This is a genomic window from Novosphingobium sp. HII-3, assembly GCF_002916655.1.
GTDB classification, from domain to species: Bacteria; Pseudomonadota; Alphaproteobacteria; order Sphingomonadales; family Sphingomonadaceae; genus Novosphingobium; species Novosphingobium panipatense.
The window spans coordinates 1-46,200 of sequence record NZ_PPSM01000019.1 but is presented as its reverse complement, the minus strand read 5'-3'; the positions used below and the strand labels follow the sequence as shown (position 1 = coordinate 46,200).

General features: G+C 64.9%; 52 protein-coding genes. 29 read left to right on the top strand and 23 right to left on the bottom strand.

Annotated elements, in window-relative coordinates:
- Nucleotide 1: 1 nt before the first annotated feature.
- The gene (locus C2R25_RS08715) at nt 2–820 is read right to left on the bottom strand and encodes a helix-turn-helix domain-containing protein (RefSeq protein WP_233203852.1); all 819 of its coding nucleotides are present in this window, start codon (nt 818–820) and stop codon (nt 2–4) included.
- A gap of 191 nt (nt 821–1,011) precedes the next feature.
- Between C2R25_RS08715 and C2R25_RS08710 the strand changes: the two genes are divergently transcribed.
- Together C2R25_RS08710 and C2R25_RS08705 are read left to right on the top strand one after the other, a co-directional pair.
- Nucleotides 1,012–1,584, top strand: coding sequence for a recombinase family protein (locus C2R25_RS08710; RefSeq protein ID WP_007407197.1), 573 nt, complete (start codon nt 1,012–1,014; stop codon nt 1,582–1,584).
- Between the two features lie 289 nt (nt 1,585–1,873).
- Nucleotides 1,874–3,076: an aspartyl protease family protein gene (locus C2R25_RS08705; RefSeq protein ID WP_013039112.1), complete on the top strand. Its 1,203-nt coding sequence runs from the start codon at nt 1,874–1,876 to the stop codon at nt 3,074–3,076.
- On the opposite strand, the gene C2R25_RS08700 is transcribed toward C2R25_RS08705, so the two are convergent.
- The gene (locus tag C2R25_RS08700; RefSeq protein ID WP_007406847.1) at nt 3,070–3,489 is read right to left on the bottom strand and encodes a helix-turn-helix domain-containing protein; all 420 of its coding nucleotides are present in this window, start codon (nt 3,487–3,489) and stop codon (nt 3,070–3,072) included. The genes C2R25_RS08705 and C2R25_RS08700 overlap by 7 nt on opposite strands.
- A 75-nt stretch (nt 3,490–3,564) precedes the next feature.
- On the opposite strand from C2R25_RS08700, the gene C2R25_RS08695 reads away from it, so the two are divergent.
- The 13 genes from C2R25_RS08695 to C2R25_RS08635 all read left to right on the top strand — a co-directional run bounded on the left by C2R25_RS08695 (nt 3,565) and on the right by C2R25_RS08635 (nt 18,209).
- A complete protein-coding gene (locus C2R25_RS08695; RefSeq protein ID WP_004212870.1) occupies nt 3,565–4,191 on the top strand; it encodes a cation transporter in 627 nt (208 codons plus the stop codon).
- The gene (locus tag C2R25_RS08690) at nt 4,191–6,158 is read left to right on the top strand and encodes a cytochrome c/FTR1 family iron permease (RefSeq protein WP_004212871.1); all 1,968 of its coding nucleotides are present in this window, start codon (nt 4,191–4,193) and stop codon (nt 6,156–6,158) included. The genes C2R25_RS08695 and C2R25_RS08690 overlap by 1 nt, the downstream gene beginning before the upstream one ends.
- Before the next feature lie 73 nt (nt 6,159–6,231).
- The gene (locus tag C2R25_RS08685) at nt 6,232–6,528 is read left to right on the top strand and encodes a hypothetical protein (RefSeq protein ID WP_007406840.1); all 297 of its coding nucleotides are present in this window, start codon (nt 6,232–6,234) and stop codon (nt 6,526–6,528) included.
- Nucleotides 6,529–6,588: 60 nt separating this feature from the next.
- A complete protein-coding gene (locus C2R25_RS08680; protein ID WP_004212875.1) occupies nt 6,589–7,866 on the top strand; it encodes a TolC family protein in 1,278 nt (425 codons plus the stop codon).
- Nucleotides 7,866–9,044: an efflux RND transporter periplasmic adaptor subunit gene (locus C2R25_RS08675; protein WP_004212877.1), complete on the top strand. Its 1,179-nt coding sequence runs from the start codon at nt 7,866–7,868 to the stop codon at nt 9,042–9,044. The genes C2R25_RS08680 and C2R25_RS08675 overlap by 1 nt, the downstream gene beginning before the upstream one ends.
- A 3-nt stretch (nt 9,045–9,047) precedes the next feature.
- On the top strand, nt 9,048–12,293 hold the full coding sequence (locus C2R25_RS08670) for an efflux RND transporter permease subunit (protein ID WP_004212878.1): 3,246 nt from the start codon (nt 9,048–9,050) through the stop codon (nt 12,291–12,293).
- A 53-nt stretch (nt 12,294–12,346) separates the two neighbouring features.
- Nucleotides 12,347–12,835, top strand: a complete 489-nt coding sequence (locus tag C2R25_RS08665; protein WP_004212879.1) for an SRPBCC domain-containing protein — start codon at nt 12,347–12,349, stop codon at nt 12,833–12,835.
- Entirely contained in the window at nt 12,832–13,209 is a 378-nt protein-coding gene (locus tag C2R25_RS08660; protein WP_004212880.1) for a hypothetical protein, read from the top strand. The genes C2R25_RS08665 and C2R25_RS08660 overlap by 4 nt, the downstream gene beginning before the upstream one ends.
- Before the next feature lie 47 nt (nt 13,210–13,256).
- On the top strand, nt 13,257–13,670 hold the full coding sequence (locus C2R25_RS08655; RefSeq protein ID WP_004212881.1) for a hypothetical protein: 414 nt from the start codon (nt 13,257–13,259) through the stop codon (nt 13,668–13,670).
- A 3-nt stretch (nt 13,671–13,673) separates the two neighbouring features.
- On the top strand, nt 13,674–14,360 hold the full coding sequence (locus C2R25_RS08650; RefSeq protein WP_004212882.1) for a ZIP family metal transporter: 687 nt from the start codon (nt 13,674–13,676) through the stop codon (nt 14,358–14,360).
- Entirely contained in the window at nt 14,357–14,965 is a 609-nt protein-coding gene (locus tag C2R25_RS08645) for a cation transporter (protein ID WP_004212885.1), read from the top strand. Before C2R25_RS08650 ends, C2R25_RS08645 begins: the two co-directional genes overlap by 4 nt.
- Nucleotides 14,962–17,463: a heavy metal translocating P-type ATPase gene (locus C2R25_RS08640; RefSeq protein ID WP_010337029.1), complete on the top strand. Its 2,502-nt coding sequence runs from the start codon at nt 14,962–14,964 to the stop codon at nt 17,461–17,463. The genes C2R25_RS08645 and C2R25_RS08640 overlap by 4 nt, the downstream gene beginning before the upstream one ends.
- Nucleotides 17,460–18,209: an HAD-IIB family hydrolase gene (locus C2R25_RS08635; protein WP_004212890.1), complete on the top strand. Its 750-nt coding sequence runs from the start codon at nt 17,460–17,462 to the stop codon at nt 18,207–18,209. Before C2R25_RS08640 ends, C2R25_RS08635 begins: the two co-directional genes overlap by 4 nt.
- Before the next feature lie 235 nt (nt 18,210–18,444).
- Here the strand turns inward: C2R25_RS08635 and C2R25_RS08630 are convergent, their stop codons facing one another.
- Both C2R25_RS08630 and C2R25_RS08625 read right to left on the bottom strand, forming a co-directional pair.
- Complete coding sequence (locus tag C2R25_RS08630) at nt 18,445–19,164, bottom strand: DUF6118 family protein (RefSeq protein ID WP_029547630.1); 720 nt, start codon at nt 19,162–19,164, stop codon at nt 18,445–18,447.
- 9 nt (nt 19,165–19,173) lie between these two features.
- Nucleotides 19,174–20,088, bottom strand: coding sequence for a hypothetical protein (locus C2R25_RS08625; RefSeq protein WP_010337031.1), 915 nt, complete (start codon nt 20,086–20,088; stop codon nt 19,174–19,176).
- Nucleotides 20,089–20,347: 259 nt separating this feature from the next.
- On the opposite strand from C2R25_RS08625, the gene C2R25_RS20175 reads away from it, so the two are divergent.
- The gene (locus tag C2R25_RS20175) at nt 20,348–20,563 is read left to right on the top strand and encodes a hypothetical protein (protein WP_125458961.1); all 216 of its coding nucleotides are present in this window, start codon (nt 20,348–20,350) and stop codon (nt 20,561–20,563) included.
- A gap of 81 nt (nt 20,564–20,644) precedes the next feature.
- Here C2R25_RS20175 and C2R25_RS08620 read toward each other — a convergent pair whose 3' ends face one another.
- On the bottom strand, nt 20,645–21,091 hold the full coding sequence (locus tag C2R25_RS08620) for a globin domain-containing protein (RefSeq protein WP_042490932.1): 447 nt from the start codon (nt 21,089–21,091) through the stop codon (nt 20,645–20,647).
- A gap of 146 nt (nt 21,092–21,237) precedes the next feature.
- Nucleotides 21,238–21,840, bottom strand: a complete 603-nt coding sequence (locus C2R25_RS08615) for a sensor histidine kinase (protein ID WP_052811617.1) — start codon at nt 21,838–21,840, stop codon at nt 21,238–21,240.
- A gap of 141 nt (nt 21,841–21,981) precedes the next feature.
- Between C2R25_RS08615 and C2R25_RS08610 the strand changes: the two genes are divergently transcribed.
- Nucleotides 21,982–22,350, top strand: a complete 369-nt coding sequence (locus C2R25_RS08610; protein ID WP_042490934.1) for a response regulator — start codon at nt 21,982–21,984, stop codon at nt 22,348–22,350.
- A gap of 10 nt (nt 22,351–22,360) precedes the next feature.
- On the opposite strand, the gene C2R25_RS20925 is transcribed toward C2R25_RS08610, so the two are convergent.
- The 5 genes from C2R25_RS20925 to C2R25_RS08580 form a co-directional block, all read right to left on the bottom strand.
- The gene (locus C2R25_RS20925) at nt 22,361–22,525 is read right to left on the bottom strand and encodes a hypothetical protein (protein WP_233203850.1); all 165 of its coding nucleotides are present in this window, start codon (nt 22,523–22,525) and stop codon (nt 22,361–22,363) included.
- Nucleotides 22,526–22,557: 32 nt separating this feature from the next.
- On the bottom strand, nt 22,558–23,481 hold the full coding sequence (locus C2R25_RS08600) for a GGDEF domain-containing protein (RefSeq protein WP_042490938.1): 924 nt from the start codon (nt 23,479–23,481) through the stop codon (nt 22,558–22,560).
- A gap of 306 nt (nt 23,482–23,787) precedes the next feature.
- Nucleotides 23,788–24,420, bottom strand: a complete 633-nt coding sequence (locus C2R25_RS08595; RefSeq protein ID WP_042490940.1) for an RNA polymerase sigma factor — start codon at nt 24,418–24,420, stop codon at nt 23,788–23,790.
- Nucleotides 24,421–24,938: 518 nt separating this feature from the next.
- Nucleotides 24,939–25,223, bottom strand: coding sequence for a WGR domain-containing protein (locus C2R25_RS08590; RefSeq protein ID WP_042490943.1), 285 nt, complete (start codon nt 25,221–25,223; stop codon nt 24,939–24,941).
- A 685-nt stretch (nt 25,224–25,908) separates the two neighbouring features.
- Nucleotides 25,909–26,379, bottom strand: a complete 471-nt coding sequence (locus C2R25_RS08580) for a hypothetical protein (protein WP_158250630.1) — start codon at nt 26,377–26,379, stop codon at nt 25,909–25,911.
- Between C2R25_RS08580 and C2R25_RS08575 the strand changes: the two genes are divergently transcribed.
- Complete coding sequence (locus C2R25_RS08575) at nt 26,366–27,379, top strand: hypothetical protein (protein WP_158250629.1); 1,014 nt, start codon at nt 26,366–26,368, stop codon at nt 27,377–27,379. The two genes, C2R25_RS08580 and C2R25_RS08575, sit on opposite strands and share 14 nt — an antisense overlap.
- Before the next feature lie 67 nt (nt 27,380–27,446).
- Here C2R25_RS08575 and C2R25_RS08570 read toward each other — a convergent pair whose 3' ends face one another.
- From C2R25_RS08570 to traA, 4 genes are read right to left on the bottom strand one after another with little or no spacing between them, the layout of a single operon-like run.
- Nucleotides 27,447–28,745: a serpin family protein gene (locus C2R25_RS08570; RefSeq protein WP_228168121.1), complete on the bottom strand. Its 1,299-nt coding sequence runs from the start codon at nt 28,743–28,745 to the stop codon at nt 27,447–27,449.
- An 8-nt stretch (nt 28,746–28,753) separates the two neighbouring features.
- Nucleotides 28,754–29,023, bottom strand: a complete 270-nt coding sequence (locus C2R25_RS08565; RefSeq protein ID WP_010339208.1) for a DUF1971 domain-containing protein — start codon at nt 29,021–29,023, stop codon at nt 28,754–28,756.
- Entirely contained in the window at nt 29,023–29,760 is a 738-nt protein-coding gene (locus C2R25_RS08560; RefSeq protein WP_010339209.1) for a DUF6118 family protein, read from the bottom strand. The genes C2R25_RS08565 and C2R25_RS08560 overlap by 1 nt, the downstream gene beginning before the upstream one ends.
- A gap of 9 nt (nt 29,761–29,769) precedes the next feature.
- A complete protein-coding gene (gene traA / locus C2R25_RS08555) occupies nt 29,770–32,703 on the bottom strand; it encodes a Ti-type conjugative transfer relaxase TraA (RefSeq protein WP_103728820.1) in 2,934 nt (977 codons plus the stop codon).
- A gap of 173 nt (nt 32,704–32,876) precedes the next feature.
- On the opposite strand from traA, the gene C2R25_RS08550 reads away from it, so the two are divergent.
- The 6 genes from C2R25_RS08550 (at nt 32,877) to C2R25_RS08525 (ending at nt 37,754) form a co-directional block, all read left to right on the top strand.
- The gene (locus C2R25_RS08550) at nt 32,877–33,185 is read left to right on the top strand and encodes a conjugal transfer protein TraD (RefSeq protein WP_010339211.1); all 309 of its coding nucleotides are present in this window, start codon (nt 32,877–32,879) and stop codon (nt 33,183–33,185) included.
- Nucleotides 33,186–33,222: 37 nt separating this feature from the next.
- Nucleotides 33,223–33,432 (top strand): conjugal transfer protein TraD, encoded by a 210-nt coding sequence (locus C2R25_RS08545; RefSeq protein ID WP_010339212.1) that lies wholly within the window; start codon nt 33,223–33,225, stop codon nt 33,430–33,432.
- Nucleotides 33,425–33,979 carry an AAA family ATPase gene (locus C2R25_RS08540; protein ID WP_010339213.1) on the top strand — a complete coding sequence of 185 codons (555 nt, stop codon included), beginning with the start codon at nt 33,425–33,427 and terminating at the stop codon, nt 33,977–33,979. Before C2R25_RS08545 ends, C2R25_RS08540 begins: the two co-directional genes overlap by 8 nt.
- Nucleotides 33,972–34,235: a hypothetical protein gene (locus tag C2R25_RS08535; protein ID WP_010339214.1), complete on the top strand. Its 264-nt coding sequence runs from the start codon at nt 33,972–33,974 to the stop codon at nt 34,233–34,235. The genes C2R25_RS08540 and C2R25_RS08535 overlap by 8 nt, the downstream gene beginning before the upstream one ends.
- A gap of 2 nt (nt 34,236–34,237) precedes the next feature.
- The gene (locus C2R25_RS08530; RefSeq protein ID WP_010339215.1) at nt 34,238–35,896 is read left to right on the top strand and encodes a type IV secretory system conjugative DNA transfer family protein; all 1,659 of its coding nucleotides are present in this window, start codon (nt 34,238–34,240) and stop codon (nt 35,894–35,896) included.
- A 946-nt stretch (nt 35,897–36,842) separates the two neighbouring features.
- Nucleotides 36,843–37,754, top strand: a complete 912-nt coding sequence (locus C2R25_RS08525; RefSeq protein ID WP_029547944.1) for a replication initiation protein — start codon at nt 36,843–36,845, stop codon at nt 37,752–37,754.
- Between the two features lie 70 nt (nt 37,755–37,824).
- On the opposite strand, the gene C2R25_RS08520 is transcribed toward C2R25_RS08525, so the two are convergent.
- The 3 genes from C2R25_RS08520 to C2R25_RS08510 all read right to left on the bottom strand — a co-directional run bounded on the left by C2R25_RS08520 (nt 37,825) and on the right by C2R25_RS08510 (nt 39,553).
- Nucleotides 37,825–38,106 (bottom strand): hypothetical protein, encoded by a 282-nt coding sequence (locus C2R25_RS08520; RefSeq protein WP_010339217.1) that lies wholly within the window; start codon nt 38,104–38,106, stop codon nt 37,825–37,827.
- A gap of 17 nt (nt 38,107–38,123) precedes the next feature.
- Nucleotides 38,124–38,765 carry an AAA family ATPase gene (locus C2R25_RS08515; RefSeq protein WP_010339218.1) on the bottom strand — a complete coding sequence of 214 codons (642 nt, stop codon included), beginning with the start codon at nt 38,763–38,765 and terminating at the stop codon, nt 38,124–38,126.
- A gap of 155 nt (nt 38,766–38,920) precedes the next feature.
- Nucleotides 38,921–39,553 carry a transcription elongation protein SprT gene (locus tag C2R25_RS08510; RefSeq protein ID WP_010339219.1) on the bottom strand — a complete coding sequence of 211 codons (633 nt, stop codon included), beginning with the start codon at nt 39,551–39,553 and terminating at the stop codon, nt 38,921–38,923.
- Nucleotides 39,554–39,971: 418 nt separating this feature from the next.
- Between C2R25_RS08510 and C2R25_RS08500 the strand changes: the two genes are divergently transcribed.
- The 5 genes from C2R25_RS08500 to C2R25_RS08480 are packed head-to-tail and all read left to right on the top strand — an operon-like array spanning nt 39,972 to nt 42,287.
- Complete coding sequence (locus tag C2R25_RS08500; protein ID WP_010339220.1) at nt 39,972–40,253, top strand: type II toxin-antitoxin system RelB/DinJ family antitoxin; 282 nt, start codon at nt 39,972–39,974, stop codon at nt 40,251–40,253.
- On the top strand, nt 40,222–40,542 hold the full coding sequence (locus C2R25_RS08495) for a type II toxin-antitoxin system YafQ family toxin (RefSeq protein ID WP_029547945.1): 321 nt from the start codon (nt 40,222–40,224) through the stop codon (nt 40,540–40,542). Before C2R25_RS08500 ends, C2R25_RS08495 begins: the two co-directional genes overlap by 32 nt.
- Before the next feature lie 2 nt (nt 40,543–40,544).
- Nucleotides 40,545–41,165 carry a histidine phosphatase family protein gene (locus C2R25_RS08490; RefSeq protein ID WP_010339222.1) on the top strand — a complete coding sequence of 207 codons (621 nt, stop codon included), beginning with the start codon at nt 40,545–40,547 and terminating at the stop codon, nt 41,163–41,165.
- Between the two features lie 8 nt (nt 41,166–41,173).
- On the top strand, nt 41,174–41,842 hold the full coding sequence (locus C2R25_RS08485; RefSeq protein WP_126053495.1) for a hypothetical protein: 669 nt from the start codon (nt 41,174–41,176) through the stop codon (nt 41,840–41,842).
- Between the two features lies 1 nt (nt 41,843).
- A complete protein-coding gene (locus C2R25_RS08480) occupies nt 41,844–42,287 on the top strand; it encodes a hypothetical protein (protein WP_042490982.1) in 444 nt (147 codons plus the stop codon).
- Between the two features lie 419 nt (nt 42,288–42,706).
- On the opposite strand, the gene C2R25_RS08475 is transcribed toward C2R25_RS08480, so the two are convergent.
- The 5 genes from C2R25_RS08475 to C2R25_RS08455 form a co-directional block, all read right to left on the bottom strand.
- On the bottom strand, nt 42,707–43,327 hold the full coding sequence (locus C2R25_RS08475) for a hypothetical protein (protein WP_126053496.1): 621 nt from the start codon (nt 43,325–43,327) through the stop codon (nt 42,707–42,709).
- On the bottom strand, nt 43,324–43,875 hold the full coding sequence (locus tag C2R25_RS08470) for a recombinase family protein (protein ID WP_037525727.1): 552 nt from the start codon (nt 43,873–43,875) through the stop codon (nt 43,324–43,326). The genes C2R25_RS08475 and C2R25_RS08470 overlap by 4 nt, the downstream gene beginning before the upstream one ends.
- An 89-nt stretch (nt 43,876–43,964) precedes the next feature.
- On the bottom strand, nt 43,965–44,384 hold the full coding sequence (gene tnpA / locus C2R25_RS08465; RefSeq protein ID WP_010339227.1) for an IS200/IS605 family transposase: 420 nt from the start codon (nt 44,382–44,384) through the stop codon (nt 43,965–43,967).
- Between the two features lie 168 nt (nt 44,385–44,552).
- Entirely contained in the window at nt 44,553–45,413 is an 861-nt protein-coding gene (locus C2R25_RS08460; protein ID WP_103728819.1) for an AAA family ATPase, read from the bottom strand.
- Entirely contained in the window at nt 45,340–46,053 is a 714-nt protein-coding gene (locus tag C2R25_RS08455; RefSeq protein WP_233203849.1) for a Mu transposase C-terminal domain-containing protein, read from the bottom strand. Before C2R25_RS08455 ends, C2R25_RS08460 begins: the two co-directional genes overlap by 74 nt.
- Between the last annotated feature and the right edge of the window lie 147 nt (nt 46,054–46,200).

Sequence of the window (46,200 nt, the reverse complement as noted above, 5' to 3'; positions counted from 1 at the left end):
GCTATGGCAGGGAGCGATCCCGTTGACGGTGGAAGCCATCTGGCTCAGAATGCATGCCTCGCCGCTCAATGCCGGCGCATAGAGATCTGTTGACCAAATCTCGCTTTCCTTCGTGACCCAGGACGTTGTCGACGTAAAGCTGTTCGGGAATGCCGCTGACGATCCATTCGGGATTGGGCTTGCGCCAGATCGCCTGCCGCAAGGCGAGCGCCGTGTTGAGGGCACTGGGGGCATCGAGGCTGAGGAAGTAACCGGCGATGGCTCGGCTGTGATCGTCAACGATGACGGTCAGCCAAGGACGCACCGGGGTTCCGGCATCATCGAGCACGAGAATGTCGAGAACGGTATGATCGGCCTGCCACATCTCGTTCGAGGTCGCGGCTTCGCGCCGATGCACTAGCTCGTGCTGGTCGCGGTAGACGGCCGGATCGGAGGCTGCGGCGATCTGGCTTGCCGGTATCGCCCTGACGACACGCGCGACGGCCGCATAGCTGGGGGTTCGGTGTCCATGCGCGATGGCGAGTTCCTGCACCTTTCGGTGAATGGCGGCGACCGGGGGTCGCGGGCGCTTGGTGGCGAGAGTGCGGGTCAGTTCGACCAGATGTTCCGGCAGGTGCAGCCTGCCCCGATCGTTGCGCGGCAGACGCGCGAGACCGGCAAGTCCTTCGGCACGGTAGCGCCCGAGCCAGCGCTGCAACGTCCGCTCGCTCAGCGTGCCGGTGCGGGCGAGGTCCGCGAGCGGGATGCCATCGGCGAGGTGCGGTTCAAGGACGCGGTAGCGCTCGATCGCCAGCGGCGGGACAAGCGCCGGATGCGTCACCGCCGACGGTCCGTGTCGCAGGTAAGGAAAACGGAGATTTGCCTGCCCATCGCCATGCGAGTCCGCTCGCGTTGCCAAACCGGCCTGTTCGACGTAAATCTACCCGGTAAAGAAAACTAGGGCAACATAGACCTGCCGATGACGACTTTCTTCCCAAACCGCGCCCGATCGGGGCGCCACCGGCCCTACGCATGAAAATCGGTTACGCCCGCGTATCGACCGCCGAGCAGAACCTGGACCTCCAGCGTGATGCGCTGAAGGCTGCCGGCTGCGAGAAGGTCATCACCGACAAGGCCTCCGGGGCGACTGCCGCTCGCCCTGGATTGGAAAAGGTGAAGGAGCTGCTTCGCGCCGGCGACACACTGGTGGTCTGGCGCCTCGACAGGCTCGGCCGCTCGCTCCGTGATCTGATCGGATGGATGACCTACCTCGACGAGGAAAAGGTCGGGCTGCTGAGCCTGCACGAGGCGATCGACACGACCACCACGTCGGGCAAGCTTACCTTCCACCTGTTCGGGGCATTGGCGGAGTTCGAGCGCAACCTGATCCGCGAGCGGACCCAGGCCGGTCTCACCGCAGCCCGCGCTCGCGGCAAGAAGGGTGGCCGGCCGGCCGCACTCGGCAAGGACAAGCGCGACCTGGCCGTCAGGCTCTACCACGAGAACACGATGCCGATCGCCAAGATTTGCTCGATGCTCGGCATCTCCAAGCCAACACTCTACGCCTATGTGCGATCGGCCGAGACCAAGCCGGTAGCCGCGTAGCGACGCTCGCCGACAAATAGCGCGATCAGAATGCCGCCACTTAGCGCGAGCGTTTACACCGTTCGCGGTCCCGATCGGCCCAGCGTCCCCCGGAACCGTTCGTTATCGGGAAGGCATCTAAGCGGTCTGCACCATCCTTCATCTAAAGTTCTCCAAGCGCTTCTGAGGATTTTCGGGCGCACCAAAAGCACTTGCTCCTCCAGTGGCTGGAGCATGTAACCGCAATTTGCTCTCCTGCGGACGGGGGGCTGGAGGTGGCTTTTTGACGGCCCGTGTTGAAGCAATCGGTATGTCTCGACGCTCATTAGTGGCGCGGCTGGTGGCCTGTGGAACCGGCTTGGTGCTCGGTTCTCCAACGCTCGCGCGACAGACTTCCCGGTCTGCGGGCTCGTGGAACTTCGGTGCGGCTCACCTCGAATGGGAGCCGCTGGAAGTCGGCACGGGTGATACCCTCCTTGTTTCGGCACAAGTGCGCGGAGTGCCGGTGCGGGCGGTGCTCGACAGTGGCAGCGGCGCGTCGATCATGAGCACGGCGCTCGCGGCGAAGCTCGGCTTGAACGATGGTGAGCGGCGCATGATTAGCGGGCTGAGCGCCAAGGCCCCGGTGCTGCTGGTCCGCGACATCGACGTACAGCTCGCCCGCGAAACCCGTCGCTTACCCTTTGCCGTCGTTGGTGATCTGAGTTCAGTGTCGGCGGCCTTCGGACGACCGATCGATATCCTCCTCGGTGCCGATATGTTCACGGGTAGCTGCATCGCGCTCGATTTCGCGAAAAGGCGTATGGCGGTCGTCAAGTCAGGCACGTTTCTCGCCGGTCCCGACTGGCGCGCTGTCGCGCTCGGGCGCGGTGCCAAGCAGGAGCTGTTCATTCGAGCTTCCGTCTCGGGTTTGCCTCCCGTGCCCTTGATGATCGATCTTGGCAGCTCGGCCGCGCTGATGCTCTCGTCGGCCTATGCCCGCGATCAAGGGCTGTTGAACGGGAAGCTCGTCTCGACCGCGGCGATCGGCGGCGTCGATGGTGTGCGTATCAACGATGCTTTCACGATCCAGAACATCAACATCGAAGGGCTTGGCGTCTCGAACGTCCCCACACTCGGGATGAGAGCTTGGCTCTCCACCAGCACGGTTGGCAATGTCGGCCTACCGCTGATCGCTCAATTCGACGTGGTGTTCGACGTGACCGCCGGATTCGTGTGGCTCCGGCCACTCGGTCCTCGTCGTCGCCTGCCGATGCTGAAGGACCGTAGCGGCCTTGGCCTCGCAGCCTCACCAACGGCGCTCACCGTTGTTCATGTGGCGGCGAACAGTCCCGCGGAAAAGGCTGGCTGGGCGGTCGGCGACCGGATCGTGGCGGTGAACGGCCATTCGATCGATGCGAACTATACGCGTGGGGAGCTCTGGCAAGTGCGCTCCCGGCCTGCTGGCACCCTCGTAAAGCTGACGATGGCCTCGGGTGATGTGCGCGAGCTCAGGCTGGCCGATTATTATTGATCGGCTTGAGGGTGGCCTTTGCCGATCGCCTTCATGATCCGACAATCGGCCATGCGCGCCTTGGTGCAGCTCTGGCTGAGCATTGCCAACTCATCCCGCAACACCGCGAGTTGCGCCAGTCTCTCCTCCACATCCTTGAGGTGCTGAGCAGCGATAGCTGAGGCGGCACCACAATCCTGGTCCGGGTTCTGCGCCAGCCCCATCAACGAACGGATCTCGTCGACGGAGAAGCCAAGCCGGCGACCGTTGCGGATGAAGTGCAAACGCTCAATGTCACTGGCATCGTAGGTTCTGCGACCCGACGCCGTGCGAGGGGCGGATCGGAGCAACCCGATCGACTCATAAAAGCGGATCGTCGTCACCTTCGTCGAGGTCTCGCTGGCGAGCTGCCCAATCATCACCGGCTTCATCATGCCATCCTTGCTTATGCGAACGTGTCGCACATTTCGCTTGCTTCTACAGCGACTGGAGGTGGTAAGGAAGGCCGCATGAATGCTTCTACCGAAAGCTGCGGGTGCCACGGGGAGCCCGCGCGCGCGCAAACCGATCCGGCCTATCGCCGTGCGCTGCTGACCGTCGTGGTGCTCAACCTCGGCTTCGGAGTCGCCGAGCTGTTCGGCGGGTTCATCGCCGATAGCCAAGCGCTGAAAGCGGATTCCCTCGATTTTCTCGGGGACGGGTCGATCAGCCTTATCGGTCTTCTCGCGCTTGCCTGGTCCGCACGGGCGAGGGCAAAGGTCGCGCTGACGCAGGGGTTGTTTCTCGGTGCGCTTGGCGTGGGCGTAATCGGTTTCGCGATTTGGCGCGCCCTGAACGCAACCGCGCCCGATGCCGAACTGATGGGCACAATCGGCGTTGTCGCGCTCGCGATCAATGTCGTGTCCGCCTTGGTGCTTGCGCGTTTCCGGGAAGGGGACGCCAATGTTCGCGCGATCTGGCTGTTCAGCCGCAACGACGCGCTCGCCAACGTGGCGGTGATCGCCGCGGCCGGTCTGGTGGCGTGGACAGGAAGCGCCTGGCCGGACCTCGCCGTCGCCGGCCTCATCGCCCTCCTGTTCCTCCACTCCGCTTATGAAATCGTCACTGGCGCTCGGCGCGAATTGGGAGAGCGGTAGTGCGTCTGCTCGCGTTGATCCGGGCAATGCTCTCGTTGCGGCTGCTCTCCGCGCTCGCGGCGCTGCTGATCCCTGCTGCGGCAATCGCCGAACCCGGCGACGTGCAAACCGCATGGCGGCTGCTCGACTATATGGCCGTCGATTATGGCGGCGCGGTCGCCAACGGTCGGATCAAGAGCACGTCGGAATATGCCGAGATGACGGAGTTCGCCGCGTCGGTCTCGACACGGCTTCAGGGCCTGCCGGCGAAGCCGGAGCGTCAAGCCCTCATCCAGCGGGCTGCCAACCTCCAGGCGGTGATCGCGGAAAAGGGACCGACTGAACAGGTGGCAACATTGGCGCACGGGCTCGCGGCCGATCTGTTGCGCGCCTACCCGGTGCCGCTCGCGCCCGATAAGGCTCCGAACCTCGTCTCCAGCGATGCCCTGTTCCGACAATCCTGCGCGTCCTGCCACGGGATGACGGGCAACGGCCGTGGCCCTGACGCCGCCAAGCTCGCTACGCCCCCGATTGCTTTCACCGATGCCGAGCGCGCGCGCCAGCGCAGCGTGTTCGCGCTCTATCAGGTGGTGACGCAAGGCATCGACGGGACCGCGATGCAGAGCTTCGCCGATCTGCCCAACGATCAGCGCTGGGCGTTAGCATTCCGAGCCGGGAGCTTCGCCTTCACGGATGCGCAGGCGCGCGAAGGCGAGCGGCTTTGGAAATCCGACCCGACCCTTCGCCGGCGCATTCCGGACCTGAAAACCCTGGTCGCGCTCACCCCGGCCGCGCTCGGCGCGGCGATCGGCGACGCCAAGGCTGACCCAGTGCTCGCGTTCCTGCGTCGTCATCCCGAACAGGTGATACAACAGGCTCCCGGCTCGCTCGCGGTCGCCCGCGCCAAACTCGCCGAAAGCGTGGCGGCTGCGCGGCGCGGCGATGCGCGCATGGCGAAAGAGCTGGCGCTGTCGGCCTATCTCGATGGGTTCGAGCCGATCGAGCCAACACTCACCGCGCGCGACGCGACGCTGATGGGTCGAATCGAGGGCGCGATGGGGGAGTTCCGCGCCTCGATCGACCGGGGCGCGTCGCCCGATGATCTCGCGGAGAAGGTCGCAGTACTGGGCGGCCTTTTCGACGATGCGGAAGCGGCGCTCGCGCCTGATGCCGCCACCGAAGCGTCCACGTTCCTGGGCGCGTTCACGATCCTGCTGCGTGAAGGGCTCGAAGCCCTGCTCATCGTTGTCGCCATGATCGCGTTCCTGCGTAAAGCCGAGCGCGGCGAGGCGCTGCGGTACGTGCATGGCGGCTGGGTCAGCGCGATCATCGCGGGCGGGATCACCTGGGCGGTCGCCACCTATGCGATCGGGATCAGCGGTGCGAGCCGGGAGCTGACGGAAGGGTTTGGCTCGCTGTTCGCCGCGGTCGTGCTGCTCTCGGTCGGGATTTGGATGCACGGCAAGGCGCAGGCCGATCAGTGGCAGCGCTATATTCGCGAGAAGATGTCGCGGGCGCTCTCGGGCGGGTCGGGCTGGTTCCTGTTCGGGCTGGCGTTCGTCGTAGTTTATCGCGAGGTCTTCGAGACGATCCTGTTCTATGCCGCGCTTTCGGCGCAAGGTGACAACGGGATGCTTCTCGCGGGGGCCGGGTCGGCGATTGGACTGCTCAGCCTGATCGCTTGGGCCATGCTTCGCTACAGTCGCAAGCTGCCGATCGCGCAGTTCTTCCGCTATAGCTCCTGGCTCATGGCGGTCCTGACCGTCGTGCTGGCGGGTAAAGGCGTCGCCGCGCTCCAGGAAGCCGGCCTTATCAACATCGCACCGCTCGCGGACGTGCCACGGCTGTCGATGCTCGGCGTGTTTCCCACTTGGCAATCGGTGCTGGCGCAACTCCTGATGGCGGTCGCCATTGCGGTCGGGTTCGCCTGGAACGGGCGCGACCGATCCCGCTCGGGTTCCGGCTCAGTGACCCTTGGTTCGAATTAGTGCAATGACATGAAAACCCTTCCGTGATAGAGGCAAGCTAGTGCGAGCCTTTTTGCCTTTCCTGACATGCCTGATGCTGGTCCTGACCAGCTTCTCCGGCATGGCCCATGCCGCCGATCTGGCGGGGGGAAGCATCGCGGGCGTTGAGTTCACGGTCCATACCGCCGGTGACATCGATCAGGTGCCATCGGACTCGGACAAGAATGTCCCGCATCATCACAATTATTGTCACGGACACGACGTCGGCGCGCCTGCGCGCACGACGATGGAATATACCCCCGTCCTCACAGTGCCCAAGCCGACAATCTCCGCCTCTGCGTCGCTCGACGGCCGCACCGGCATGGTCCATTTGAGGCCCCCCCAAGCCTGACGTCCGATTTGGGCGTGCGTTGGCGCGCCCCTGTCGATCATCGTCAGGAGTCCTATTTTCATGAATCGTATCCTCGCGGCCATGCTGGCCGCAGCGTCTTGCGCCACGATGGCGCAGGCGCAGGTCGGACCGTCCGCGCCTGTTGCGCAGGATGCGCCGGTCTACACGCTTGACCAAGCGGTCAGTGCAGCGGGCGGTTCGGCCCCTGCTGCGGAAGCGGCGACAGCTGGAATCGACGCGGCCCGTGCAGGTCGCACAGTCGCCGGCTTGCGGCCCAATCCGGTGGTTCAAGGCCAAGTCGAGAATGTCATCGGCTCCGGGCCGTATCGGGGGGTCCGCAGCGCGGAAACCACGGTCGGCTTTGCGATCCCGATCGAGCTAGGCGGCAAGCGCGGCGCCCGCGTCGCGGTCGCCAATGCGCAATTGTCCCGGGCCGAGATCCAGGCCGCGATCATCGCGGCGGATGTCCGGCTTCAGGTAACGCAGCTCTATGTCGAAGCGGTCGCGGCCGATCGCCGGGTAATGACAGCCCGCGATCAGGCCCGGATCGCCAGCGATGCGCTGCGGGCCGCGAGCGTTCGCGTGCAGGCAGGGCGGGCATCGCCACTCGAGCAACAGCGCGCGGATGTCGCGCGTATCAATGCCGACGCCAATGTGGAGCGGCAGCTTCGCTTGGCCGAGGCGGCCCGCGCCAATCTGGCGCGTCGGATCGGACGGCCGATCGACGGCCTGCTCGATGACACGCTGCTCGATCGCCTTCCCGGTGTGAACGTCTATGGGCCGTTGGCACCGGTCAACACGACCGGCACACTCGCGCTGGCGGCAGCCAACGCGGATTTCTCCATTGCCGAAGCCGGCGTGCGGCTCGCGCGCGCCAATCGCGTGCCTGACCTGAACGTCGGGCCGTCGATCCGCCGCCTGGAAGCGACCAACGACATGGCGGCGGTGTTCAGCGTGTCGATCCCGATCCCGGTGTTCAACAATGGTCGCGCCGCGATTGCGCAGGCGACCGCGCAGCGGACCCAGGCGGATGCGCAGCGCCGCGTGACCGCGCTCGACATCGAACAGGCGATCACGGACGCGCAGGCGCAGGCGGCCAATGCCGCAACGACGGCTCGTGCGGCGTCGGGGCCGGCGCTGGCGGCTGCACAGGAGGCCGCCCGCATCGCGCGGATCGGCTATCGCGAGGGCAAGTTCGGCCAGCTCGAATTGCTCGATGCTGAACGCACGCTCGCCGAAACGCGGGTCGCCGCGATCGACGCGCTTGCCAATTACCAGAATGCCCGCGCGCAAGTGGAGCGACTGACCGCTCGTGCGCCCAATGGGGGGAATCAGTGATGAAGAGCTTTTATCTCGCGGGCGCGGCGTCGCTCGCCCTGCTCTTGGCTGCCTGCGGCGGCAAGGATGGCGGAAACGAGGCAACTGCCGAAGGCGCAGCTGCCAATGAGACGGCAGCGGGCACGGAAAAGGGCGGTGCTGAAGGCGGTCATGCCGGTGAAGGCGTCGTCACATTGGGTGCCGACCAGATCGCCACAGCGGGCGTCCAGGTCGGACGGCCGATCATCGGCGGGGCCGGGACGATCGAGCTGCCCGCGATCATCGAGGGCGACCCACAGGGAACGCAGGTCGTCTCGGCCGCAATTGCGGGACGCGTGGTCGCGCTCACCCGTAACCTCGGCCAATCGGTCGGACGCGGCCAGACCATTGCGGTCATCGAAAGCCGCGAGGCGGCGCAGATCAAGGGCGAGGTCGAGGCGGCGCGGGCGCGGCTTCAGCTCGCTAATTCGAACCTCGCGCGCGAACAGCGGCTGTTCGCGCAGAGAGTCTCCCCTGAACAGGATCTGATCGCCGCCCGCACAGCGGCGACGGAGGCGCGGATCGCCCTGACGCAGGCGCAGAGCATGGTTTCGGCGGCGGGTGTCGGCGGCGGCGGGCTCAACCGGCTCGGCATTGCCGCGCCGATCTCGGGCCAGATCATTGCGCGCCCCGTGACGCTGGGACAAACGGTCGCGGCGGATGCCGAACTCTATCGCATCGCCAACCTGAGCCAGGTGTCGATCGCGCTTAATCTCAAGCCCGAGGATGCGGGCCGGGTGCGTCCCGGCAATACGGTGCTGGTGAAGGCGGCAGGCCGTCAGGCGACCGCCCGCGTGACCTTCGTGTCGCCGGCGCTTGATCCGCAGACGCGGCTCGTGCCTGCGCTCGCCACCCTCGACAATCGCGGTGGCGAATGGCGGGTCGGCGAGCCTGTGACGGCAGCCGTGCAGCTCACGGGCAGCGGCGGGAGCGGGGCGGTCCGCGTGCCGACGACGGCGGTCCAGAGTTTCGAGGGCAAGTCGGTCGTGTTCGTGCGCACGCCCACCGGCTTCAAGGCGACCCCGGTCCAGCTCGGCGATGCGTCGGGCGACACGGTGATCGTCCGGTCGGGCCTGACCGGCAACGAACAGATCGCCACCACCGGAAGTTTCACGCTCAAGGCCGAGATCGGCAAGGGCGAAGCGAGCCACGAGGATTAAGCCATGATCGCCCGTATCGTAACCTGGGCGGTCGAGAAGCGCTGGCTAGTCCTGCTCCTCACCGTCATCGTCGCCGCCATCGGCGCCTTTTCCCTCTACCGGCTACCGATCGACGCGGTGCCGGACATCACCAACAATCAGGTCCAGATCAACGTCCGCGCGCCTGCCCTCTCGCCCGAGCTGGTCGAGAAGCAGGTGTCGTTTCCAATCGAAACCGCGCTCGCCGGCACCCCCGGCCTGGAATATACGCGCTCGTTGAGCCGCAACGGCTTCGCGCAGATCACGGCGGTCTTTTCGGACGCGACGGACATCTATTTCGCCCGCCAGCAGGTGGGCGAGCGTCTGCGGGGCGTGCAAGAGAATCTGCCCGACGGCGTGAACCCTGAAATGGGTCCGATCGCGACAGGCCTGGGCGAGGTGTACATGTACACCGTTCGTCTCGATCATCGCGAGGACGACAAGCACAAGCCCGGTGAACCGGGCCAACAGCCCGATGGCAGCTACATCACGCCAGAGGGCGAGCGACTGACGACCGAAGAGGACAAGGCGACCTACCTGCGCACCGCGCAGGACTGGATCGTGACGCCGCTTCTGAAGACCACACCGGGCCTCGCCGGTGTCGACTCGATTGGCGGTTACGCCAAGCAGTTCCTCGTCGTGCCCGACGTGCAGAAGCTGGCCTCGCTCGGCATCACGCTGACGGACCTGGGAAATGCGCTGGAGCGCAATAACACCAGCGTCGGCGGTGGCTTCGTCAATCGCAATGGCGAAGGTCTGGCTGTTCGCTCGGATGCGCTCGTTCGCAATGCCAGCGAGTTGGCCAGGACCGTGATCGCGACACGTAACGGCGTGCCGATCACGGTCGAACAAGTTGCGACTGTGAAGACGGGTCAGGCGATCCGCATGGGTTCGGCATCGGAGAACGGTACCGAAGTCGTCGTCGGCACGGCGATCATGCGGATCGGCGAGAACAGCCGCATCGTGTCGACCGCGGTCGCTGAGAAACTGAAGACGATCAACGCTTCGCTGCCTCCTGACGTCGTAATTCAGCCGGTGCTGAACCGCACCGAGCTGGTCAATTCGACGATCAAGACGGTCGCGAAAAACCTGTCCGAAGGCGCGGTGCTGGTCATCGTCGTGCTCTTCCTGCTGCTCGGCAACTTCCGTGCGGCCCTGATCGCGGCGTTGGTCATCCCGATCACCATGATGCTGACAGGCTTTGGTATGCTGCGCGCTGGGGTCTCGGCCAATCTGATGAGCCTTGGGGCTTTGGACTTCGGTCTGATCGTCGACGGCGCCGTCATCATTGTCGAAAACGCGCTGCGCCGGCTTGCCGAGCAACAGCATCATGAAGGCCGATTGCTCAGCGTCAAGGAACGGCTCGCGACCGTGGCAGCCGCCGCTCGCGAGATGATCCGCCCCTCGGTTTACGGGCAGGCAATCATCATCCTCGTCTACGTACCGCTGCTCACGCTGACCGGCGTGGAGGGTAAAACGTTCGGACCGATGGCGCTGACCGTCATCATCGCGCTCGCCTTCGCCTTCATCCTCTCTCTCACCTTCGTGCCGGCGATGATTGCGATCTGGCTGTCGAAGAAGGTCGAGGAGAAGGACGGCCGCATCATCACGTGGCTGAAGAAGCGCTACGAACCCGGTCTCGACCGGGCCATGAAGCGCCCGACGCTGACGATCGGTGCGGGTGTGGGAAGCCTTGTGGTGGCGGCGCTTGCTTTCACTACGCTCGGCTCGGTGTTCCTGCCGCAGCTCGACGAAGGCGATTTGCTGATCCAGTCGCTCCGCATTCCGGCAACGTCGGTCCAGCAGAGCCAGGCGATGCAGGTGCCGATCGAGCGGATGATGTCGAAGCAGCCGGAGGTGCAATTCGTCTATTCCAAGACGGGCACCGCCGAGCTGGCGGCCGACCCGATGCCGCCGAACGCGACCGACATGTTCGTCATCCTGAAGCCGCGCAAGGATTGGCCGGATCCTGAGCTTCCCAAGGAGGAGCTGGTCAGCCGGATCGAGGGTAATCTCGCGAAGATTCCGGGAAATGCCTACGAGATCACCCAGCCCATCCAGATGCGCTTCAACGAGCTGATCGCCGGCGTGCGCGGCGACATCGCGGTGAAGGTGTTCGGGGACGACTTCAACCAGATGAACCGGACGGCCGAGCAAATCGCGGCGGTGCTGCGCAGAACGCAAGGCGCAGCGGACGTGAAGGTGGAGCAGACGACCGGTCTTCCCATGCTCGACATTCGCGTCAACCGCGACGCGATGGCGCGGTTGGGCGTTACGGCTCAGGATGTGCAGGACACCGTGACTGCGACGATCGGCGGGCGAACATCGGGCCAGATCTTCGAGGGCGACCGTCGCTTCCCCGTGGTGATCCGCCTGTCGGAGGCGCAGCGTGCCGACATCGGCCTGCTCCAACAGGTGCAGGTGCCGGTGGCAGGCGGCGGCTATGTACCGCTGTCCAGCGTCGCCGAGATCAAGGTGGTCGATGGTCCGAACCAGATCAGCCGCGAGAACGGCAAGCGGCGCGTGGTGGTGCAAGCCAACGTGCGTGGCCGCGACGTCGGATCCGTCGTGGCGGATGCGCAGGCGGCGATCGGCAGCCAACTCCGGCTGCCTGCCGGCACCTATCTCGAATGGGGCGGCCAGTTCGAGAACCTCCAATCGGCAAGCGAACGGCTGAAGCTGGTCATTCCGGCTTGCTTCATCTTGATCCTGCTGCTCCTCTACGGGGCGTTGGGATCGGTCCGCGACGCCGCGATCGTGTTCACCGGCGTGCCTTTCGCGCTGGTGGGCGGCGTCCTGTTGCTGTTCCTGCGGGGCATGGACTTCTCGATCTCGGCGGCAGTGGGCTTCATCGCCCTCTCGGGCATCGCGGTCCTCAACGGCCTCGTCATGGTCAGCTCGATCCAAGATCTGATCCGATCAGGGATGAGCCGCGAGGAAGCCGCGCATGTTGGCGCGATGCAGCGTCTGCGACCCGTCATCATGACCGCGCTAGTCGCCAGCCTCGGCTTCGTGCCGATGGCGCTGGGCGAAGGCGCCGGCGCAGAGGTTCAAAAGCCTTTGGCGACGGTCGTCATCGGCGGTCTGATCTCGGCGACGCTTCTTACGCTGTTCGTGCTGCCGACACTCTATGCCCGGTTCGGGCAGAAAGTGATCGAGAAACCCGAGCACTACAATGAGGAGCATGAAGGGGACGACCACGGTCAGACCTTCGTGAACAACTTGGCCTGATGGATGGGCGGGGCGATCCGCGATCGCCCCGCCCATCTCTGGGAGATGGGGATATGCCTCGCACCATAACCAGCTCGATGCTTCACGGCGGGCCACTGCGCATCTGGTCGGCACTCACCGATCCGGATCATCGCCGGGCGTGGAGTCCGCTCGTATTTCTCGATGATCCGTCCCGGCTCGGCGACACAGAATGCACCTTTGCGATCCAGGGCATCACCCGGCCAATTCGGACGCCAGCACGGATTGATCGATTCGATAAACCGCACGCCTTCGCTTGGTCCTGCGGCATCCCCTATCTGTTCACGCTCGAAGAGCGGTACGAGCTGGCGGGGGACGATGGCGGCACCAGGCTAACGCATAGCTGCACGCTGCGCGGGGCGCTCTCCCTGCCGTTCGCGGCGATGATGTTGCGCCGCCTGCGATCCCTGATGGTCGAATCTGACGATCGCCTCGCAACCTATCTCCGCTGGCGGGTAGGTCAGCCTGCCCGGGCTATCAATCGTCAGCGCGTCCCCTTCCGCTACAGGAGGAAGGCGCGATGATGATGCACTGTAAGCGGGTGCTGCCCGCCGTCATCCTCGTTGTCGGGCTCGCGGCGTGCTCGGAAAGAAAGCCGCCAGCCCCGCCAACGGAGCAGCAGATCCATTCGTCCGACAGCGCCGTGGCGACCGGGGAAATGGGGCGGCATAGATATCGCTGTTCCGACGGGGAACCGCTGTTCGTCGATTACAAGGACAACGGCCTGCAGATCGATTTGCGGCGCTCCAACGGGGGACCGCCGATGATGCTGACCGCGCCAGCGCAGGGCCTGCAATATGTCGGCGAAACAGCCACCGCGACCTTCAAGGGGTCGCAGCTCACCATCGTGGAAGGCGATGGCCGTACCCGGATCTGCGAGCGGGAAGGCACGCGATGAACTGCCCTGCCTTCGAACGCCACAGGGCGCTTCGTCGGAAGAGACCGATGTCTGACACGTCGATTTCAAATGTGACAACCTTGTGCGGCCTGAATCGGGCCGGTCTGGCGATCGCGCGCCTCGGCGTCGTTCTCGTCTCCGGGGCGGTTATAGGGGCGTGTAATCCAGCGCCGACCCAGCCTACCGAGCCGGCGCATGAAAAGCATCTGACGTCGAAACTAATCGCGCAGCGCATCATGTACTGCGACGACGGCACACGCGCCGATGTCGACTTCATCGATGACGGCTTGAAAATGGCCGTCACCTGGCTGCCGAAGGGCAGGACCGAGATCCTGCGCGCGCAGCGAACCGGTGACGAGTTTCGCGGCGACCATTCGCGGGCTGTCGTGGCGGGCGGATCGATCGCGTTCACGCGACGCGGGAAGATCCGCGTCTGCCACCGAACCCCGGAGGAGTCCTAGGAAATGCAGGCACTGCTCTATACGCTTGCGCCTGTGCTGGCGGTCGTGCTCGGCGCGATTGTCGCGAGCCGCACCAAGTTGAAACCTGGCCTCGTGGCGGGCCTACAGCATCTCGCTGCCGGCGTCGTGTTCGCGGCGGCAGCGACCGAAATCCTGCCGCAGGTCAAGCATGAGGCATCGCCCAGCGCGACGTTGATCGGCGGGGCGGCGGGCGTCGCGACCATGCTGGGGCTCAAGGCTCTTGAGGCCCGCTTCAAGGGGCCGATGGCGCTACTCGCCGCGATCGGCATCGACATTCTGGTCGACGGCCTGGTGCTCGGCCTCGCTTTCGTGGCGGGCGAGAAGGCAGGTCTCCTGCTGACGATCGCGCTCACTCTGGAAGTGTTATTTCTGGGACTGACGCTGACCGACGAGCTGGCGGAAACCTATCGCTCGCGCTTGCGCATCATCGTGATCGTCTCGGCATTGGCCCTGCTGCTGCCGATCGGCGCGCTCGCTGCCGTGCCGGTCGCCGCGCTGTCGCCGGTGATGATCGCCGGCTTCCTCAGCTTCGGGCTGATGGCGCTGCTCTACCTCGTCACGGAGGAGTTGCTGGTCGAGGCGCACGAGAAACCCGACACCCCGCTCATCAGCTCGATGTTTTTCGTCGGCTTCCTGGCCCTGCTGACACTTGAGGAGATGATGGGATGATCCCGGGCAACGACAACAATGGCGGGCAGGAGCGCCGCACACTGTGGATCGTCCTGCTGCTGAACGCGGCGATCGCTGCGGGCTTCTTCGTTTCCGGCTTCTTCGCGGACTCGAGCGCGCTGATCGCCAACGGCGTCGACAACCTGTCCGATACGGCTGTGTATGCGCTGAGCCTTGTGGCGCTCACCCGGGGCCAGACATGGAAGACACGCGCCGCGGTCGCTTCGGGCGTCATGCTGCTGATCTTCGCGGGCGGCATCTTGATCGATGTCGGACGGCGCTACGTGCAGGGCAGCGAGCCCATCGGACCTACCATGATGGTCATGTCCGCGATCGCCGGCGTCGTGAATTACCTCTGCCTGCGGCTGCTCCAGCGCCTCAAGGATCCGGACGTCAATCTCCGGGCCGCAACCACCTTCAGCTTCAACGACTTCATTTCCAACGGCGGCATCCTGATCGCCGGCGTGCTGGTGCTGTGGTTGGGTACCAATTGGCCGGACCTGCTGGTCGGCTTCGCCACCGCCATCATCGCCATCAAGGGCGGTGTCGAAATCCTGCGCGACGCGCGCGCCGAAACCAAGAAAAGCGAAAGGAGGTCGTCATGAACGACAAGCTCGAACTCGACATTCCAGTGTTGTTGCCGGACCTTCCTGACGCGGCCGATGCCTGCCTGGACCGTCTCGTATCAACCCTGTCAAAGCGCGAAGGTGTCGAGCGGGCGCATGTGATCTGTCTCGACGGCAACACGCCAGCGGCGCTGTGCATCCATTTCGATGCCGCCAAGCTGCCGCTGCCACGGTTGCGCGAAATGGTGCGCGCCGCAGGTGCCGAAATCACCGAGCGCTACGGCCATGCGATCTGGCAGGTGACGGGGATCAACCACGAACGTCGGGCGCGCACGGTCAGCGATGCGCTGTGCGCCTTGCCCGGCGTGGTCCAGGCAAGCGCCAGCACCAGCGGGTCTGTCCGGGTCGAATATGATCGCCGCGAAACCACCGAAGAGGAGGTGCGCGCTGCGCTTCGCAAGCTGAAGGTGAGGGTGGGCAAGCGGGTCGCTGCCGATGAACATGCCGGCCACGACCACGGCCCCGGGGGCCACGGCGCGGGCGAAGAGAAGCACGGCCCCGGCGATGGCCACGACCATAGCCACGCCGAATTTCTCGGCCCCAATACCGAGCTGATCTTCGCGCTCGCCTGTGGCGCGCTGCTGGGGATCGGCTACGCGATCGAGAGGCTGGTCGCTGGCGCGCCCGAATGGCTGCCGACCGCCTGCTATATCGCAGCCTATTTCTTCGGCGGATTCTTCACGCTGCGCGAGGCGATCGACAACCTCCGGATGAAGAAGTTCGAGATCGACACGCTGATGTTGGTCGCTGCGGCCGGCGCCGCTGCGCTGGGCGCATGGGCCGAAGGTGCGCTGCTGCTGTTCCTGTTCAGCCTCGGCCATGCGCTTGAGCATTATGCAATGGGCCGCGCCAAGAAGGCGATCGAGGCGCTGGCGAAGCTCGCGCCCGAAACCGCGACCGTGCGACGCGGCGGGCAGACCAGCGAAATCCCGGTCGAGCAGATGGTCGTCGGGGACATTGCCATCGTCCGCCCGAACGAGCGCCTGCCTGCCGACGGCTTCGTCATCAAGGGCACCAGCGCGATCAACCAGGCCCCGGTCACGGGTGAAAGCATCCCGGTCGACAAGGTGCCGGTCGCAGATGCCGCAGCGGCACGCGCCAAGCCCGATGCAGTCGACGCGCAAAGCCGGGTTTTTGCTGGTACGATCAACGGCGGCGGCGCGATCGAGATCGAGGTGACACGCCGTTCCAATGAAAGCGCGCTTGCCAAGGTCGTGAAGATGGTGAGCGAAGCGGAGACGCAGAAGTCGCCGACGCAGCGCTTCACCGACCGGTTCGAACGGATCTTCGTGCCCGCCGTCCTGGTCCTGTCAGTGCTCCTGCTGTTCGCATGGGTGGTCGTCGACGAGCCGTTCCGCGACAGCTTCTATCGCGCGATGGCGGTGCTGGTGGCGGCAAGCCCGTGCGCGCTCGCGATCGCAACGCCGAGCGCGGTCCTGTCGGGCGTTGCCCGTGCAGCGCGGGGCGGCGTGCTCGTGAAGGGCGGTGCACCGCTCGAAAACCTCGGGTCGCTCAAAGCGATCGCTTTCGACAAGACGGGCACGCTGACCGAAGGTCGTCCGCGCATCACTGATGTCGTGCCCGTCGATGGCGCCGATGAAGGCGAGTTGCTGGCGCTGGCTGTCGCCGTCGAAGCGTTGAGCGACCATCCCCTGGCCCAAGCGATCGTCAAGGACGGCCGCGAACGTCTGAACGATCGTGCCGTGCCGACTGCCGGCGACCTCAAGAGCCTGACCGGTCGGGGCGTCACCGCGAGCGTGGATGGCGAGACGGTGTGGATCGGCAAGGCCGAGATGTTCGGAAGTGAGGGCATTCCGGCGCTGGGGCAGGGCGCGCAGGACGCAATCGCGAAGCTGCGCGAGAACGGCCGCACGACAATGGTGGTCCGCAAGGGGGACCGCGACCTGGGCGCGATCGGCCTGATGGACACGCCTCGCGAAGCTGCCAAGACCGCGTTGCGTCGGCTGCACGAGATGGGCGTGTCGCGGATGATAATGATCTCCGGCGATCACCAGAAAGTCGCCGAAGCGATCGCCGACGAAGTCGGGATCGACGAAGCGTGGGGCGACCTCATGCCCGAAGACAAGGTTGCCGCGATCAAGAAGCTCGCCGGCGAAGACAAGGTCGCGATGGTGGGCGACGGCGTGAACGATGCGCCGGCGATGGCAAGCGCCACGGTCGGCATCGCGATGGGCGCGGCGGGGTCGGACGTTGCGCTGGAGACAGCCGACGTGGCGCTGATGGCCGACGATCTGGCGCACCTGCCATTCGCAGTCGGTCTTAGCCGCCATACCCGTGGAATCATCCGGCAGAACGTCTTCGTCAGCCTGGGTGTCGTCGCCTTCCTGGTGCCTGCTACCATCCTCGGCCTCGGCATTGGGCCAGCGGTGGCGGTTCATGAGGGATCGACGCTGCTCGTCGTCATCAATGCGCTCAGGCTGCTCGCCTACCGCGATCCGGCAGGGAAGGCGGCATGAAGTGGCTGATCGCCTTCGACCTCGACGGCACGCTTGCCGAGAGCAAGCGGCCGTTATCGGAGGATATGGCCGCAATCCTCGCCCGATTGCTCGCCATCACGGATGTGGCGGTGATCTCGGGCGGGGACTGGCCGCAGTTCGAAAAGCAGATCGCCTCGCGCCTTCCTGCCGGCGTCGCGCTCGACCGTCTCTGGTTGATGCCGACCACAGGCACGAAACTCTATCGGTTCATCAATGGCGCTTGGCGCGCGGTCTATGCCGAACTGTTCGACGACGCGGAGAAGGCGAAGATCCGCACGGCCTTCGATCAGGCGCTGACCGATGCCGGTCTCGCCGACGAACGTATCTGGGGCGAACGGATCGAGGACCGGGGCAGCCAGATCACCTTTTCGGGCCTGGGGCAGGCAGCGCCGCTGAAGGAAAAGGAAGCGTGGGATCCTGACCGAAAGAAGAGGACCGCGTTGCAGGCCACGTTGCGCGCGAAGCTGCCGGAGCTCTCGATCAATCTCGGTGGCACGACATCGATCGACGTGACCAGAGCAGGGATCGACAAGGGCTATGGCCTGAAGCGCCTGAGTGCCGAGAGCGGTGTCCCGCTCGACGGGATGCTGTTCATCGGGGATGCGATATTCCCCGGTGGGAATGACTATCCCGCTGCTGAAATCGGCCTCGACACAGTGAGGGTGCGCGACGTCGCGGAAACCACCGCCGTCGTGACCGCCATCATCGCGTGTCTGCACCGATAGGATCAAGATACATGGTCGGCTCCATCGCGGAATGCCGCATTGTCAAAGCTCTGGCTTCTGTCGCTTAGGGCAGCGCTTCCTAAAACGAAAAGAAGGCAATGTGCGCGTCTCCGCGAACAAAGCCTCCAGCGATCAATCTAAGAGATTCCGCCGCGCTTCTCAATCGTACGCGGTGCTTGATCCCACCACTCGATAAACCGCAACAGCTCGGGTCCGGAGTGACGCCGCAGGTTCATTATTCCCCCCTCCTCCCCTCCGGCTTAATCCTGACAGTGCATCGCACTGGCTCGCCTGCCTTGTTGGCTGCCCGCCGACATTGTTCAAGCGTCTCCTGATTTGCTTGGGCGATCACTGCACCCGCAACCATCGTGTTCCAAGTGTCGGGCTGGCTGACAGCCGCCAGTCGCCGGCTTGCGGTCCAAGTGTCCAAGCGCAAGCTGCGCGATGCCATCTTCTCTGGCCATAGCCAGCTTTCCGGCACGGCGCGCGCCACGACGCCCGCGCCGGCTGCCCATAACACCATGCCGATCGCGACGCCGCCGATCGCTGACCATGCTAGCCGTCTGTTCTGCTCGCCGGCATGCCGCGCCGATGCGACAAGCCCGTGAAGCTGGCGCGTCACGTCCTCCAGTCCCTTGCGCCCGGTAGCGAGCGCCACCTGGTCCTCGCGCCGGGCGGCGTTACCGGCTGCGGCGATACGCTGTGCCATTTGCTCGGGCGTCATCGCCAGCGCCGGACTCCGCGCGATCACGTCATTGATGACGGCGATACGGTCGGCCGTGGCGTCCACGCCCTTCTGCATCCGCCCCAACGTCTCGGTATAGTCCGGCACGTCGATCGCGCCGCGCTCGGCCGCCAGACCCTCCACGGCGCGGCGCAACAGCGCCAGCTCACCACGCATGGCCTCGAACGCCTCGGCCGCGCCTGCCTCGTCCTGGTCGTCCTCGTCCGCCACCCGTCCCCCTTACCGGCTCATGCCACGATCACGGTCGCGGCCTTGTCCGACCGACTGCGCCAGCTCCTGCCCGATCGACTTGCCCCGCTCCATGTTCAACTCCAGCTCGGGGGCGCGACGGCGCAACACGGATTCGAGCTGTGGGTCGCGGTGCAACCCGCCCGCGATGCCCTCCATCCGCTTGCCAAGTTTCTCCGCGCCCGCGCGGTCGCCGGCACGCTCCATGTTGGCCCGCGCTTCCTTCATGCCCTGCCACTGCTCCACGAACCGGCCCGCGCGCTTCTCCGGGTCGGTGCGGACCTGGCGCTCCGTCTCCATCGCCTTCGCCGCCCCGCCAGTGTTGCCCTCGGCCGCGTCGCGCGCGAGCCGGGGGTCGCGCTCGATCGCGCTGGCGAGGTCGCGCGCGCCATGCGGCCGCACCTGGTCGAGCGCGTCGCCGGCCTTCGCCAGCGCCTGTTCCTGGTGCGCCAGCACCGGCAATCCCTTGTCCCGCATCCGGCTTATATCCGCTGCGGCGCGCCCATAGCGTTCGATCGCGCGGGCCTGCGAGGGCGCCAGCGGCCGATCGGCCGCGAGGCGCTCCGGCGACGTCGTTTTTTCCGCCGCTGGTTTCGGCCGGAACCCGGCGAACATGCCCCGCGCCTTGGCCTGCACCTTCTCGACCACCTGACGCGCGAGTTCCGGGAACCGGATCTCGCGCCGATCGGCGAACGCGCGCGCCTGATCCTGCTCGGGCCGGGCGTAGTCACCGGCCATGTCCTTGCCCCGGTCGCGCGACAGGGCGCGGACAAGCTGGCGCTGGTCGGCGAAGTCGTCGCGGCCGTAATGGAGCTGCGCGCCGTCGCGGTGTCGCGACATGCCAACATAGGCGCTGTGCCGGTCCATGCCGGGGGTGGCGAGAACGTGGGCGCGATCGACCGTCACGCCCTGCGCCTTGTGGAAGGTAGCGGCGTAGCCGTGATCGACCGCGGCATTACGGCTCGACCTATCCCATCTGAGACGGAGGGACGGCGGGGAACCCCGTCGTCCTCCGCTTTCGTGATTATGAACGATGATGACGATCCCTCGGAGCTGCCGTGTCCGATTCCCCTCATCATGAAGCGCTGAAAACCTTGGGAGACGCCCTCAAAGCAGGGCCGAAGGCTCTCGCCCGCAGCACTGGTGCGCAGGCCGGACGAACTTTGTGAATCGCCTCACGACGCTCGCGCACCAACTCGATGTTGGTGGTCACGGCGGGGCGAAAGAGGTGTATGAGGCAGCCTCGATCATCGCAAGGATGCAGCGGAACCAAGAAGACGCAAAAAGCGATGGTTGGTCAGTCGCCGACCATGAGGCCATTGCTGGCCTGAAAGGCATCGAGACCAAGCTTCTGAAACTCGCAAATGGCGTTGAACAATGAGCATCTTGGCTGGCCGCATCGGCCACCAATTTTAGGATCGGCTTCTCACCTCCTTTTGGGAGGAGCAGTCCGCTGCGGCGATCATGCCGCCTCGGTCTGGTAGAGCTGCGCCTCACGGTTGATAAGGATATCGGCCAGGAACCAGTAGGCCTCGCCCCAGGCGTTCAGAACCTCATCGGTTGCCGCCTCGCCCAATATGTCGCGGATCGCCGGCAACAGCGCATTGGCGACCGCAGGATAATGTTCGGGCTTGATATGGGTCTCGACATGGCGCGCGGCGATGCGTTCGATCGCGGGTTTCAGCACGTCGAGCTTGTCGACGTTCTGCGCGAAGGCGAGGATCGCGGCCGCTAGCCGCTTAGGCTGCGCGCCGGATTCGTGCGCGGCCATGTCAAACAGCGCCTTGATCTCCGGATCGACGAACAGGCGCTGATACATGCGCGTGGTAATCTCCACGCCGTGCTGCTGGAGCGCAGGCGCCGTAGCTTTCACCAAAGCCATTGTTTCGGGGGAGAGCGGTTTGGACATACAGACGTGCTCCGGATTTCAGACCCTGATAAAAGAGACGATCAAAGTGGCGAGAGGGACCCGATCCAGCAAGGAGCGTGGGCCGGAGAGACAGGCATGCGCGATGAACCAAGGCTTAGCGGCGGGGTATCCTGTATCCGGATCGATCATAGCTCGACCGCAGCCAGAGGAGCGAGCAAGGTCCACACGACGCCCGAGGCGGGAAACTCCATCTCGGCACGGCCGCGCAAGCTGCGGCTCACGGCCGTGCATATCAGCCGCGACCCAAAGCCCCGCCGCTCGGGCCTGACGACTGGCGGGCCACCCCGTTCGGCCCATTGCATCCAAAGCTCGGCTTCGGTGCCCGAATCCAGCACCTTCCATGTCAGCTCGATCGTGCCCGCCTCATTGGACAGGGCCCCATATTTGATCGCGTTCGTCGCCAGCTCGTGAAAGGCGAGGGTCAACGTCATCGCCGCCCTGGGGCCGATCGTGACCGTGGGGCCGTCGAGGCGAAGCCGCTCCGCGTAGAGGGTGAAGTGGCCCAGCGCATTTTCCGCCAGCGCGGGCAGGGGCGCCGCCTGCCAGTTGTGGGATAGAAGCTGCTCGGTCGCGTTGCCCAGCGCCTCCAATCGCTCGTCAATGGTCGATCGGGCGTCTTCGATCGAATCGGCCGCCTGCAAGCTCTGGCTGACAAGGGAACGAACGACAGTGAGAATGTTCCTGAACCGATGCTCAAGCTCACGAATCCGGGTTTCAGTATCGACCATAACTCTACGTGCCCCCTACCCGGCTACTTAGAGCAATCGGGAGCCCAGGACGAACATTTTGCACGTTCGCGTGGAGCACAGAGCCAGACGGCGCGTTGCTGCGCTGATCGGTGGAACGGCTGCGTAAATGCTTGGTGCGGCATGACTAAACAAGACGGGATCAGCGGCCTTCGCGTGCTGGTTGTCGAAGATGATTATTGGGTCGCGGCTACGCTGGTTGAGATAATATCTGAAGCCGGCGCGGAAATCGTCGGCCCTGTCGATTGCGTGCGGGATGCCCTCGCGGCGCTGGACTCGTCGCCTCATGTCGCCAGCCTCGATGTGCAACTTGGCTCCGAAACCTCGTTCCCGATCGCGGACGAACTGGACCGTCGCGGCGTGCCCTTCATCTTCGCCACGGGTGCGGCCAGCATGATCCCGGCTGCCCACGCCTCACGCCCGACCTTCCACAAGCCCGCTTCGCGCGAGCTGCTGATCGGGGCGCTTTCTGGCGCGCTCAACCCTGCCTAACAGGGCTGCTTCACTGACGCGATGCAAGAGGCTCAAAAGGAAACGCCCCCTCGTCGTCCAGCAGCTCGCCGGGTTGCATCGGGCCGGCTCCGGTCGCGGCGTCGATCGCGGCTTGCAAATGGACGGCGGTGGCCGTCGCGCCTCGGCCGCTCCGATCCAGTTGGGCCAATGCCATCCTCATAAGCGAGAGGGCTGTGTCGTCATTCGTCATAGACATGCCTCGATGGGAACCCGGAGCCTTGACGGAACAGGGGTGTCCGGGGCTCGATCTGTCGCCGCGCGACCGATCTCCACGGCGTTCTTCCCAGCGCGCTTGACCGCGTACATGAGCTGATCGACCGCGTGCATCAACGAGGGTTCGTCACGCGGGGTCTCGGGCTGAATCAGCAGCGCGCCCATGCTGCACGTCACCGGATGAGGCGTGCCGGCCAGAACCGATGACAGGCGCTTGTGAAGCGAGCGAGCGAAATACACCGCTTCCTCGGCCGAATGGACGGGAAGCAGAAAGGCGAACTCGTCGCCGCCGATTCGGCCGAAATCATCCTCACGCCGGATGATCCCCCGCGCGCCCTGTGCGAAGGTGCGCAGCACCTCGTCGCCCGCAACATGGCCGTGGCGGTTATTGAGGCCCTTGAAGTCGTCGAGATCAAGGATCGCGAGCAGGAAGGATTGTCGGGCAGGCACCGCTAGATCGAGACGATGGATCACGCGCTCGCGGAACGTCTCCTTGTTGAGCGCATCGGTCATGCGGTCGCGTGCCGCCAGGTGGTGCTCTCGGTCGAAGGACCGGCGGAAGCTGAGAACAATGGCGGCGACGAAAACATAGGTGACGGCGCGCACGGCCATCCTTGCCCCGAGCAGGGCGGGGGAGAGCCCTGGAAGTTCGGCGAGATGCGGCACGACGGCGAGGACCGCCGCAACGATCGCCACCAGATAGCCAGCACGGCTTCCCAACGCCCAGCAGGCGGCGCAGACGATCGGGATATAGAGCGGCGCGAGACCCATCCGGGAAAAATGTGCGTCCGCCAGCGCCAGCGCCGTGACGCTGAGGAGGATCGCGAACCAGGCGCGCTCACGCGGCAGGGAATGAAGGCGATCGGCGAGGCGGCCGACAGGCAGATGACTATTCACGCATGTCCTACTCGGTCAAAAGGTTCTCCAAGCTCATTCCCGCCCCAAGTGTTCCTGTTCAGCCGGCGGCACGCCCCATTTCGGAGACGTGCCGGCCACTGAACCGGGTGTTGGAAACCTGAAACACGTCAGGCGCGGACGCCTTTGGCCGGGTGGCTTGGACATGCGCGCCCGCCACCCGGTCGATGAAGCTCGACCGGCTCGTGTTTCAGGAGGTTTCCACGCCTCCACCCGCGTCTCCGCAGGTGCGCGCACGCTACCGGCAAACCGTTAAGAAAAGCAACAAGCCGACAGGCACACCGGGGATCAGCCGATCTTGACGCCCCGCCAGTCCCGCCTTTTCCGCAGGTGGATGGGCCGCTTGGCCGCTGACGGGAGCGTATCGCGGCCGGTCCTGTCGGCCAGCAGCGGCGTCGATCGCTCCTCGATGAGGGCGCGCAGCCGAGTCCGCCCGCGTGCGATGCGGCTCTTGAATGTGCCTGGGGCAATGCCGAGCTGCGCCGCGCCATCCTCGATGGACACGCCTTGGCTCGCCAGCAGCACCGCCTCGCGTTGGTGGATCGGGAGTTCGCTGAGCGCCCAATCCGTATCCCGCAGCCAGACGGCGAGGCTCTGGGTCTCGTCCACCCGTAGCATGCGGTCGCGCGCCTCTTCGGGCAGGTCGGCATGAAAGCGGGCGCGGCGGCGACCGGTGAGAAAGCTGTTCTTCATCACGGTCCGCGCCCAGGCGGCGAGGCTTGTTCCCGCCGCGAAGCTGGCGCGCGCGGTCCAGCACCTGAGCATGGTGTCCTGCAGAAGGTCGTCGGCATCGGCACCCCCTCCAGTCAGTCGCCGCGCATAGGCGCTTAGCGCCGCCGCCTGCTCGATCAGCGCTGCTCCGAACGCATCATCGGGCATGGCGATCGGCAAGGGAACACGGGCAGGCACATCGGGCGGCATCTCATTCTCCGGGCAGGGCTCTCCTGCCCTCAAGCGATATAGGGGGTGCGAGCCGCCGATGTTGCCGGCCAGACCGCTTCAAGGCCCGCTTCGTCCCGTATCGGTCGATCGGGGCTGCGCGCGTGCTATGGGGCTTCCATATCGCAATCGGAGAGAGACGATGGAGCGCCTGTTTCCGCGCGCCTTGATAGCGTGCATTCGTGAGGCTCGGCCGCCGACGTCGCAGGAGCTTGCATCGATGGCCGAGAAGATCTGGCGCGAGGCTTTTCCAGAGCGTCCATTTCGACGCGAGCGCGCCATGACCATCGCCGCCGTAGCGCTCACAGGCGAACGCCAGACGTGCAAGGGACCGCCGACATCCTGTCCCGCTGAACCATTTCCGGCTAGAATGCGGAGCGCTACGGTCGGTCGATGGTCGCCAGGGCTGTCGTCCAGGAGAGGATGCGCCGCTTGAGCCGGCAACATGCTGGCCGTAGCACCGGCCGGTTTCTTCAAGCAGCCGGCTTGACGGTGGCGGCTCAAACCTCGGTAGGCACCGGCTCGTAAGGTACCCCGATCCGGGTTTCGGCCGTGCCGCGCCGCCGCAGGGTCGCGGCAATGTGGCGGTCGGCCGCCGCGCGATCGGCGAAGGCGTGCCGCTGGGCTTGGCCGTGTGCGCCGATCCGGCCCCAGCGGGTTTCTACAACGATCATGCCGAAAAGATCGAGGCTTGCGGTGATGCTGTAACGCCGGCGGATGTTGCGCGCCGGGTCGATCGCCACCAGTTCGATCGGCTCGGGCAGGGACAGGTTCGCGCCATTCATGGCGCGGAGCCTACGAAATAAGCCTCTCCAAGTCAGGCGACTTTCCTGAATCAATGGCAAGCCGGTGATTCAGGAAATCGATGGTTCCTCGAAGCGTTACCGCGTCTGCGGGCTTGCGCGATGCTTCTGGCGCTGTTCGAGCCAGGGGGTGAACGCCGACTGGGTGCAAACGTCCAAGGGTTCATAGGTGCCCGGCGCAACACGCCGAAACAGCATGGGGCCGGTCCGAACGGCGCTTCGGCTGAGAGAAACCTGGCAGCTATTCCCGGTCATCCCGCACCGGCCACCTATGTTCATCACCGGACTGGTGCGGATGCTGATTGGTCCCGAGACGCGGCCCTTCGTAGCGCTGATAACGCGCGCGGGGCGGCTCTGCTCGATCTTCTGCCCAGGCCTGAACCATAGTCGCGCTCGTCCGTCCGACCCGCACCAGAAACTGCGCGCCGCTGCCACCGGCGCGCGCCCTATCTCCAACTCACCAACAAGGTCGGCTTTCGCGAACGCCGCGCGCGCCGCTGCCTCGATATTGTCGGGCAGGATGCATGAGCACGCCAGGGCGGGCGTGGACGCGCTAAATGCCGCACCAGCGAGGGCGGCGGCGGTCGTCCGCGATGATGACAGCATCGTCATCCCAAGAGACTATGGCCGCACGGCTGAACGAAACATGGCCTGCGCGCCTATACAGTCATTGGATCATTACCCGAGGATCATGAGCGATCAGGGTCTGGGCTGTCTCACCAAACTGCCGCCGATCAACCCCGCTCAAGGTCACGCGATTGCGTGGAATGTCGATCGTCAGAATGTTGAAGCGCCACTTCCGGCTCGACAACAATTCCGCAACCGCCTGCTCCGTGGCCTGTAATTCCCTCAAGGAGTAGCGGACCTGTCGAGCGACATAGCGCGGGTCGCCGGACAGGCGGCGCAGGCGGGCCTCAGCGTTGTCAGTGAACTGCACGATCACCGCGCCGCCGTCGACGAAGCTTCCAGCATAGGAAGGGTCGCCCGCTGCAAGCCCGTTGATCGCCGAAACAAGAATTGCGAGCGGTGTCGATTGCGCCGATTGGGCCTCAGGCGTGGGCGGCGCGGGAAGCGCCGAACCGGGTTGGGGTGTTGAACAGCCCAACAATAGCTCGCACGCCGCCGTGCAGACGATCACTCGCAGTAGCAGCGATGTTCGCAAGCTGGTCCGCATATGGCCGTTCATCCCAATGCAAGGATATCCGGAAGAGACTAAATTCATTGTGAGGATGATTCTATCCCTATTTGCCCTTTGCATGGCATGTTCGCCCGCAGTTGAGCATGGGGACGAGGGTGGCCCGCAATCAACAAGCACCTTCAGAACCCAGACGAAAGCGCCCTCCCCTAACTATCGTATACTACTCAATCAGCCGGCAGCGGGCGGACACGGGGCGTTGCGACAGGAAGCGACGTCGCCTCTCCCGCGCGATGCCAAGGCCATCGGCGATGCCTGGATCGCCCGTCTCAAAAAGCGGGGAGCGTTACTCGGCTACGGCCTCGCGGGAAAGGGTTCCGCCGGCCCGGTCGAGATGATCGACACGGGGTTGACCCAGCAGGAATTCGACAATTGGGCAAAGGAGAACGGTTGGCGCGTGCCTGGCCACATCAGCTGGAGCTTTGTACCTAAGATGAGCATTCCTCCGGTGAGTGAGGCCGCGAAAGGCGCGATCCGCGTCTGGCCCGCTTCCAAGGCGCGGACGGGCCTTCAACATCAGGCACTTTACCACGGCCGGGTCGAACTACGTGACGGCTGCTTTTTCGTCGGCCTCTCGGGCCAGCCTGTCGACAAGTTGGCATGGTTCCACTCGGAAATGGGGCTCGACATTGACCAGTCCGGCTACTTCATTCTGCGCGAAAGGGTCGGCGGAAAAACGCTCGCCCGCTTGGGCGAGGATATGAACTGGGGCGGCCCCGCGACTGCGGACATCGACAAGGAAACCGCACAAGCCTTGCAAGATGCATGCGGACCCGGCGAGCTATATGTCGTCGGTTCGCCCGAAGCGAGCGAGCGCTTCTTGACCCAGTATCCGCATCTCCGCGAGCCATCGGTTCCCCCGCCGGCACCCCCGAACAAGATTGAGATCGGCCGGTGCTGGACAGCTCCCGCGAAGCCACCTCATCGCGAGCAACTCGCTTAGACCGAACCCAATCGGGTTGTCGAAGGGCTGATCTGGCGGTTGCCCCTCGCCACGCACTTCATGCTACCTAGTTGCTGATCGAGGTTGGATCGGCGATGCGCCCGAAAAACAGCACCGCGCCGCTCTTTCGGTCTCGCAGGGTGGCAAGGAAAGGACGATCGACCACCATCTCCGGTACCTGAGGCGCTATCCGCGCACTGGTGACGACGACCTTGATCGCAGTTGCCGCCGCTGCCTCGGTGCCCTCCTCATCGACGCGCAGGAAGGTCGCGTGCGCCACATCATCGATCGCCAAGCGCGCACCACGGGCAATCCCCGACAGGTCCGCGCGCTGGTGGTCGAAGGCGCTCGGCATACCCGCTGCGATGAGCGCTGCCTTCACGCTCTCATCGAACCTGGCTTCAAAGCGGGGCAGAACGATCCGCACCGCGCGTTCCTGCTCCGCTGACAGGTCGAAACGATCATTGCCGCCCTGCTCGCCGGCGAAGAAATCGACACCCTTCAGCTCGCGCTCCCAGCGGCGCAGGGTCGCCGCGTCACGCGGCAGGAAGATTTCCATCACGAAGCTGCCATCGCCGCGATAAGGCAGCGCGATCGCCTGCCCTTCCCGGGTCTCGCGATAGTCGAACCAGCCAATCCGCTTCATCATCGTGATCGGGATGCGCGTGCCGTCGCCACGCGTGAAGGACCGCGTTTCCGTCTCCTCGAACGGCACCTGCCACTTCGCCTTGAAGTAAAGCGCGTTGGTCAGCACAGCGGCGGTGTCATCCCCGAAGCCGCTCGGAGAGACGATCTCCGAAATCCTGCCCTTCGTCTCGCGCGAAACCCAGCCATTGATCCGCTCGGCCGCTCCGGTGGGATCACCAGCATAATCGACGGTTTCCGGAGCCGCTCCGAAGCCGGCATGCGCCTCGGCGACATACTCGTCCCGGACCGGCAATCCCTTCGCCAGCCACAGCGCGTTCGCGATGCCGAGCGCGGTATCGGCATCGCCGGTGTCGTTAAGCTGGGCATTGTAGGATTTGATGAGCGCAGGGACGTTGCGGGACGAATCCCAACCAAGCACGCGGCCAATCTCCTCGCGCGTGGCGCCCCGCGCGCCAAGGTAGGCGAGCCCCAGGCCCTGCGACAAGCTGACCGGGGAGATGAACAGATTGGCGTTTGCATCGGCCTTCGCTGCCAGGTGCGGGTAGACCTTGACGGTCATTAACGCCGCGCCATAGGTCAGGTCATGCGGCAAAGCCTCGGCGTCGGGCCGGGACAGGCTTGTAGGAAGCGAGCCGGGACTCGGTGCCGGGTCGCGCGTCGCACAGCCACCAAGCGCGAGGATGGCAAGAAGCGGGTATGACAAGGCTGTTTTAGGCATGGCTCTCCCTAAAGGCTTGGCTGCTGATCGTAGAAATCGACCTGCATCCGCATGGCTCCGAGCGGTTCCACGAAATGCGGCTGTTCGGGCAAGATCAGCCCTGGCCGGTCAGGTGTAAGGACCACCTCCGAGGCCGGGTCGAGATAGGTGAGCTTCAATCTCCCTTCGATGACCCGGATCACGCCCCACACACCGGCCTTGGTGCGATGTTCGGAGCGCAGGGCAGCGGGCAATGTCGCCTCATCGAATATGGGCGTCGAGCGGTAGGGAATCACCATTATCTCTTCACTCCCACCTGGATCGTGCATCGCACCGGCTGATCCGCCTTCCTTGCCGCTTGCCGGCATCCTTCGATCTTTTCACGATTGTCGCGCAGCAACCTGTCGGCCGCGACGATCGCCTCCCAGCTCGCCGGTGACGCGCTCGCCATCAAATGCTGCCCGGCATCCCACGGTGTCGCCTCGGCAAGAGCCCGCGTCGCCATGCGTTCGGGCCATTGCCAGCTCGCCGGCGCGATCTCGCGCGCGACCATACCGGGAAGGAAGGACCAGAGGAGGATGCCGATAAGCAACCCGCTCAACCCGAACCATAGTTGACGGTCCTTCTGATCCCGCGCCGTCAGCGCCGATTGAACGACGGTGCGCAGCTCGCGCCCCTGCTGCTTCATCTCGTCGGTGGCGGTCGCGAGGGCGGCATGGTCGGCGCTGCGAAGGTCGGCCGCCGCTCGATTGATCTGCGCCGAAACCTGCGCCGGCGTCATCGCCAACGCCGGCGACTTCACGATGGCCGTCGTAACCTGGTCCAGGCGTCCGTTGATGCCGTCCAGCCCCTGGACGACATGCCCCAGCGTCTCGGAATAATCCGGCACGTCGATGCTGGCGCGCTCGGCCGCCAGTCCCTCGATGGCGCGGCGCATCAACGCTAGTTCGCCGCGCTGCTGCTCGACCGCAACGCGCACCTGCTCGAACGCTTCCGCCGCCGCGTCGCCGCCTTCCTCCCATTCCTCGTCCGCCATTGCCTCTCCTTATCGGCTCAACCCTCGATCGCGGCCGATTTCCAGCGAACGGGTCAATTCCTGGCTGATCGGGCGATCCCGGCCCATTTCCAGCCCCAGCTCGGGCGCGCGCCGCCGCAAGACGGATTCGAGTTGGGGATCGCGGTGCAGCGTTCCGGCCAGGCTCTCCATCTTCTTGCCGGTGCGCTGCGCGGCCTCACGATCGCCGCTGCGCGTAAGCTCGGCCCGCTCGCGCGCCATGCCCTGCCAGCGCTCCACGAACCGATCGGCGCGAAGCTCGGGATTGGTGCGGACCTGGGCCTCGTGCGCCATCGCCCGCGCCGCGCCGCCGGCCTTGCCCTCGGCCGCTTCGCGCACCAGCACCGGGTTGCGCTCGAACGCGGACGCCAAATCGCGGGCGGCATGGGGCCGCACCTGGTCGAGCGCGTCGCCCGCCTTCGCCAGCGCCTGCTTCTGATGCGGGAGCACGGGCAAGCCCTTCTCCCGCATTCGGTCCATATCGGCCTGCGCGCGCGCATAGCGCTCGATCGCCCTGGCCTGGCTCGGCGCTGCCGGTGCCCGCTCGGGGGTGGTGTTAATCGGACCCCCTTTGCCGTCGCGCGCCAGCTCGGGCGAGGACGATTTCGGCTTGAACCCGGCGAACATACCCCTCGCCTTGTCACGCACCTTCCCGGCGATCTCGCGCGCGAGTTCCGGGAAGCGGATCTCGCGCCGCTCGGCGAACGCGCGGGCCTGGGCCTGCCCGTCACGGGCGGCGGCATAATCGCCCGCCATGTCCTTGCCCCGGTCGCGCGACAGGGTGCGGGTGAGCTGGCGCTGATCTGTGAAATCGTCGCGACCATAGTGGAGCTGCACGCTGTCGCGGTGCCGCGACAGGCCGACATAGGCCGAGTGCCGATCCATGCCCGGTGTCGCCAGCACATGCGCCTGATCGACCGTCACGCCCTGCGACTTGTGGAAGGTGGCGGCATAGCCGTGATCGACATGGGCATAGTCCTTGAGGTCGAACGCGACCTTCCGGCCATCGTCCATCTTCACCGCCATGCCCTCGGCGCTGACGCGCTCCAGCGTGCCCAGCGATCCGTTCTTCACGCCAAGGCCGCGATCGTTGCGGAAGAACATGATCCGATCACCGGTCGCGAAATCGCGCCTGCCGCGCTCCACCGATAGCCCCACCTCCTCACCCAGCTCGCCGGCGGCGCGCATACGGCTGCGGGCTTCGCTGTTCAGCTCCTGCACCTCGGCATTGGTATGGGTGAGGATGATGCGGCTCTTGTCCGGATCGGCCTGCCGGTCGCTCTCCCATCCGTTCATCAGTTCGACCCGCGCCGCCTCGCGCGTGTCGGCAGCGCGCACCATGCCTTGCCTCTCATAGGCGTGCAGCGCCTCTCCGGTCCGGCCTGTGGCGAGCGCGCGCGTCGCGTCCTTCTGCCAGTCCTCATGCTGCCGGCGAATTTCGGTGATCTCGGCCGCGCCATGACGCTCGGCAAGGCTGCGGAACGCCGCCCCGGCCTCGATCGCCTGCAACTGCTCGGGATCGCCGACAAGAACGACCTTCGCGCCGGCACGTTCGGCCTCCGACAGCACCCGCTCCATCTGGCGCGAGCCGATCATGCCCGCCTCGTCGATAACGAGCACATCACGCGGGCCTAGCTGCTCGCGCCCCTGCCCCCATGCGTGCTCGAGACTGGCGATCGTCCTCGAGGCGATGCCGGAACCACCCTCAAGATTTTCGGCGGCAATGCCCGACAGGGCCGCGCCGCGCACCTGATAGCCTTCGCGCTCCCACGCCTCGCGCGCGACCCCCAGCATGGCCGACTTGCCGGTGCCCGCATAGCCGACGACGATGGCAAGATCGCCACTCGTCCCTATATGCTCCAAAGCGGCCCGCTGATCTTCACCGAGTGTCAGCCCGCCACTCCCGGCGGCGTTCAGCCCCCCTTGTAGCGACGCCGCCGGGAGACCATGCCCCACCCTGTCGGCAAGCCGACCGGCAGCGCGCTCTAGCCGCTCCTCCACCGCGATCATCTCGCGGCTCGTGAACCGCTCCTGGTCGCGTCCGTCCTTCCCCAGCGCCACCAGCTCGGGCGAGGACCGCACCGCGCTCATGGCCTGGTCGAACTGCTCCTTGCCGTCGCTGTGCCGGTGGACGAACATCGCCAGGTCGCGGGTGGTGAACGTCGCCTGTTGCCGCGTGATCGCATCCAACGCGATTTCCGGCTTGGCGATAATCTTCTCGCCGTTCTCGCGCGCGATCCGCACATGATCGTCGGCGTTGCGGTGCGGCTGTCCCTCAAGCTCGTGCCGTTTCCCCATCGGCCCGATCTTGTGCTGGGGCTCAAGCTCGATCCCCTGCGCCTCGTAGGAGCGATGGTCGATCCACCCTTCCAGCCCCAGCTCCGCCATGCGTTCGTTGACGTGGGCGGCCCATGCCTCTCGCCACTCCTTCAACAGCTCGGTTGAGTTCCAGGCGCGGACCTTCTTGCCGAACCCCTCAGGTCCAACCTCACGCATCGACAACATGACATGCGCGTGCGGCTTCGGGGTGCCGTCCTTTGCCTTGTCCCAATGCACATTAAGGTCCGCGACCATCCCGCGTTCGACGAACTGCTTGTCCACAAAATCGCGGGCGAGGCTAACGCCCTGTTTCTCGCTCATCTCGCGCGGGATCGAGAACTCCACCTCGCGCGCGAGCTGCGCGTCCTTGCGTTTCTCCCCGGCCTCCACCTCGTTCCACAGGGTCGCGCGATCGTTTAAACGCTCCGGCGCACCTTCGGGAGCCAAGATTTCCGAATGGACGACGCCGGCCTTGTTCGAGAAGTCATGGTCGCGCCCCAGCCGGTCATCGTGCAGCCGTTCCGCCGCACGATAGGCCGCACTGGCAACGGCGCTCGATCCGTTGGCACGGCTGATAACCTTGGCCGAGAAATGGTAGATCGCCATGACAACCGCTATACTGCCCTTCTTAGCGCACGTCGGCAACGACGTATAAGCGCGCACTCACACTCTCTGCCGTTCGCATGATTGACTTCGCCGCATTTTTGTTCGCAACCGCTGTCCTGCATCCGTGATCGTGCTACGCTGCCTCTCCCGATCATGGGCGCGAGGGAGAGAATATGCGCAAGGTCCGCGACTATGACGCCGAGTTGAAGGCGCTGGGCGACAAGGCCCGCGCGCTCAAGGCGAAGAAGGTCCAGCAGCTAGGCGAACTGGTCACGTCCACCGGGGCCGATACGCTTGATGCCGACGTGTTGGCCGGTGCGCTGCTCCATATCGTCGCCGAAGCACAGGCTGAAGGAAACCGGGAGGCGTGGCGCTCCGATGGCGCGGCTTTCTTTCAAGGGCGCGGGCGCAAGACTGGCCGACGTGCTGGCGGCAGCGCGGAAGGCGGAAGCGAAGCTGGCGCAGGCGAGGCACAGGCTTGATGCCGCCGCGCGCCGCATCGATACGAGAGGATGGGTCGTGGCCCGACGCGAGCGCACCCGCCATCTCATAGAGCTGGGCGGCCTGGTTCAGAAAGCCGGCCTGGTCGAACTGGCCGACGACGATCGCGCCACCCTCTACGGCGCGCTGCTCGAACTTGCCGCGAAGGCGCGTGAGGATGGCAACGCGCTCTCGCTCTGGAAGCGGCGCGGCAAACGCGCGTTCGACGCGGAAGCTGACGATGGCTGACCGGCCCGATTTTCATATCATCACTGGTGGTCCCGGTTCGGGTAAAACCACATTGATCGACGCCCTGGCGGCGCAAGGCTTCCACCATATGCCCGAAGCCGGTCGCGCCATCATTCGCGATCAGATCGCCATTGGCGGCGGCGCCCTGCCATGGGCCGATCGCGGGGCCTTCGCTGAACTGATGCTGAGCTGGGAATTACGATCCTGGCATGAAGCGCATGACCGAAAAGGCCCGGTGATCTTCGATCGCGGCGTTCCTGATGTGTCGGGCTATCTGCGCCTGTGCGGCTTGCCCGTTCCTTCCCATGTCGAGCGCGCGGCCGAGATGTTCCGCTACCAGCGCCGGGTATTCATCGCCCCGCCCTGGCGCGAGATTTTCGGGCAGGACACGGAGAGGAAGCAGGATTTTGCAGAGGCGCAAGCGACCTATGAGGCGATGGTCACGGTCTATGCCGATCTCGGCTATGAGCTTGTGTCCCTGCCTCTCGCCCCGGTTGCTGAAAGAGTGCGCTTTGTGCGCGCACGGATGTGGAGGGTAGATGACTGACCGCGTTCCCCGCTCATGGCAGCTCCTGATGGTCGGGTCAGGCGTACATCGGATCTCGCCCGATCTTTGCGACCGGCTTGTGCGCCTGCTCGATCTCTCGCCGCAAACCCGGCTAATCGAAATCGAAACCGATCAGGGCGGCGTCAGCGTCTCACGGGACTGGCCCAGCGACAAGATGGAGGAGGTCTCGGCGATCGAAGCCGAAATCCAATCCACCCCCGGCATCATCCGCATGACCATGTTCCAGGCGAGTTGACGATGGAGTGGTTCCGCCAGCTCGGCCGCGCGATCCGCAACCTGTCCCGCATCGCGCGCCAGAATCCCATATGGGCGATCACCGCGCTGGTGGTCAGCCCAATCCGGCTGATCCGCCATCTGTTCGCCGTCCTGATCCTGTTTCTGGCCGCCGGCATCGTGCTGGGCCTTGGGATGCCGCTCATCCTGGGCAAACTGCTCGGCCTCCCGCATGATTCCAACCTCTATCAAATCATCATGATGCTGACGGTGATCGTCGTCATCCTCATTGGCCTGCGCGCGCTCTTCCAGCCCCTGATCCTTGCTTATGGCGGCCCTGCCGCCGACGACACCCACGGCTCGGCCCGCTTCGCCACCGACGCCGAAAACCGCGCCTATGCCGGTGATAGCGGCCTGCTGATCGGCCGCGATCGCAAGACGGGCAGGCCGCTGCGCTATGCCGGTCCAGCCCATCTGCTGACGATCGCGCCGACGCGCACCGGCAAGGGCGTGGGCACGATCATCCCCAATCTGCTCGACTATGCCGGCCCGGTCGTCTGCATCGACCCCAAGGGCGAAAATGCCCGCATCACCGCCCGCCATCGCGGCAACTTCGGCCCGGTCCATGTCCTCGATCCGTTCGGGGTGACGGGCCTTCCCGGCGCGGCCTTCAACCCGCTCGATCGCATCGACCCTGCTGGCCTCGATCTCGCCGACGACTGCATGACGCTGGCCGATGCGCTGGTCTATGACGCCCCCGGCGAAGCCGGCGAGGCGCACTGGAACGAGGAAGCCAAGGCGCTAATCGCCGGCATCATCCTCGCGATCGTCACCAGCGAGCCGCCGGCGACCCGCACCCTTGCCACGCTACGCGATCGCCTCACCCTTGCGCCGCAAGCCTTCGCTGCCATGCTCGAAGCGATGCAGGCGCAAGGCGGCCTCGCTGCCCGCGCCGCCAACCGGCACCTCGGCAAGTCCGATCGCGAAGGCGCCGGCGTCCTGTCGGCCGCCCAGCGCCACACCCATTTTCTCGACAGCCCACGCATGACAGCGGTGCTGGGGCATTCCGATTTTACGTTCGCCGATGTGAAGGCGCAGCCTACCAGCGTCTACCTGGTGCTGCCGCCCGATAGGCTCGCCACTTATGCCCGCTGGCTGCGCCTGATGCTTGCCCAAGGGCTGACCGATCTGGCGCGCGCACCGGCCTCCCCTACCCGCTCTGTCCTGTTCCTGCTCGATGAGTTCGCCGCCCTCGGCCGCCTCGAACCCGTCGAGCGCGCCATGGGCCTGATGGCCGGCTACGGCATCCAGCTCTGGCCGATCCTGCAGGACGTTCACCAGCTCCGCGCGCTCTACGAGCGCCGCGCCGGCACCTTCCTGTCCAACGCCGGCGTCCTGCAGGTGTTCGGGGTCAACGATCACGACAGCGCCAAGCTCGTCTCCGATCTGCTCGGCCAGGAGACGGTAGTGTTCGAGACCATGAGCCGCGCAATCGACGCGGAGGAAACCGGCATCTCGTTCGGCGCGCAGCATGTCGGCCGCCCGCTGCTCACCCCCGATGAGGTCCGCACGCTGCGCGAGGATTTGCAACTCGTGTTCCTCGCGGGGCAACGGCCGATCGTCGCCGCCAAGCTCAAATATTACGCAGATCGCGAGTTCGCCGGCCGCTTCGACAAAGCGTGAGGTCGTTTAAACGGCATGCCTGTCAAAGCGCCATCGTTCCGATATACAGGCAATATCGAAGTAACGGCGTTCCGCCGCACATTATGCCGCGTCGAAATCGCCCAAAAGCGCGGAAAATCGCGCTTTGGCGTGCGAAAGGTGAGTTTTGGGGTATCAGCTCACCGTTCGCCTTTCGCGCGGCGGTAGGTGATACTCCTAAGGGTCGTGGATCTCGCGCCGGAAAAATCGGCCGTCCGGGAAGCCCTTAGAGCACCGTGGGCAGTTGCGACGCCCGAAACCCTGTCCAGGAGACGGAATCGCGCTGGGTGGCCCGGAAAACGCCCCTGCCGGGACGTTTCCACCCTCCCTGCCCTCTCGATCGGAGCGCCCACATATCCGCTTGGCTTTTCTGGAAAGCCATTTTCCACGGCTGGTCTAGGCAGTGTGCTGGCGATAGGGCGTGACGGTTGGGCGATATTCCAAATCAACAAAAGCGTGCCGGCGAAGCCGGCTCATTGTGGGGATGCCGGGTGGGAGGATCGCGTAGCGATCCGGGGCGGCCGAAGGCCGCGAGCCGGCGGGGCGAAGCCCCAAGAGGCGGTGCTTTTCTTCTCCTTTGGGCATGTCGGTGCCGCCGGCGCAGAGTTATCCACAGGCAAGGCTACCCTAAAACTCACCGTTCGCCTTCTGATTCAAAGATTCTTCTTAGATTCAAGATTCAGGGTGCCTCAAACCCGCAGAAAACTTGGAAAAATGACCTCAAAAAGTGAGTTTTGGGGTCGAGTCGCGTGAGCTTTGGGGTAGCCTTCGGTGAGTTTTGGGGTCGGTAAAAGTGAGTATTGGGGTCGAGTCCGGTGAGCTTTGGGGTATCCGCCAAATCGACGGTGAGTTTTGGGGTATCCTCCCCTGATCGCGATCGGCGAGCTTTAGGATTTGCCTAGCTCACCGCTGCTGTTAAGGTGAGGGCATGGCTTTAGCAAACTCACCAGTGAAGGACGCGAAGGCAAAGACTGCCTCGGGCGACGAAACCGCCCTCACCCTCGCCCAAAAGGGACGCGGAAACCCGTTCGATCCCGCCAATTACGGGGAAATCGTCAAACCCGGCGAGCTGGTCGATATTGTCGAGCTGTCGCCCCTCACCCTCGCCGATCGGCGAATCTACAATCTGCTGATCGCGAACGCCTGGGACCGGATCGGCGAGCCGGTCATTCACCGCATCGCCAAATCCGCGCTCAAGGGCACGCACCAGGGCAACGAGCGCATAGAAAGCTCGCTGCTGCGTCTGATGGGCACGATCGCGATCGTCACCATCCGCAAGGCCGGCAAGAGCTACAAGCGCCGCGTCCAGCTTCTCGGCCCCAGCGACGAAAGCCTCGAAAAAGACGGCTTCCTCCATTACCGGATTCCCGAAGAGCTGATCGAGATATTGCGTAACAGCGAGGTCTATGCCCGCCTCAAGACGCAAGTGATGTATTGCTTCGAGTCGAAATACGCGCTGTGCCTCTATGAAATGATCGAACGGCGGATCGGCCTCGAATACAAGCAAAGCGAAGAGTTCACGATTGCGGAGCTGCGCGGGCTGCTCAACGTGCCGGAAGGTAAGTTGGAACGCTTCGCCGATTTCAACAAATACTGCCTCAAGGTCGCGCAGGACGAAATCAACAAGCTCTGCCCCTTCTGGGTCGAGTTCACCCCGATCAAGAAAGGCCGCAAGGTCGAGCGGGTTTCGATGATGTGGCTCCCGAAAACCATGAGCGGCCGGCGCGACGCGCAAAACCTGATCGACCAGCATAGCATCGTGCGGCGCGCCAAGCTGCGCGGCGACATACCCGAAATGCCGGTGCTGGTGGATTTCAGCGCGCCAGCGGCCGAACGGTGAGGGCCTACCCCAAAACTCACCTTTCGCGCGCTAGGACCGCCTAGCCTTCGCCAGCTCAGCCCGCGCCGCCCTAACCCTCGCCGGCATCGAGCGCGCGGCTCACCGTGAACTGAATCCACGCGCTCCGGCTGATCCCGCGCCGCTTGGCTGCCGCATCGACCTTGGCGAGAAGCGCGCGATCGAAACGCAGCATCACCGGCGACTTGCGCGGCTCGGCCCCCTGCCCCGCCTCGTCGGCCTCGACCGCGATCGGCGCGGCATCCGGCTTCGCCGCGCCGGCAATGAAGGCATCGGCGGCCGCCTCGTCAATCGCCGGCTTGGGCTTGCTGTTCGGTTTACGAGCGATAGCCATTAACACGCACTCCGATATTATCTTGATATACAAACCGCGCCGATCAGCGCCGTCAATTCGTCTATCGCCTTGGGGTCGCGCGGGCTTTGCTCGATAACCGCCCTGCCCTCGGCCGCCGCGTTCGGGAACGCCTTGCGCCGCACGATCGACGTGGGCAGCACTTCGATACCGTCGATATCGCCGATCATCTCCAAGGCGGCCTCATTGTCGGCCCCCTGCGCGTCCGCGCCGTTCAGCACGGCCACGGCGCGCAAGCCCTCGTTGATCTCGCGCGCCTCGGCGACCAGCGCCGAAACCTGATCGAGCGCCCACACGTCGAAGCTGCGCGGCTGCACCGGCACCAGGAGCGTGTCGGCGACGGTGAGCGCGGCGCGCAGCGATCCGGTATCGCGTCCGCCCACGTCGATGATGATATCGTCATATTTGCTGGCGAGCTGGCGGACCTGGCTGCGCAGCGCCGCGCCGGTGAGGGCGACGGCGGTATAGCCGGCCTCCCCAAGCCGCTCGGCGCGAAGCTGGGTGAAGGTGAGGGCGGTGCCCTGCTCGTCCCCGTCCACCAGCAAGAGGTCGCGGCCGGCGAGCGCCAGCGCGACCGCGAGATTGACGGCGAGGGTGGTCTTGCCAACGCCGCCTTTCGTGTTTCCGACTGCCAATATCATAATGCCCTCACTCTGCGAGCTATCGTTAGTCGATTTGCCATGAACTGTCTATCGCTATGATATACAGATGATGCTTACCTATTGGTGTTAAGCCATCGGAGCGTCATTGAAATGGCGATAGGACGGGTCTTGAATCCGAAATGACGATAACGCCCTCATTCCTCCGGTTCGGGATCGTCATCGTCCAGCGGCTCATGGCTCATCTGGCCGTGATCCTCGATCGGGCAAAGCGGCGCTCCGGCCTGCTCAAGCCATTTGCGCGCGGTCCTCACGGTATAGCCGCACGTCGCGCACTCGCATTTGAGCATCCGGGCTTTCTGCTTCTTGGGCGCGGTCGACTCTCCGTCCGTATCAAGGCGGGCATGGGGGAGGGGGCCGACGCTCTCCAAGATCGGCGCGATGGCCGCAAGGAACGCCTCGCCGGGGGTGGTGGCGCGCATCGGCCCGACTAGGCCCAGCCCAAGGGCGACCCGTTTAAACGCCTTCCCATGCCCTGCCGGGATGCCAACGGCGGCATGGACCAGTTCATGCGCGAGAATGGCCGCGATCTGCGCCGGCATCGCATCGGGCGCGTGCGCCAGGTCGGGCCGGATGAAGATTTCAAAATGCCCGTCCGCGCTCAACCGATTATCCCAGCACTCGCCGATCGCCTTGCCCTTCGCGCCTCTGCTGGTGAAGCCGATCGCCACGCGCACGCGGTCGGGCAGGGGGGCGTCCAGCGCCTCGAACAGCGGAGCCATGCCCAGCGCCACGGCATTGAGCCAGCTTTCGCGGGTTTGGTGGGTCATCGTCCTTACTCCTCCCTTCAAATCGCCTGTCCGGCGATGGCCATGCCATCGGCCGGAACACGGACGCCCAAGAACGCCGGCGAGAGAGGGGGGCAGCGGGATTCGATGGGGGTGGTGCGGCCGCAGCGCAGCGAGGCACGGCCCCATCTAATCCCGTTGCGGGGGAGAGACGGCCGGGACCGCCTTTCCCCCTTGAACGAACATCGACGCCGGCGCACGCCGGCACCATGAAGCGAGATCCGCTTGCGATCTCGCCCCCGCCATGTGGGTCGTCACCTTGGGCCAAGACCGCTTGCGGGCTTGGGGAGCGAAGCGAGTAGGGCCACGGTGCCGCGCCAGCGGCAGGCGCATGTCCCCTGCCTGGATTGAAATTGTTGCTCAAATGAGCTACATTGTCGGCTTGACCAAGGAGGTTCCAATGGCCGCTACCGCTTTCGTGCGCGCGCGCATCGACGAAACATTGAAGGATGAAGCCGCCGCCGTGCTGGCCGAGCTGGGGCTGACCGTCTCGGATGTGGTCCGCATGACCCTCACGCGGGTTGCCAAGGATCATGCGTTGCCGTTCGAGCTGAAGGTGCCGAACGCCGAGACGCGCGCCGCGATCGAGGCGTCCCGCGCGACGATGAAGGCCCACCGCGCCCGTTTCACCGATGCCCAGGAAATGTTCGATGCCCTCGACCAAGAAGCCCACCAGCAGTAAGCGGGCTTCGTTCCCAAGAGAGGCGTCCTACGAAAAAAGGTTCGTCAAGGATTGGGAGCGACTGTCGCGCAGCGGGCGCTACAACATGAAACAGCTCAAGGAGGCGATGATGATGCTCATCGCCAACGACGCGCCGTTAGGCCCGGAATGGCTGGATCATCCGCTGAAAGGCGATTGGAGCGATCATCGCGAGTGCCATATCGGCGGCGATTTCCTGCTGATCTATACGATTGAGGGGAATCTGGTGAACTTCGTGCGCGCCGGCACTCATGCGGAACTGTTTGAATAGCCATGCGCGTAATCTTCATCCGTCACGGCGAATCCACCGGCAATGCCGGCGTGCCGTGCCACGATCTCGCGACGATCGAGCTGACGGAGCGCGGCCACGAACAGGCGAGGGCGGTCGCGGCGAGCTGGACGCAAGCGCCCGCGCTCATCGTCACGTCCCCCTATACCCGCACGCAGCAGACGGCCGCGCCGACGATCGCGCGCTTTCCCGGTGTGCCGGTCGAAGTGTGGCCGATCGAAGAGTTCACCTATCTGCAACCGGCGCGCTGGAACGGCACGCGCAGCGCCGAGAGGATGCCGCACCTCGAACGCTATTGGCAGGACGCGGACCCGGACTATTGCGACGGGGAGGGGGCAGAGAGCTTCGCCACGCTGCTCCGGCGCTGCGAGACGGCGCTAGACCGCCTCGCCGCCATGCCCACGGACTCGCTGGCCTATGTGTTCGGGCATGGGCAGTTCATCCAGGCCGCGCGCGCGATCGTCGCCGATGCCCATATGGATGACCGCGCCAAGATGCGAGCGTTCTGGCGCAAGGGCGAGCCGCCCGCGATCGGCAACGCGGAAAGGATCGGGTTCAGGTGGACTGAGGATCGCTGGGAATGTTCACTGGCACTCGACGCATAACCCCTCTCTTGGCGGCGATCCTGCTGGCCTCCTGCGCCAACACGCCGGAGCCTCCTACCAACAGCCATGTTGGGGCGCATCCATACTCGGCCGCCGAGCTAGAGCGCGCTTTTACGAATAGCCGATCCGCCTTGCCGCGCGATCTCTACGGGCCACTAGGAATAGTCATCGATGCCAGGCGCGGCGCGATCGTCATCAGCACCGCTTACGAACTGACCACGGCAGCACCGGATTTTTCGTGCGCGGCGCTGCGACCGTTACCCCCGCGCGATCTTGCGACCACTGTTCCCCTGATCGATGAGCGGGATTGCCAGACAATTCCGGCGAAATATTCCAAAGCACGGCCATTTATCGTGACCTACGATGCCGCGACCTTCCCGCCATCGGCTATGCAGGAAGCGCGCGGAATGCTCGCGGTGGAGAGGGGATGTGTCGTGCTCCGCGAAGCCAATGGTTCACGCCTGTTGGTCTGGCGACAGCCCGCGCAAATTACGCAGACGCAGGATGGATATCGCATCGAGCAGTTGGGCGCGTCCGCCGCGATCGGCGCGCCGGTCGCGCTGACAGGCACCGGCGGAAACACCGTCTCGCCTGCATTTGCACGACAACATGCCATTCCCTCCGACTGCCGCACATTCCCGACCTTCGCGGTTAACGGCATTTTGCCAGGAGAGTGATGTGAGGGTGGCCGCACTGTGCCTGTTCCTGCTGGTGAGCGCGTGCGGCCTGGGAGAGACCTCGCCATCGGTGGTCGAACAGACCCAGGATGGCGTCACCGCGCTCGTCCGAAACGATGTGCAGGAATCAGAAGACGGCCTGGTCGTGTCTGACGCGATTGAACGGCATGGCTTCGTGCGGCGGCAAGGATCGTGCCTTGTCGTGGACTACAGCGGCCAAGAATATTCGCCGGTATTCCGCACGCCAGCGACCTTTGACGCTACCCTGCAATCTGCAACCGCGAAGCCCTCCGCCCCGCTTCAATTGCTCGGCGGCCCTCTCTCCAAGGTGCGACGTGGATTCAGCGAAGAACTGGCCGAATTTTGCGGACGGCCCCTGTTCCTGCTGGTCGGGATCACGCCTTCGGTATTTCATAACCCCGTCGTGCCCGGTAAGGCGCGATAGTCAGTTGGCGCTGAAATAGGGGCCGGCACATTGCGAGGGCAGGGGAGTGGAAAGGGCCTCGGGAGGTATGCTCTCGCCGACGCCCCCGCCAAGTTGAATGCGTGGGCCGATCGGCACGCGCTGCCCGCTGTTGCCCAATATAACGGCAGCTCCGCGTCCCTCGGTCACGATCCGGGAGCCCTTGGGCCAAATGACAAGCGCCCTCGTTTTGCCCGCTCTGCCGACAAGCCGCAGACAGCCATCACGGGCAACGAGCCGGCCGGACGCTAGCGCCGTCAATGCTATCTCGGGATCGAACGATAGTGTTGGTAGCGCGATTCCTGACATGGGAGGCTCGCTCGTCGTAGCGCAGCCCTCAAGTCCCATCGCGGTTAAAAGCAAAGATGGCAAGAACGTGCTATACCGGCGCACTGATCGCCTCATGACAACACCGATAATCCGGTAGGCTCAGGCACCCAGCGTCCAGCTTGGCGGATAAGGCGGAATTGCATTCCATGCGCTCCGAGATTGCCGAATACGGCTGTCGCCCAAAAAGTCAGCACACCTTTCCGATCGCGAGATTCGACCCTCACCGTGTAGAGGATCGCTTCGGCCTTGGTCGCGGTGACGAACGGAGTGGCATCGGCCCTGCATTGGGAGGCGGGGAAGGCGGGCAAGCGCAGTAGCTCGGCCAATCGCCTGATCGTTCTTTCCGGGGCATCCTTAACAGCGCCATCGGCGAGGCCCTGCAGCCCGACACAAATCGCTTGCTTGCCTTCCCCCGGTCGCGCCCGCGCGACCGCCTCGTCGAACATCACGTCGATCTGCGCATCATCGAGGCCGCTAATGTCGGGAGCGCCAGGAACCGCGATGGCACTCCCGTTACCATGATAATTGGGGCCGGGCACTGGCGGGGGAGGGGGCGGCGGCAATTCCGACGAACTTGCTCGTTGGGGTGGTCCCTCCGCCACCGCCGGTTCTTTCGCCGGACTACATCCTGCGAGACTGATGGCCAGACTGACGACGATGGCGGCACCAGGCCATTGCAGCCCCGTCATCATGGCCGTTCCTGTAACCGCGAAATCGTCGCCTGGCTGACGTTGAACAGCGCCGCGACGGAACGCTGAGTGTCGCCGGCGTCGAGCTTGCGCCGTGCCTCGGCCTGCTGGTGGGGGGTGAGGGCGCTTTTGCGGCCGAACTTGACCCCGCGCGCCTTGGCCTGGGCGCGGCCGGCGCTGGTGCGCTCGACGATCCGCTGGCGCTCCCAGCTCGCCGCGACGCCCAGCACCGCGATCACGACCTCGGCGAGCTGCGATGTCGTGTCCAGCATCGGCTCGGCGATCGAGCGGAAGCCGGCGCCGGTCTCCTTGACCGCGTGCAGGATGTTGAGCAGGTCACGCGTGTTGCGGGCGAGGCGATCGGTCGCCGTCACCATCAGCACGTCGCCGGGATCGAGCGCGCCGATCGCGCGCTTGAGCTGAGGCCGCTCGGCCGACGCGCCGCTGATCTTCTCGCGGTAGATCTTCGTGCAGCCGGCCGCCTCAAGCTGGGCGAGCTGCTGGGCCAGGTCCTGGCCGTTGGTCGAGACGCGCGCATAGCCGTAAATCATGCCGCGATTCTGCATCAGATTTTTGCATCAGGGAAGGGCGCGGATGTAAACGCTCGCGCTGAATGACTGACCGGCTGACGCCGGTAGGTTCATGGCGAAGGGCTGAAGCCTTGCTTGTGGGTATGGCGGTCGAGATAGCGCATGATGATATCGTCGGTGATGTTTCCGGACGTGGTTGAGAAGTAGCCACGCTGCCAGAAGCGCTGGCCCCAGTAGCGCTTGCGGATATGCTCGAACTCCTGCTGGATCTTGCGCGAGGACCGCCCCTTGACCCGGCGCACGAAGTCGCTGACCGAGATATGCGGTGGGATTTCAACGAACATATGGACGTGATCGCGTGAAAGCGCGCCATTGACGATCGTCACGCCCATTTCGACACAGACCTGCTTGATGATCTCGCGCACCCTGAGGCGGACCTCGCCGTGCAACACCTTGAAACGGTATTTGGGCGCCCAGACGATATGATAGCGATGATGAAAGGTCGTGTGGCAACCACTCGAATAGCCCATAGCAGGTATCCTCGGGAAAGTGAGACTTCACGCCTTTCAGGCGGTCTCACTTTCCCGAGGATACCTGCTATTATGCGAGTCTATGGCTGAAGCCAGTATCCGACTGAAGTCGGAGGGGTTGCTCCCAAAGCGTGACGCTAAATGGCGGCGTTCTGATCGCGCTATTTGTCAGTTGCCGGGTCCGATGACGAGGCAATCGCGCGCGGCCTGAACGATGTCAGCGGTGACCTCCTCGACGCGGTTGAGGGTCATGATCCGCCGCATCTGCGCGAACAGGCGCTCCATGAGCCGGAAGTTGCCGCGCGTGATGCGGATCACGGCTGCCTGCGCTTCGATCGCGTCGAGTTGGGCCGGGTCGAAGCTGATCCCGAAATCGCCGGCGTGGGTCGCGAGCAGCAGCCGCATTTCGGTCTCGGTAAGCGGTTTGAACTCGTGGACGAAGCCGATCCGCGAGTAGAGCTGGGCATAGCGGGCGAGGCGCTTCTCCAAGCCCGGCATACCCATCAGGATCAGCCCGAAGCCGTGGCGATCGGCCATGTCGCGGAGATGTTCGAGCGACTTTATGGTCAGGCGGTCGGCCTCGTCGACGATGACGAGGGGGCAGGCGATGCGGGCGGCGTCATGGGTGATTTCGTCCTGCGAGCCGCCCGCGACCGTCAGCCGGGCATAGCCCAGCTTAATGAGGTTGAGGCCCAACACCGCGTCGATCGTCTTGGGCGTGTTGCTGACCGACACGGTGTAGAAGACGGCGCGGCAGCGAGCGACCTTTTCGCCAAGGAGCGCGGCATATTCCCCCAGGTCGGGGAAGCTGGAAAACTCGCGCGCCGATCGCGTCTTTCCGACGCCCGGCCGGCCATGACACACGCCGATATAGCGGTAGTGCGCGCAGGCTTCGGCAAACTCGACGAACCGGGCATGTTCGCGGGTCGCCAGGAACGGCTGCTCGACCAGGAACTCAATCGTCAGCGGCGTAGAGCCGGAGCCCTCGGTAGGTGGTGGGCCGGGAAGCCGTATCCTCTTGGTCGCCATCGAAGGTCTCCGTGGGGGCAGGCACCTGCTTGTCGCGCTCCTTCGCGCCGCGCCGGGCGCGCTGGATCGCGCGCAACGACGGGTGCCCAGCGTGCTCGGAGCTGAGCGCACGGCAGACGAACCGGCCCTGGTGGTAGACGTGGATCTCGGTCAGGTCGCGGGGGTCATAGACCGCCTCGACCTGCTCGCCGACGAAGGCCGCGAGCGTGGGTTCGACATAGCGCCTGCCCATCAGACGGATGCCGTCGCGCAGCACTTTACGGGGCTTGGGCACGTGCACGAGCAGCATGTCGAGCTGTTCAAGGCTGTCGGGCATTGCGGGCAGGAACCCGCCCTTCTGCCAGCGCGTGATCGGCGGTTCGCCGGTGCTGCCATGCGGGCGACGATGATAGACGCCGCACACGAACGCCTCGAAGCGGGCGCGCAGCTCGTCGGGCGTGAGCACTGGCGCCGACAGCGGCTTGCCCGCGATCAGGTGGCCGGGCAGGTCGGGCAGGAACATGTCGTTGATGGTGCGGAACAGCCGCTCGATCTTGCCGCGCCCGCGAGGACGCCCCGGCAGCGAATGGATGAGGCGGATTTTGAGGGCGATGCACGCCTGCTCGATATGCTCGGAGATGAAATCCGAGCCGTAGCACATTGGGAAGCGGCCCCTCGAAGGGGCGCACTGCCTTGATGAAGGCAAGGGCGCGTAGCGCCCGCAGGCTTTATCAAGGCGGTCATGATCGGCCCGCAGGTCTCTAGAGTGAAGTTGTCGACTCAACCCTTTGGAGACAGACCGACCATG

What these genes read in the sequence shown, in the direction of transcription:
- C2R25_RS08540 (WP_010339213.1), top strand. Translation starts at nt 33,425, where the DNA reads ATGGCTGACCGGCCCGATTTTCATATCATCACTGGTGGTCCCGGTTCG.
- C2R25_RS08525 (WP_029547944.1), top strand. Translation starts at nt 36,843, where the DNA reads ATGGCTTTAGCAAACTCACCAGTGAAGGACGCGAAGGCAAAGACTGCC.
- C2R25_RS08565 (WP_010339208.1), bottom strand. Translation starts at nt 29,023, where the DNA reads ATGGTGATTCCCTACCGCTCGACGCCCATATTCGATGAGGCGACATTG.
- C2R25_RS08490 (WP_010339222.1), top strand. Translation starts at nt 40,545, where the DNA reads ATGCGCGTAATCTTCATCCGTCACGGCGAATCCACCGGCAATGCCGGC.
- C2R25_RS08495 (WP_029547945.1), top strand. Translation starts at nt 40,222, where the DNA reads ATGCCCTCGACCAAGAAGCCCACCAGCAGTAAGCGGGCTTCGTTCCCA.
- C2R25_RS08610 (WP_042490934.1), top strand. Translation starts at nt 21,982, where the DNA reads ATGACTAAACAAGACGGGATCAGCGGCCTTCGCGTGCTGGTTGTCGAA.
- C2R25_RS08640 (WP_010337029.1), top strand. Translation starts at nt 14,962, where the DNA reads ATGAACGACAAGCTCGAACTCGACATTCCAGTGTTGTTGCCGGACCTT.
- C2R25_RS08590 (WP_042490943.1), bottom strand. Translation starts at nt 25,223, where the DNA reads ATGAATGGCGCGAACCTGTCCCTGCCCGAGCCGATCGAACTGGTGGCG.
- C2R25_RS08560 (WP_010339209.1), bottom strand. Translation starts at nt 29,760, where the DNA reads ATGGCGGACGAGGAATGGGAGGAAGGCGGCGACGCGGCGGCGGAAGCG.
- C2R25_RS08515 (WP_010339218.1), bottom strand. Translation starts at nt 38,765, where the DNA reads ATGATATTGGCAGTCGGAAACACGAAAGGCGGCGTTGGCAAGACCACC.
- C2R25_RS08670 (WP_004212878.1), top strand. Translation starts at nt 9,048, where the DNA reads ATGATCGCCCGTATCGTAACCTGGGCGGTCGAGAAGCGCTGGCTAGTC.
- C2R25_RS08470 (WP_037525727.1), bottom strand. Translation starts at nt 43,875, where the DNA reads ATGATTTACGGCTATGCGCGCGTCTCGACCAACGGCCAGGACCTGGCC.
- C2R25_RS08700 (WP_007406847.1), bottom strand. Translation starts at nt 3,489, where the DNA reads ATGATGAAGCCGGTGATGATTGGGCAGCTCGCCAGCGAGACCTCGACG.
- C2R25_RS08520 (WP_010339217.1), bottom strand. Translation starts at nt 38,106, where the DNA reads ATGGCTATCGCTCGTAAACCGAACAGCAAGCCCAAGCCGGCGATTGAC.
- C2R25_RS08705 (WP_013039112.1), top strand. Translation starts at nt 1,874, where the DNA reads ATGTCTCGACGCTCATTAGTGGCGCGGCTGGTGGCCTGTGGAACCGGC.
- C2R25_RS08510 (WP_010339219.1), bottom strand. Translation starts at nt 39,553, where the DNA reads ATGACCCACCAAACCCGCGAAAGCTGGCTCAATGCCGTGGCGCTGGGC.
- C2R25_RS08570 (WP_228168121.1), bottom strand. Translation starts at nt 28,745, where the DNA reads ATGCCTAAAACAGCCTTGTCATACCCGCTTCTTGCCATCCTCGCGCTT.
- C2R25_RS08695 (WP_004212870.1), top strand. Translation starts at nt 3,565, where the DNA reads ATGAATGCTTCTACCGAAAGCTGCGGGTGCCACGGGGAGCCCGCGCGC.
- C2R25_RS08500 (WP_010339220.1), top strand. Translation starts at nt 39,972, where the DNA reads ATGGCCGCTACCGCTTTCGTGCGCGCGCGCATCGACGAAACATTGAAG.
- C2R25_RS08530 (WP_010339215.1), top strand. Translation starts at nt 34,238, where the DNA reads ATGGAGTGGTTCCGCCAGCTCGGCCGCGCGATCCGCAACCTGTCCCGC.
- C2R25_RS08635 (WP_004212890.1), top strand. Translation starts at nt 17,460, where the DNA reads ATGAAGTGGCTGATCGCCTTCGACCTCGACGGCACGCTTGCCGAGAGC.
- tnpA (WP_010339227.1), bottom strand. Translation starts at nt 44,384, where the DNA reads ATGGGCTATTCGAGTGGTTGCCACACGACCTTTCATCATCGCTATCAT.
- C2R25_RS08460 (WP_103728819.1), bottom strand. Translation starts at nt 45,413, where the DNA reads ATGGCGACCAAGAGGATACGGCTTCCCGGCCCACCACCTACCGAGGGC.
- C2R25_RS08550 (WP_010339211.1), top strand. Translation starts at nt 32,877, where the DNA reads ATGCGCAAGGTCCGCGACTATGACGCCGAGTTGAAGGCGCTGGGCGAC.
- C2R25_RS08660 (WP_004212880.1), top strand. Translation starts at nt 12,832, where the DNA reads ATGATGATGCACTGTAAGCGGGTGCTGCCCGCCGTCATCCTCGTTGTC.
- C2R25_RS08680 (WP_004212875.1), top strand. Translation starts at nt 6,589, where the DNA reads ATGAATCGTATCCTCGCGGCCATGCTGGCCGCAGCGTCTTGCGCCACG.
- C2R25_RS08535 (WP_010339214.1), top strand. Translation starts at nt 33,972, where the DNA reads ATGACTGACCGCGTTCCCCGCTCATGGCAGCTCCTGATGGTCGGGTCA.
- C2R25_RS08665 (WP_004212879.1), top strand. Translation starts at nt 12,347, where the DNA reads ATGCCTCGCACCATAACCAGCTCGATGCTTCACGGCGGGCCACTGCGC.
- C2R25_RS08455 (WP_233203849.1), bottom strand. Translation starts at nt 46,053, where the DNA reads ATGTGCTACGGCTCGGATTTCATCTCCGAGCATATCGAGCAGGCGTGC.
- C2R25_RS08620 (WP_042490932.1), bottom strand. Translation starts at nt 21,091, where the DNA reads ATGTCCAAACCGCTCTCCCCCGAAACAATGGCTTTGGTGAAAGCTACG.
- C2R25_RS08595 (WP_042490940.1), bottom strand. Translation starts at nt 24,420, where the DNA reads ATGCCGCCCGATGTGCCTGCCCGTGTTCCCTTGCCGATCGCCATGCCC.
- C2R25_RS08655 (WP_004212881.1), top strand. Translation starts at nt 13,257, where the DNA reads ATGTCTGACACGTCGATTTCAAATGTGACAACCTTGTGCGGCCTGAAT.
- C2R25_RS08675 (WP_004212877.1), top strand. Translation starts at nt 7,866, where the DNA reads ATGAAGAGCTTTTATCTCGCGGGCGCGGCGTCGCTCGCCCTGCTCTTG.
- C2R25_RS08650 (WP_004212882.1), top strand. Translation starts at nt 13,674, where the DNA reads ATGCAGGCACTGCTCTATACGCTTGCGCCTGTGCTGGCGGTCGTGCTC.
- C2R25_RS08685 (WP_007406840.1), top strand. Translation starts at nt 6,232, where the DNA reads ATGCTGGTCCTGACCAGCTTCTCCGGCATGGCCCATGCCGCCGATCTG.
- C2R25_RS08475 (WP_126053496.1), bottom strand. Translation starts at nt 43,327, where the DNA reads ATGATGACGGGGCTGCAATGGCCTGGTGCCGCCATCGTCGTCAGTCTG.
- traA (WP_103728820.1), bottom strand. Translation starts at nt 32,703, where the DNA reads ATGGCGATCTACCATTTCTCGGCCAAGGTTATCAGCCGTGCCAACGGA.
- C2R25_RS08615 (WP_052811617.1), bottom strand. Translation starts at nt 21,840, where the DNA reads ATGGTCGATACTGAAACCCGGATTCGTGAGCTTGAGCATCGGTTCAGG.
- C2R25_RS08710 (WP_007407197.1), top strand. Translation starts at nt 1,012, where the DNA reads ATGAAAATCGGTTACGCCCGCGTATCGACCGCCGAGCAGAACCTGGAC.
- C2R25_RS20925 (WP_233203850.1), bottom strand. Translation starts at nt 22,525, where the DNA reads ATGGCATTGGCCCAACTGGATCGGAGCGGCCGAGGCGCGACGGCCACC.
- C2R25_RS08645 (WP_004212885.1), top strand. Translation starts at nt 14,357, where the DNA reads ATGATCCCGGGCAACGACAACAATGGCGGGCAGGAGCGCCGCACACTG.